The 57,671-nt window shown below is 41.5% G+C and carries 51 protein-coding genes and 1 rRNA gene (2 of these 52 running past the window's edge); 25 read left to right on the plus strand and 27 right to left on the minus strand.

Features of this window, described 5'->3' with window-relative positions; genetic code table 11:
* The 4 genes from L8106_RS33465 to L8106_RS04445 form a co-directional block, all read left to right on the plus strand.
* A protein-coding gene (locus tag L8106_RS33465; protein ID WP_009783005.1) for a DUF4912 domain-containing protein crosses the window boundary here: on the plus strand, positions 1-2,477 show its 3' portion. The gene continues 571 nt to the left of window position 1, outside the view; 2,477 of the gene's 3,048 nt are visible here — the last part of the coding sequence; its start codon lies off the left edge, out of view; it ends in the stop codon at positions 2,475-2,477.
* 211 nt (positions 2,478-2,688) lie between these two features.
* Entirely contained in the window at positions 2,689-3,039 is a 351-nt protein-coding gene (locus L8106_RS04435; protein WP_009783006.1) for a multidrug efflux SMR transporter, read from the plus strand.
* Positions 3,040-3,101: 62 nt separating this feature from the next.
* Positions 3,102-4,169 (plus strand): UbiA prenyltransferase family protein, encoded by a 1,068-nt coding sequence (locus L8106_RS04440; protein ID WP_009783007.1) that lies wholly within the window; start codon positions 3,102-3,104, stop codon positions 4,167-4,169.
* Between the two features lie 143 nt (positions 4,170-4,312).
* Entirely contained in the window at positions 4,313-5,515 is a 1,203-nt protein-coding gene (locus L8106_RS04445; RefSeq protein ID WP_009783008.1) for an argininosuccinate synthase, read from the plus strand.
* Positions 5,516-6,112: 597 nt separating this feature from the next.
* On the opposite strand, the gene L8106_RS04450 is transcribed toward L8106_RS04445, so the two are convergent.
* Positions 6,113-7,138: a long-chain acyl-[acyl-carrier-protein] reductase gene (locus L8106_RS04450; protein WP_009783009.1), complete on the minus strand. Its 1,026-nt coding sequence runs from the start codon at positions 7,136-7,138 to the stop codon at positions 6,113-6,115.
* Between the two features lie 239 nt (positions 7,139-7,377).
* Complete coding sequence (locus L8106_RS04455) at positions 7,378-8,073, minus strand: aldehyde oxygenase (deformylating) (protein ID WP_009783010.1); 696 nt, start codon at positions 8,071-8,073, stop codon at positions 7,378-7,380.
* Positions 8,074-8,947: 874 nt separating this feature from the next.
* Between L8106_RS04455 and L8106_RS04460 the strand changes: the two genes are divergently transcribed.
* From L8106_RS04460 to L8106_RS04465, 3 genes are all read left to right on the plus strand, one after another.
* Positions 8,948-9,268 (plus strand): carbohydrate ABC transporter permease, encoded by a 321-nt coding sequence (locus L8106_RS04460; protein ID WP_369747859.1) that lies wholly within the window; start codon positions 8,948-8,950, stop codon positions 9,266-9,268.
* Positions 9,269-9,374: 106 nt separating this feature from the next.
* Entirely contained in the window at positions 9,375-9,626 is a 252-nt protein-coding gene (locus L8106_RS31960) for a hypothetical protein (RefSeq protein ID WP_156803581.1), read from the plus strand.
* A gap of 145 nt (positions 9,627-9,771) precedes the next feature.
* Positions 9,772-10,149 carry a hypothetical protein gene (locus L8106_RS04465; protein ID WP_009783013.1) on the plus strand — a complete coding sequence of 126 codons (378 nt, stop codon included), beginning with the start codon at positions 9,772-9,774 and terminating at the stop codon, positions 10,147-10,149.
* Positions 10,150-10,222: 73 nt separating this feature from the next.
* Here the strand turns inward: L8106_RS04465 and L8106_RS04470 are convergent, their stop codons facing one another.
* From L8106_RS04470 to cysC, 5 genes are all read right to left on the minus strand, one after another.
* A complete protein-coding gene (locus L8106_RS04470; RefSeq protein WP_009783014.1) occupies positions 10,223-10,516 on the minus strand; it encodes a DUF2288 domain-containing protein in 294 nt (97 codons plus the stop codon).
* Between the two features lie 206 nt (positions 10,517-10,722).
* Positions 10,723-12,246, minus strand: a complete 1,524-nt coding sequence (locus L8106_RS04475; protein ID WP_198012894.1) for a diguanylate cyclase — start codon at positions 12,244-12,246, stop codon at positions 10,723-10,725.
* 252 nt (positions 12,247-12,498) lie between these two features.
* A complete protein-coding gene (locus L8106_RS04480) occupies positions 12,499-13,134 on the minus strand; it encodes a 1-acyl-sn-glycerol-3-phosphate acyltransferase (RefSeq protein WP_009783016.1) in 636 nt (211 codons plus the stop codon).
* Between the two features lie 87 nt (positions 13,135-13,221).
* The gene (locus tag L8106_RS04485; protein WP_009783017.1) at positions 13,222-14,013 is read right to left on the minus strand and encodes a DsbA family protein; all 792 of its coding nucleotides are present in this window, start codon (positions 14,011-14,013) and stop codon (positions 13,222-13,224) included.
* A gap of 123 nt (positions 14,014-14,136) precedes the next feature.
* On the minus strand, positions 14,137-14,682 hold the full coding sequence (cysC, locus tag L8106_RS04490; protein WP_009783018.1) for an adenylyl-sulfate kinase: 546 nt from the start codon (positions 14,680-14,682) through the stop codon (positions 14,137-14,139).
* A gap of 756 nt (positions 14,683-15,438) precedes the next feature.
* Here cysC and L8106_RS04495 point away from each other — a divergent pair.
* Positions 15,439-15,876: a hypothetical protein gene (locus tag L8106_RS04495; RefSeq protein WP_009783020.1), complete on the plus strand. Its 438-nt coding sequence runs from the start codon at positions 15,439-15,441 to the stop codon at positions 15,874-15,876.
* Between the two features lie 53 nt (positions 15,877-15,929).
* On the plus strand, positions 15,930-18,041 hold the full coding sequence (locus L8106_RS04500; protein WP_039895494.1) for an AarF/ABC1/UbiB kinase family protein: 2,112 nt from the start codon (positions 15,930-15,932) through the stop codon (positions 18,039-18,041).
* A 219-nt stretch (positions 18,042-18,260) separates the two neighbouring features.
* Here the strand turns inward: L8106_RS04500 and L8106_RS04505 are convergent, their stop codons facing one another.
* The 3 genes from L8106_RS04505 to L8106_RS04515 form a co-directional block, all read right to left on the minus strand.
* Positions 18,261-18,836: a Uma2 family endonuclease gene (locus tag L8106_RS04505; RefSeq protein WP_009783022.1), complete on the minus strand. Its 576-nt coding sequence runs from the start codon at positions 18,834-18,836 to the stop codon at positions 18,261-18,263.
* Positions 18,837-19,077: 241 nt separating this feature from the next.
* The gene (locus tag L8106_RS04510) at positions 19,078-20,172 is read right to left on the minus strand and encodes a cell wall metabolism sensor histidine kinase WalK (RefSeq protein ID WP_009783023.1); all 1,095 of its coding nucleotides are present in this window, start codon (positions 20,170-20,172) and stop codon (positions 19,078-19,080) included.
* A gap of 114 nt (positions 20,173-20,286) precedes the next feature.
* A complete protein-coding gene (locus L8106_RS04515; RefSeq protein ID WP_009783024.1) occupies positions 20,287-21,000 on the minus strand; it encodes a response regulator transcription factor in 714 nt (237 codons plus the stop codon).
* Between the two features lie 860 nt (positions 21,001-21,860).
* Between L8106_RS04515 and L8106_RS04520 the strand changes: the two genes are divergently transcribed.
* Positions 21,861-22,211 carry a hypothetical protein gene (locus L8106_RS04520; protein WP_009783025.1) on the plus strand — a complete coding sequence of 117 codons (351 nt, stop codon included), beginning with the start codon at positions 21,861-21,863 and terminating at the stop codon, positions 22,209-22,211.
* A 172-nt stretch (positions 22,212-22,383) separates the two neighbouring features.
* Here the strand turns inward: L8106_RS04520 and L8106_RS30325 are convergent, their stop codons facing one another.
* On the minus strand, positions 22,384-23,037 hold the full coding sequence (locus L8106_RS30325; RefSeq protein WP_009783026.1) for a pentapeptide repeat-containing protein: 654 nt from the start codon (positions 23,035-23,037) through the stop codon (positions 22,384-22,386).
* 536 nt (positions 23,038-23,573) lie between these two features.
* On the opposite strand from L8106_RS30325, the gene L8106_RS04530 reads away from it, so the two are divergent.
* Entirely contained in the window at positions 23,574-24,743 is a 1,170-nt protein-coding gene (locus L8106_RS04530; protein WP_009783027.1) for a methyltransferase domain-containing protein, read from the plus strand.
* Between the two features lie 7 nt (positions 24,744-24,750).
* Here the strand turns inward: L8106_RS04530 and L8106_RS04535 are convergent, their stop codons facing one another.
* On the minus strand, positions 24,751-25,785 hold the full coding sequence (locus L8106_RS04535; protein WP_009783028.1) for a hypothetical protein: 1,035 nt from the start codon (positions 25,783-25,785) through the stop codon (positions 24,751-24,753).
* A gap of 66 nt (positions 25,786-25,851) precedes the next feature.
* Positions 25,852-26,184, minus strand: a complete 333-nt coding sequence (locus tag L8106_RS04540; RefSeq protein WP_009783029.1) for a DUF565 domain-containing protein — start codon at positions 26,182-26,184, stop codon at positions 25,852-25,854.
* 48 nt (positions 26,185-26,232) lie between these two features.
* Between L8106_RS04540 and L8106_RS04545 the strand changes: the two genes are divergently transcribed.
* The 4 genes from L8106_RS04545 (at position 26,233) to L8106_RS04560 (ending at position 31,080) form a co-directional block, all read left to right on the plus strand.
* A complete protein-coding gene (locus L8106_RS04545) occupies positions 26,233-26,787 on the plus strand; it encodes a hypothetical protein (RefSeq protein ID WP_009783030.1) in 555 nt (184 codons plus the stop codon).
* A gap of 395 nt (positions 26,788-27,182) precedes the next feature.
* Entirely contained in the window at positions 27,183-29,057 is a 1,875-nt protein-coding gene (locus L8106_RS04550) for a glycosyltransferase family 39 protein (RefSeq protein WP_009783031.1), read from the plus strand.
* A gap of 167 nt (positions 29,058-29,224) precedes the next feature.
* Complete coding sequence (locus L8106_RS04555; protein WP_009783032.1) at positions 29,225-30,154, plus strand: polysaccharide deacetylase family protein; 930 nt, start codon at positions 29,225-29,227, stop codon at positions 30,152-30,154.
* 107 nt (positions 30,155-30,261) lie between these two features.
* Positions 30,262-31,080 (plus strand): tetratricopeptide repeat protein, encoded by an 819-nt coding sequence (locus L8106_RS04560; RefSeq protein ID WP_009783033.1) that lies wholly within the window; start codon positions 30,262-30,264, stop codon positions 31,078-31,080.
* Here the strand turns inward: L8106_RS04560 and L8106_RS04565 are convergent.
* Positions 31,067-31,891, minus strand: coding sequence for a TIGR01548 family HAD-type hydrolase (locus tag L8106_RS04565; RefSeq protein ID WP_009783034.1), 825 nt, complete (start codon positions 31,889-31,891; stop codon positions 31,067-31,069). The two genes, L8106_RS04560 and L8106_RS04565, sit on opposite strands and share 14 nt — an antisense overlap.
* A 93-nt stretch (positions 31,892-31,984) precedes the next feature.
* Here L8106_RS04565 and L8106_RS04570 point away from each other — a divergent pair, with 93 nt between their 5' ends.
* Both L8106_RS04570 and L8106_RS04575 read left to right on the plus strand, forming a co-directional pair.
* Positions 31,985-32,302, plus strand: a complete 318-nt coding sequence (locus tag L8106_RS04570; protein WP_009783035.1) for a 30S ribosomal protein PSRP-3 — start codon at positions 31,985-31,987, stop codon at positions 32,300-32,302.
* 274 nt (positions 32,303-32,576) lie between these two features.
* Positions 32,577-33,608, plus strand: a complete 1,032-nt coding sequence (locus L8106_RS04575) for a C39 family peptidase (RefSeq protein ID WP_009783036.1) — start codon at positions 32,577-32,579, stop codon at positions 33,606-33,608.
* A gap of 63 nt (positions 33,609-33,671) precedes the next feature.
* Here the strand turns inward: L8106_RS04575 and nadC are convergent, their stop codons facing one another.
* The 5 genes from nadC to L8106_RS04600 all read right to left on the minus strand — a co-directional run bounded on the left by nadC (position 33,672) and on the right by L8106_RS04600 (position 39,167).
* Positions 33,672-34,571, minus strand: coding sequence for a carboxylating nicotinate-nucleotide diphosphorylase (gene nadC / locus L8106_RS04580; RefSeq protein WP_009783037.1), 900 nt, complete (start codon positions 34,569-34,571; stop codon positions 33,672-33,674).
* An 86-nt stretch (positions 34,572-34,657) separates the two neighbouring features.
* Positions 34,658-34,774: ribosomal RNA gene (gene rrf / locus L8106_RS04585) — 5S ribosomal RNA — on the minus strand.
* Between the two features lie 250 nt (positions 34,775-35,024).
* Positions 35,025-36,878, minus strand: a complete 1,854-nt coding sequence (locus L8106_RS04590; protein WP_009783038.1) for a ribonuclease J — start codon at positions 36,876-36,878, stop codon at positions 35,025-35,027.
* 204 nt (positions 36,879-37,082) lie between these two features.
* Positions 37,083-37,973: a 4-hydroxy-tetrahydrodipicolinate synthase gene (gene dapA, locus L8106_RS04595; RefSeq protein ID WP_009783039.1), complete on the minus strand. Its 891-nt coding sequence runs from the start codon at positions 37,971-37,973 to the stop codon at positions 37,083-37,085.
* A 153-nt stretch (positions 37,974-38,126) separates the two neighbouring features.
* Positions 38,127-39,167 (minus strand): aspartate-semialdehyde dehydrogenase, encoded by a 1,041-nt coding sequence (locus L8106_RS04600; protein WP_009783040.1) that lies wholly within the window; start codon positions 39,165-39,167, stop codon positions 38,127-38,129.
* Positions 39,168-39,483: 316 nt separating this feature from the next.
* Between L8106_RS04600 and tig the strand changes: the two genes are divergently transcribed.
* The 3 genes from tig to clpX all read left to right on the plus strand — a co-directional run bounded on the left by tig (position 39,484) and on the right by clpX (position 43,776).
* A complete protein-coding gene (tig, locus tag L8106_RS04605; protein WP_009783041.1) occupies positions 39,484-40,920 on the plus strand; it encodes a trigger factor in 1,437 nt (478 codons plus the stop codon).
* Between the two features lie 789 nt (positions 40,921-41,709).
* Positions 41,710-42,426, plus strand: coding sequence for an ATP-dependent Clp endopeptidase proteolytic subunit ClpP (gene clpP, locus L8106_RS04610; protein WP_009783043.1), 717 nt, complete (start codon positions 41,710-41,712; stop codon positions 42,424-42,426).
* Positions 42,427-42,438: 12 nt separating this feature from the next.
* The gene (gene clpX / locus L8106_RS04615; protein WP_009783044.1) at positions 42,439-43,776 is read left to right on the plus strand and encodes an ATP-dependent protease ATP-binding subunit ClpX; all 1,338 of its coding nucleotides are present in this window, start codon (positions 42,439-42,441) and stop codon (positions 43,774-43,776) included.
* A 29-nt stretch (positions 43,777-43,805) separates the two neighbouring features.
* Here clpX and L8106_RS04620 read toward each other — a convergent pair whose 3' ends face one another.
* The 3 genes from L8106_RS04620 to L8106_RS04630 all read right to left on the minus strand — a co-directional run bounded on the left by L8106_RS04620 (position 43,806) and on the right by L8106_RS04630 (position 47,387).
* On the minus strand, positions 43,806-44,939 hold the full coding sequence (locus L8106_RS04620; RefSeq protein WP_009783045.1) for a TIGR03364 family FAD-dependent oxidoreductase: 1,134 nt from the start codon (positions 44,937-44,939) through the stop codon (positions 43,806-43,808).
* A 25-nt stretch (positions 44,940-44,964) separates the two neighbouring features.
* Positions 44,965-45,690, minus strand: a complete 726-nt coding sequence (locus L8106_RS04625; protein ID WP_009783046.1) for an HAD family hydrolase — start codon at positions 45,688-45,690, stop codon at positions 44,965-44,967.
* 266 nt (positions 45,691-45,956) lie between these two features.
* Positions 45,957-47,387 (minus strand): GTP-binding protein, encoded by a 1,431-nt coding sequence (locus tag L8106_RS04630; protein WP_009783047.1) that lies wholly within the window; start codon positions 47,385-47,387, stop codon positions 45,957-45,959.
* A gap of 235 nt (positions 47,388-47,622) precedes the next feature.
* On the opposite strand from L8106_RS04630, the gene L8106_RS04635 reads away from it, so the two are divergent.
* The gene (locus L8106_RS04635; protein ID WP_009783049.1) at positions 47,623-48,129 is read left to right on the plus strand and encodes a GNAT family N-acetyltransferase; all 507 of its coding nucleotides are present in this window, start codon (positions 47,623-47,625) and stop codon (positions 48,127-48,129) included.
* Positions 48,130-48,177: 48 nt separating this feature from the next.
* On the opposite strand, the gene L8106_RS04640 is transcribed toward L8106_RS04635, so the two are convergent.
* Positions 48,178-48,483, minus strand: a complete 306-nt coding sequence (locus tag L8106_RS04640; protein WP_009783050.1) for a hypothetical protein — start codon at positions 48,481-48,483, stop codon at positions 48,178-48,180.
* Between the two features lie 85 nt (positions 48,484-48,568).
* Between L8106_RS04640 and L8106_RS04645 the strand changes: the two genes are divergently transcribed.
* Entirely contained in the window at positions 48,569-49,612 is a 1,044-nt protein-coding gene (locus tag L8106_RS04645) for a hypothetical protein (RefSeq protein WP_009783051.1), read from the plus strand.
* Between the two features lie 267 nt (positions 49,613-49,879).
* Complete coding sequence (locus tag L8106_RS29360) at positions 49,880-51,925, plus strand: Hemolysin-type calcium-binding toxin (RefSeq protein ID WP_009783052.1); 2,046 nt, start codon at positions 49,880-49,882, stop codon at positions 51,923-51,925.
* Between the two features lie 297 nt (positions 51,926-52,222).
* Here L8106_RS29360 and L8106_RS04660 read toward each other — a convergent pair whose 3' ends face one another.
* Complete coding sequence (locus L8106_RS04660) at positions 52,223-53,515, minus strand: hypothetical protein (protein WP_009783054.1); 1,293 nt, start codon at positions 53,513-53,515, stop codon at positions 52,223-52,225.
* Positions 53,516-53,874: 359 nt separating this feature from the next.
* Here L8106_RS04660 and murF point away from each other — a divergent pair, with 359 nt between their 5' ends.
* A complete protein-coding gene (gene murF / locus L8106_RS04665; RefSeq protein ID WP_009783055.1) occupies positions 53,875-55,278 on the plus strand; it encodes a UDP-N-acetylmuramoyl-tripeptide--D-alanyl-D-alanine ligase in 1,404 nt (467 codons plus the stop codon).
* A gap of 54 nt (positions 55,279-55,332) precedes the next feature.
* Here the strand turns inward: murF and L8106_RS04670 are convergent, their stop codons facing one another.
* Genes L8106_RS04670 through L8106_RS04675 form a run of 3 tightly spaced genes read right to left on the minus strand, consistent with a single transcriptional unit; the run spans position 55,333 to position 56,778 of the window.
* Positions 55,333-55,701, minus strand: coding sequence for a nuclear transport factor 2 family protein (locus tag L8106_RS04670; RefSeq protein WP_009783056.1), 369 nt, complete (start codon positions 55,699-55,701; stop codon positions 55,333-55,335).
* A 6-nt stretch (positions 55,702-55,707) separates the two neighbouring features.
* Positions 55,708-55,860, minus strand: a complete 153-nt coding sequence (locus L8106_RS31265; RefSeq protein ID WP_156803583.1) for a hypothetical protein — start codon at positions 55,858-55,860, stop codon at positions 55,708-55,710.
* A 30-nt stretch (positions 55,861-55,890) separates the two neighbouring features.
* Complete coding sequence (locus L8106_RS04675; protein ID WP_009783058.1) at positions 55,891-56,778, minus strand: methyltransferase domain-containing protein; 888 nt, start codon at positions 56,776-56,778, stop codon at positions 55,891-55,893.
* 238 nt (positions 56,779-57,016) lie between these two features.
* Between L8106_RS04675 and L8106_RS04680 the strand changes: the two genes are divergently transcribed.
* A protein-coding gene (locus L8106_RS04680; RefSeq protein WP_039895501.1) for a TrkH family potassium uptake protein crosses the window boundary here: on the plus strand, positions 57,017-57,671 show its beginning. 695 nt of this gene lie beyond the right edge of the window; 655 of the gene's 1,350 nt are visible here — the first part of the coding sequence; it begins with the start codon at positions 57,017-57,019; its stop codon lies off the right edge, out of view.

Here is a 57,671-nt window from a genome sequence, read left to right on the forward strand (position 1 = left end):
ACGAGAATTCAGAAAATTCAGAAGAAGTTTTAAAACAAGAGAACGAAGAAACAATCCTTTCAGAAATTAGGAGTGAACCGTTTGTTGTTATCGACAATCAAGTGATAGAACGTTATCAAGATCACGACTTAGAAGCAGATCTTTGGCACGATACAGAAGAAAAAACCGAGGACGTTTCAGCCGTTGAGAATGAGGTCGAGAAAAGTTCTCAATTCCAAGATCTAGAAGCTAGCCGTCTTGACGAAACTCAAGCAGCCCCTGAAAATCTTACAGAAGTTCAGGAAGAAGAAATCATATTTTCAGCAGTGGAGAATGAACCGTTAGCAGAGCAAGCAAATAATCAGATTGAAGCAGCCGAACCAAGCTTAATACTGTCAGTAACTCCAGAATCAGACAATCATCAGATTGATGAGTTGAAATCTACACAACCTTTACCCGAACCCATATTCTTAGACTCAGAAACAGACTCAGAAACTGAAACACAAGACGACCAAACCAAAACTATTTTATCAGAAGAACTGACAATTAATTCTGCGATCGCAGAACCTGTAAAGACGTTAGAAGAAAATCAGATTCAATCTCCCGAAACAGAACACACCGATTCAGAAATTATCACTAATTTTGCAGACCAAGAAGAAAGAATCACAGAAAACTTAACAGACAATTTAACAGAAACAGAAAATGTCGCCTTAACAGGTGGAGTGGCGTCCGTCGGGAGTACAGAATCTCTCGATACTGTCAACGAACCCCAAGAAGTAGACGAGATCAAAGCCACCGTAGAGGCGAGTGAAGCCGTTAATCCGTCTTTATACACCGAAACTCTAGAAATAGAAAACATCAGTGCGGCAACTTCTGATACTCTAGACTCAACAGCAGATAGTTCTACGCGAGTTGGCGGAGCAATAGCAGGAATGGCTTTTCCAGAAATTGACAACGGTTCAGATTCTGCCTCGGATTCTAGATCAGACAGCGCCCAAGACATCAAGCAGACAACAGATACAATCAGTTCAATGACAGATGTTCCTCGACCCCAGACAGAGACATCTCAGCCAGCGACACCCAAACATTCCAAAGTGGCTTCTAGCATTGTAGAGGCTTCAGCAGAGGCTTCAGAGGAAGAATCCTCTCTCAGTGATCACAAAAGCTGGATTGTTCTCGAACTTCATGATCCCGAGAACTTGTATGCTTATTGGAATATCCTCGACGAAGATAGACAGCAAATACGCCAACAGGGAGGACAACAGTTTGCACTGCGTTTCTACGATGTGACTTTTATCGACATGGATGTTCAAAAGCCTCACAGCTTGCAAGAGTATGAATGTGAGGAGTCGGCTAAAGAGTTATATATCCATGTGCCGATGAAAGAACGGGATTATATTGCAGAAATCGGCTACGTTACAGAAGAAGGTCGTTGGTTAAAGTTAGTTCGTTCCACTTATATACACTTTCCCTGGGATTTTCCCTGGCCAGAAAAACCCCCACAAACAACCGATGAAGCTGAGGATGAAGCTGAGGACAAACCGGAAGTAGAAACGCCTGAACCGACTGATAAAATTGAACCTTCTCCAGAAGATCAGCCAGAAGAAACCGAGACAATTACGAATGTTGAACAACCCCCAACTAAATCGGGTTTAGATGTGATTTCAACAGAAGAAACTGCTGTGATCGAACCCCCATCTACATCAGTTAAACATCAAGAATTCGATCAAAAGATTCCCTCAGCAGAAACAGTTCAAACGACAAGTCAACCGAATATAAGTTCTCCAAAAATAGAACAACCGAAGTCGGTTCATAAGGTGGAAATATTCTCCATAGAAAGCCCTCAGTTAGTAGAAGAACCTTCAAAAGCTTCAACCTCGGCGCCAGAAACGCTTTCCGAGGATGAAACTCAATCTAATATTGCGGCAACTAAATTTAATCTCGGACAGTCAGAGACAATTGAACAATTGGCAGTAGTCGATGAAGGGTTGCCTAAGTTACCAGAAGGGTATGGTGAAACAAAAATTGTTCTTTTACCGATTGATCCCAACTTTATTTATGTGTATTGGGATATTCCCAATGAAGATCGAGAAAAGTTACGCCAACAAGGAGGAAAACAACTCGCCTTACGGGTGTGTGATGTGACAGAGATTGATCTTGATACTCAAGATCCTTATAGTGTTGAGTTTTATGAGTGTGATGAACTGGCGCGTGAATGGCATATTTCTATACCGATGAGTGATCGCGATTATTTGGTAGAAATTGGTTATATTACGAATGATCAGCGTTGGCTGCTGTTAGCACGATCGCTTCATGTTCGGGTTCCACCAATTTATCCTTCTGATCGTGAAGACTATCAACAAAGAACAGTTACTTGGGAAGAAAATTTACGGGGAAACTTTTTTTTTAACTTGAGATCTACTGATTCTCTTTTCTCTTTTCTGAATCAAACAATACAGATGTTTCAGAACCCTTTCTCAAACCCAATAATCAGTTAGAGAATTGTCATTAAAATTATAGCTGCTAGTCTCCGGCTAACAGCATTTTTTGACTGTTTTTATCAGGTTTATTTCAGGGGCGGAATTACCTCAAGGGGTTAAGGTTGACGTAAAATTTCACCGAGTTTATTCTTTTTACTGTCATTTGTTGATATCGGATTTAAACCCAAACTAAAAAGAAGGCTAACCCCAGTCAAAATCAGGCAATAATATGAACTTAAATCTCAGTGGTTGGGCTTTTGTTTTGATCGCAGCAATCAATAACTCGATGGGGAGTTTACTTCTGAAAAAATCCCGTTTAGTTGCTACAGATTCTAGTCTTCTAGGCTTACTGTTGTCTCCTTGGTTTCTGGCTGGATTAGGGGTTTATGGCATTAACGTGATTTTGTTTGCCAAAGCCTTAGAAAAATTGCCCGTTTCTGTCGCTTACCCCGTTTTTGCTGGAATTGGATTTAGTTTAATTGCGGTGGCGGGAGGTTGGTTCTTCGGGGAACGATTGGAGATTAATCAATGGATAGGGTTAGGAATGATCCTCGCAGGGATTATAATCATGTCACGTTAAGAAATGCCAGGATTATGATCATCTCTTAACGAAATTTAAGTGGTGTGAACGAGGATCGAAAAATGAAAGAGACTTATCAAGAAAAAATCTCTTTATCCGCGAAATCCAATGATATCTCAGAGGATGATTCTTCTCTAGAGTCTCAACAAAGTCAAGGTTTAGAGATCATTAAATTATTGCGTCCTCATCAATGGACAAAAAACCTTTTCTGTCTAGCCGGGGTGATTTTTGGGGAACGATTATTAGAACCTCAGTCTATCCTTTTGGGTGGTTTAACCGTTGCTTTATTTTCGGCAATGGCATCAGCCGTTTATATCTTTAACGATATTCAAGATGTAGAACGAGATCGCCGACATCCTAAAAAACGATTTCGTCCAATTGCGAGTGGCAAAATTAGGATTAAAACCGCTTTTTGTATCGGGTTATTTTTAGCAACATTTTCAATCGTTGGAACCTCTCATTTAGGATGGGCAACTTTAACCTGTGTGTTACTTTATGCTATCAATAACATCTTTTATTCTCTCCATCTCAAAAATCAACCTCTATTTGATGTTAGTTGTATTGCCTTTGGTTTTGTCTTGCGACTCTTAGCGGGAATCTATGCTTTAGGGGATATTCCCACCGCTTGGATTACCCTCTGTACCTTTTTTCTGACTCTCTTTCTAGGATTTGCTAAACGCCGAGCCGAACTTTTAGCCCTTCTCAATCAAAATATTAACTCTGAATTAACATCAAATCTAGAATCAGAATTTCAACCCCATCAAACCCCTCTTGTTAATCGACATTATCTCCAACTCTTTTATCAACGGGGTCAAGCCAATAAACAACGTCCAGTTTTAGAACAATATACCCTTCCTTTTTTAGATTCTTTACTCAATAGCACCGCAACCATGACGATTATGTGTTATGCGTTGTTTACCATTGCCTCAGATAAAAATCCCTCACTGGTAATCACGGTGCCGATCGTTTACTATGCCGTCATGCACTATAAATGGATGGTGACAGTTCTGGCGATTGGAGAAGAACCGGATCGGATTGTGCTGAAAGATCGGATGATTAAATTAAGCTTAATAATTTGGTTAGTTGCCTATCTAGCGATTGTATATTTAGACATTCATTTGTTTGTCTAAACCGAGACGATAATCACCGTAGCTTAACCTTTGATTTTTGCCTCGACAAACCAGAGATTAAAAAATCTGCATCATCTCTGACAACCACTCGCCAAAAATGGGTGAATAATGAAAGTTTAACTTGTGTTAGGAGTAAACAACTCATGGGTCGCGCTACGAAAGCTGTATTAGCCTATTCCGGTGGAGTCGATACCTCTGTCTGTATTCCCTATTTAAAAAATGAGTTTGGAGTCGAAGGAGTCATCACGCTAGCCGCTGACTTAGGACAGGGAGATGAACTCGAACCGATTAAGCAAAAAGCACTTGATTCTGGTGCCGAGGAGTCTCTTGTAATTGATGTGCGGGAGAGATTTGTCAACGAGTTCGCCTTTCCCGCCATTCAAGCCAATGCGTTTTATGAAAATCGCTATCCTCTCTCAACGGCTTTGGCTCGTCCACTGATTGCTCAAATTTTAGTCGAAGCTGCCGAAAAATATGGGGCGGATGCGATTGCTCACGGGTGTACCGGAAAGGGAAATGATCAGGTGCGTTTTGATGTTTCGATTACCGCACTCAACCCGAAACTGAAAATTCTCGCACCCGCCCGAGAATGGGGAATGAGTCGGGAAGAAACGATTGCTTATGGGGAAAAATGCGGAATTCAGTCTCCGGTGAAAAAGTCCTCTCCCTATAGCTTAGACCGCAACTTGTTGGGAATGGCAATCGAAGCCGGGCCACTGGAAGATCCTTGGGTAGAAGCCCCCAAAGATGTCTATCGCCTCACCAAAGCGATTGAAGACACGCCCAACGAACCCGAATATGTAGAAATTGGCTTTGAAAAAGGGATTCCCGTCAGTTTAAACGGAGAATTTCTGGGTGGGGTGGCTTTGATTACCAAGCTCAATCAAATGTCAGGTAATCACGGTGTCGGACGAATTGACATGATTGAAAACCGTTTAGTCGGGATTAAGTCTCGCGAGATTTATGAATGTCCGGCGATGACGGTGTTAATTCATGCTCATCGGGATCTCGAAAGTTTAACCTTAACGGCAGATGTGACGCGCTATAAGCGGGGAATTGAAGAAACTTATAGCCAGCTTGTTTACAATGGTTTGTGGTTTAGCCCGTTGAAAGGAGCGCTCGATGCCTTTGTTCAGCAGACGCAAGAAAGAGTGACTGGAGTTGTGCGGGTAAAACTGTTTAAGGGCAATGCGATCATGGTTGGGCGTCAATCTGCAAATTCCCTCTATAGCATGGATTTGGCAACTTACGGATCAGAAGATGTCTTCGATCACAAAGCGGCTGAAGGGTTTATCTATATTTGGGGATTACCGACACGAGTTTGGTCTGAGAAACTGAGACAGTAAGGGCAATTCAGCCTATATTTTAGATCTCCGACAAACAACATTAATAAGCCCGCCCTGATCGTTATTTTGTAGGGGCGGGTTCCGCGAAAATGTATGTGTTTTTAGTCACAAGTTATCTGAACCCACTCAACAGATGAACAGCTTTTCCCACGGGTGACTGTGAGCAGGTTGATACAAGATTATTGACCCGAAAAAATTGGGGTACAAGCCCCGTCCTTGAGGACGGCTTGATGCTAAACTTTCTTTTGTGGAAAGGGTAATCAACCACACTAAAAACCCAGTCGCCGAAAAGGCAGCGCACCTTGACGCACTGAAGTTATGGGGTTCCGTACAGGAAAGCTTGTACGCTTATTAGCGCGCAACGCAACAAGTACAGAGAAACCAAGATTTTAGGTTTTGAACTGTAGGGTAGGGCATACCCAAACAGGCTGATGAAATGGAGCAAAACGCTTGAGGAGAGTCCATCTCTGGTATAGATAGGTCGCCCTATCTGTATTAAGTGGACTCGCTGAACCAAGAATCCCCGCCGTTTACGGCGTGGGAGTGTCAAAACATACATCTAGGTGGAACCCGCCCTTACAATACGGGTTACTATCTTTAGAGGGAAAGCAGTAAGGGTTTAAATCCGTGTTTAATCGAGACTCGGCCGATCATATCCATTTTGTCAACAGTGATTTGATTGCGTCCCCAAGAAAAATTGGTGTAAATTTTTTCAAATTCTAGCAACATCGCTTCCGCAAAACAGGCAAACAGTTGACGGGCGGGAAACTGCATATTGACGATTTTCATAATTTTCCAGTCAATATCGAGAGAATGTTCCACAATACCGCCTTCTAGGATGTGAACGCCGGGGTGTTGAAGTTTAGTCGCCATATTCTTCGGATAACCCCCATCAATCAGCAGACAGGGTTGCTGTAAGCGACTAGGATCGATATCCACCCCTTTCGCCATACTCGCCACCCAAACCACCACATTTGCTTGGGGAAGTGCTTCTTCTAGCCCTAATATTTTGCCGCGTCCGAGTTCACCTTGCAGGTTTTGTAGACGTTCGCGATCGCGAGCAATCAATAACAATTCTCCCACTTGAGTTCGTTGGTTAAGCCAGCGACAAACCGCACTGCCAATATCTCCTGTCGCGCCACAAACTGCAACTGTCGCATTGGATAAATCAATTCCCAACTTCGGCGCCATTTGTTCAACTTGACTGCAAATAATGTAAGCCGTGTGGGTATTTCCGGTTGTAAACCGCTCAAACTCTAGCTTGATATTGCGGACTTGCTTGATCTTCTCTAAGTTAAAATTCTCAAAAATGATCGAGGAGAACCCACCCAAGGCGGTGATATTAATGCCGTGTTTTTGAGCATGAGCCATCGCATTAATGATCTTGCGTGTCGCGGCTTTAATACGACGACTGGCCAACATTTCGGGCAGAAAACAGGATTCGACATAACGGCCTTCAATCACTTGGCCTGTAACACTTGTCACCTTAATCTCATCCACAATTTGGGGAGGCGCACTGCACCAAAAATCCAACCCCTGATCGGCATATTCTGGATAACCCAAGTCTTTAGCAACCAACTGGGCGTGTTCCAAACTTGTCAGATGACCAATTAAACCAAACATAGTCCATCACTACACTTTTAGATAGATTTTAGATTGTAACTTGACCGAGGGCTGGATTACAGTTATCAGTGACCAGTTACCAAGTACCGTGCAGTTAACAGTGAACAAGTACCATGCAGTGAAAACAGTGAACAGTTCTAGAGTAACCAGTACCAAGAAAACTGATAACTGATAACTGATAACTGATAACTGAAAACTGTTCCCTGTTCACTGAAAACTGTTCCCTGTGGGCGGTGAATTTAAGCCGTAGTCAGACCGTGGGCAGACATCCGCATGATTTCCCGAGTCGTGAACCCAATGTTGTTGAGAGCCTCACCGTAAGCAATCATAAAGTCTTCCACAAGAGCATCTTTTTCCATTCCCAGGATATGTGCATCATTCTCAACTTCGTTGAGCATTTTCCACACCAGAGGTAAATTCTGACTGTTGGCTTCTTGGAGTTCAGCCTTAGACTCCTCAAAATGAGCCTTCAGCCATTCTTCTCCGAAGTTGAGGTGCATATACTCATCATCGACAACGCCTTCGGTAATCTTGCGAGCAAAGGGGTCAGCAACCGGAATATAGATATTGTAAGCCGCGATCGCAAAACTTTCGATAATCAAAGATTGAATCAGTAAGCAAGTGACCACCTTTCCTTGGGCGGCTGCATCTTTAAAATTCTGATGCAACTGGCTAAAAAATTGGTGAGCATAGTCCATATCCGCAGTCACTTCTAGATTGCGACCACAGGCTTGGAATCCTTTCATGTGACGCTTTTCCATCTTAGAGAGGCGTACTAACTCATCTTTTTGATCGGGCAACATTTCCCCCAGCTTGATGTAGTTGTCGTGGGCTACTTGTTCCCCCTCAATTACAATCGCATTAATTCGGCTGTAGGCATCTTTGTAAGTATTGGTGTTAAAGTCGATTTCTGCAATAGCTTCAAGCTGTGGCATAGGTTTATTAGCTCCTCATCACAGATGAGTTCAATGAGTTTACGATTGATTTTGACAGAACGCGAGATCTTGAAAGATCAAGTTCGCTTTTGGGTTGGGGCATGGTTTAAGATCGGATTCGATCTCAAACGCTTAGTCTAACGCAAACATACGTTTTTTTTAGGATTCAGCGTTCACCCGGTCTGGAAGTGATTCGGCGCTAACATCAGACTGGTGTTGATCTGATCACCCTCTTCGGAGAGGATTGAAATCACACTCAATGTTGATCGACCGATAACCCTTCCTACTTAGGAGAAAATACTGAACCTATAGTTACTTTACCTATTTAAGCGAAGATTTGGCTAATTTTGTCCCCTCTCAGGAAGGATTGGTCAATAAATTCATCTAAATTCCCGTTTATATAAGTTTCGCTTAATTTTTTTTCCTTTATACCTCGCACAATACTTATGGGAAAATTGATCCAATCCTCAAAATTTCTCAAAAGCCTAAGTTTAGCTTTACTGTTGCTCGGAGCCGTGATTGTACTGTTCTACAAAACCTGTACAAAACGTCGCATTACAACACTTTTGCACTGTTTGCTTCCTGTTTCAAACCAGGACTGTCGGCAGCACCCTGTCCACAGGCTGAAAATCGGCTGGAACCCAACCTATTATTGAGTTTTCAATCACAACTTTGGATCTCTACTCCACTATTTTCAGGAAATTTAAAACTGATGGCTTTACTCAGTTACCTTTTTACAGGCTGCCCACTAGACAAGAATTCTCTGGGATGTCAAGCCTTAAATGCTTTAATCGCTTGGTTTTCGCGTTTTTTGATTGTATCACATTCAGAAAATACCTTGAAGCCACTCAAAGTAACGCAAATCGTATACTAGATTACATCTCTTGATGGGGCGAACCGTTGGCAGATTTTGTGGCAAGTGATTCTTCCCTGTGCTAGACCTGCATTAGTGACTCTATTTTTGTTTACTTTTATTGGGGAGTGGAATGATCTATTTAAACCCCTGGTTTTTACCACTCGGCCTGAACTCCAAACTGTACAGTTAGCCCTCGCTGAATTTCAAGAACAATTTACCAGTAATTGGTCTTTGATGATGGCTGCGGTTGTGATTTCGACAATCCCTGTCGTTGTTTTGTTTCTTCTGGGTCAGCGGCAATTTATTCGCGGTATTGCTGCGACTGGAATTAAAAATTAGAGTTCATAGTTGCTCAAAACTAACCTTCTGTGTAATGTGATGGTGTGCATTAGCTCTCTCAACCCTAGATTAATGTTGGAGTAGAGAACCAATAAAAACTTAAATTATGCAACCCGACCATTCACAACCTTCTCCGTCTCAACCTCTCCCGGACAATATTCGTCTATGGTGCTGTACTCGCAGATCATCGACACCCAATGTTCAGTACAGTCCTTCGGTGCGTCGTCGAGGTTTGAGCGTTTTGGAAATCTATTTTTGTCATCTGCGGGGGACTCTGCTGGTGTGGGAGTCTTTACCCCATTCCTCTCTCCTCCCCACCAAACTCGCCACTCGCCTCACGCATCTAGGTCTAATTTAACTCGATAGTTTTGCCGTTGTGAAGAATTGCTTTTCTATTGTCCAACTCGCTCAATTGCTAAAATTGACCGAAAAACCCTGATTTTAAAATCAAGCTCAATTAAGTTGGATTGTATAGAACCTCTCAATTAGGAGCAATAGAAGCAATGACGGCAGATCAATTTCAAGTTTTAGTCGATAGACGATATGCACGAGCAGGATTTGTGATTACTCAACTCATTGAAACTGAATGGCGACGGGTACTACGAGAACTCGATGGTCTTGATGTAGACGGCTGTGAGGTAGCAAGAGCGGCCTATTTGCTTGGACAATTTCAGATGCTGGATAAATTAATGGCGGCGTTGTCAGAAGGTAGTTTGAGTTCTGATTATGAAATAGAAGCTCAATGGCGTGAGAAACTCGTAGAACGGGTTGTTGAAGGATTTAATCTAGATTTTAATACTCCTCAATCTTCACTGAGAAGATACAAAAGTTTAGCCCAACAAGTCGCTGAGGTGTGTGGACTAGAGGTGGTTGAGGACTAAAGTCTTGATGAAGAAGCTCGGGGAGGATAAACTCGCTCTAAGGCTCCATCTCATTCCTCCCCATTCTTCACATTTAAGCTGAGAGTTCCTGCACTAAGACAAATGGATCTACAATCAGTGCATTAAACCGTTGAGATCGGTTATTGTTCCACACACTAACCTGCTCCATAGAGGGTTTGTAAATAAGTTGTTCATTGATCCAACTCTGTACAGATGATGTATTATCGTTAGCGATCGCCTCGCCAACATCGAGTAAATCAAGGTCTTCGTTGACAACCACAACCACTTCTCGTTCGTGATGAGGAATCAACCATTCCCATCTAGCTTCATCTAAATTTTCTGCGAGTTGTTCTCTCAATTCCGGCATGATCTTTCCTGAGTTCTTCACCACAGTCTTAAAAGACGTTTTATTAGTCTAACGTTTATGGGGATAATTTTGTTTGGATTACCCAGATTGATCTATCCTCACCAAACAATCTAACGCTGACATCGATTCTACTCCGTTGAAGGATTCTATTATTTATTTTAGACTTAAACCGGGTATTTTCAGCGGGAAGTGATGGGTTATAACTGCTAATCCCTGACCGTCACACAATTGCGATTATTACGCTTAGAAAAGTATAGGGTGCTATCGACTCTTTTGATTAGACTTTCCACCGTATCATCGACTCTGTATGCAGAAACACCAAAACTAGCAGTAATTGTCTTTTCAACGCCTGAAAATTGATGACACTCAATCTGACTTCGCAACTTCTCAGCCAGGTGAGCCGCGTTAGTTAGTTGAGTCTCAGGACAAATCACAATAAACTCCTCTCCGCCCCAACGTCCCACTACATCTGTCTTTCGCAAGTTATTCTTCAGAATAAATGCAATTTCTACCAGAACAGAATCCCCAACATGGTGGCCGTAGGTATCATTGATCTGTTTAAAATGATCTACATCCAAAAGAACAACAGAAAAACCAAGATTATATCGGTTTGCACGAAGAACTTCCTTTTCAGTTTCTTCATCAATGATATGTCTATTGAATAAGCCAGTTAGCTTATCGGTTTTATAGAGACAATCTAGCTTCTTATTCGCTTCAATCAGTTTTTTGTTATACCTAGAGATAATCAAGTTTCGATAAAACAGCAAAGACAAAATAACAAGAGATACAGCCATGATTTCCCAAAACAATACATAGTCAAATCCCTTATCATAACTCACAGATATCCAGTAATAAAATATCTTTTGACGATCTTCATAAGAAATAGTAGCAATCGCTTTGTTAATAATCGAGAGTAATAGCGGTCTGTCATTTCTTACAGCAATCGATACATCATAATCCAAATCAAGCTCACCTGAAATTTTCAAATTGGGCATTCTATTCGTTTTCAGTTGATAGCTGATTGTCGGTAAAGTATCGATATATCCGTACACTTTATTTTTCCGCACCATTTCCAATCCAGTCCGGGCGTCAGGAACTTCTTTTATGATCATCTCAGGATGTTTTTTGCGGAGCAATTCAATAGCTGCATACCCTTTAATTAGGGCAAAACTTTTGCCTGCAACCCGCTCGAAATCAAGAATAAATATTTCCTCTAAATTGGTAGCAACAACCAATGGCAAAAAGATATAGGGTTCGCTAAAATTCAAAAATTCTTTACGCAATGGTGTGGGAACAGCCCCCGGAAGAATATCACAGGCTCGTTGTCGGGCGAAGGACAAAGATTCATCCCAAGAACTTGTTTTTACTACCCGGAATTCTTTTCCAATGCTATCAGAAATAATCTTCATATAATCGGCAACTAGACCCAAATAATTACCCTTTTCATCTACTTTTTCATAAGGCATCCAATCGGGGTCAACGCAAATTGGGATGAAATCAATTTTAGAAAGATATTCTTGTTCTTCTTGATTAAAATTGGGATTTACTTCAGAATTGATAGAATAATTTTGTGGGATATTATCTGTATAAGCGATGCTTTTTAACTTATTATTAAGGATGCCTATCGCCTCGTTTTTTTGGGTTTCAAGAGTAAGCCGTGACTTCGATTCAATTAACCCGGGTTTACCCCCGATGATTATCCTATTTTCAGCATAGGCATAATCTTTCACTGGCACTACAAACAGCACCACGAATAAGATCAAAAACAGGATCAATCTACAATATGCTATCACCTTTAAATTTTCCCAACATAAGACTTACTTTTCAGGTTAGTATTTTCACCCTTTCTATAAAATAATTGACTCAACGCAGTTTTTAACCTCTCAATTCTAAATTGGGTTTTTCCAACTTTAAAACATGAAATAAGAGAAGTATTAGAACCCGATTTTCGGATTAGATTTCATCTCGAATTGTATTAACTTTTATCGGCCTAAGTCGTGCATCGTGTTAATCACATCAGTACATTTTTGGGTCAATGCTTCGAGTTCCCCGCGTTGAGTTGAACGAGGCGGATCAATCAGTTCACCAATGCGAACCGTGACAGGTACAGGCTTCGGAAGGGCAGAACCTTTTTTGACAATGGCTTGAGTTCCCCACAAACAAACGGGTAATAGGGGGGCGTTGGCTTTCGCGGCAATCATTGCTGCACCCAATTTGGGGCTATGGATGCGACCATCGAGGGTACGAGTTCCTTCTAAAAATAAACCTACCGCCCACCCCTGTTCTAAGGCAGCTAGGGCGGCTCGAATGGCACTCCGGTCAGCCGATCCCCGTTTAACTGGATAAGCCCCATACAAGCGGATAGCATCTTTGAGAACAGGAACATCAAATAGTTCTTCTTTCGCCATAAAAGCGACAGGTCGGCGCATACAGATAGAGAGGAAAGGCGGATCGAAATCACTAGCATGATTACTCACCACAATCAGTTTTCCCTGTCGGGGTACTCTTTCGGTATTATGAACTTTTCCCCGAAAGTAGACCCGAAACAGGGGATTGACAACTGAATATTTTAATAAGGAGTAGAGAATTAAATTCTCAACGGGTTCTCGATTCGCCACTGCTAATTAACATGGATCGGATGATATTTAGACTATCAGGTTTTTGAGCGTTCTGAGACGAACTGACGGAAATTGATCGAGCGGGTACTAGCTTTTAGAACTAACCTGAGCTAAAACTTCTTCCATTTTAGAGAGTTCTACTGCTCCGGAGAAGGTTTCGCCATTCATCACGAAAAAGGGCGTTCCTGATATTCCCAACGCTTGAGCCAGTTCGAGATCTTTTTGAATGGAGGTGGCGGCTTCCTGACTTTGGCGATCGCGATTAAACTGTTCAAGGTCGAGGTTTAAATTGTTAGCGATCTCGATGTAGAGATCTTCACCCAATTGTTCTTGTTGAGTAAATAAAGCATCTTGGTATTCCCAGAATTTTCCCTGTTGTTGAGCAGCCCAAGACGCTTTTGCGGACGGGAGTGCTTCGGGATGAATTTGACTGAGGGGTAGGTGTTTGTAAACCAGGGTGACTTGTCCCTGATGCTTATCCATAAACTGTTTAATGGTTTGATGAGCGCGGGAACAGAAGGGACATTGAAAGTCGGAGAACTCCAACAATACGATCTCCTGACTCGATGCTCCGGTTGTCGGAGAGCTACCGATAATCGCAGCCGGATCGGTTTTCATCTGTTCCAGGAAAGACTCTCGGGAACTTTGGAGATTTTGTTGCTGTTGCTGTTGGTAAACTTGTACGGACTCTAATATCGCTTCGGGGTTGTCGCGAATCACTTGAATTACCTGCTGTTCAAATTCAGGACTCACTTTAACCGTGTTAGCGGACTCTCCGGATGGTGAGCATCCCCCCAAGGTGAAGCAGAGGGTTAAAACGGTTGTGGCGAGCCAAAGCTTTAACTGACGATACTGTTTCCAAGCGATCGAGATGTTCATAGAGTTTATCCTCATTTATCAAAAACACAAATCAACGCGACACTTTTACCTTAAACCTTAAGTTGTAGGTTTGGGTGTCGCGTATAAATCGTTTACGTTTTTAACGGGTTTTGAGGAAATCGGTTAAACGGCAACCTTGGTAGAAATATAACCCAACTCCTCTAATTTACTCATCACCTTAGCTACACTCTCAGATAATTCTTCGAGGTCTGTGCGACATTCAACTTCTGGGTTGAGGGGGGGTTCATAGGGATCGTCAATCCCTGTAAACTGTTTGATTTCACCTGCTCTGGCTCGTTTGTATAAGCCTTTGACATCCCGTTCTTCACAAGTTCCTAAGGGAGCATTGACGAAAACTTCTATGAAATCACCAACGGTTTTACGAACTTCTTCGCGAACTTCACGATAGGGAGAAATCGCTGAAACCAACACAATAACACCGTTACGGGTGAGAAGATTAGCAACAAATCCGATCCGGCGAATGTTGATGTCTCGGTCTTCTTTGCTAAAGCCCAAACCTTTAGTTAGGTTTTCGCGCACGATATCGCCATCTAAAATCTCAAGCTGACATTCTTTAGTACGTAATTCCTCAGCTATTGCACGAGTAATTGTGGTTTTTCCGGCACCACTTAACCCCGTGAACCACACTGTTACACCTCGGCGCTGCATCAATTGTATTTCTCCTGCTAAGTGACAACTAAACTTTAATTGATTATCGAATCATCTCTATTGAGACTTGACTGTCAGGAGGACATCTTCCTGAAATCACTTACACCCGTCTGCACTCGTGCAACCAACGATCTGACTTAAAAATCGGAATGGATTGACTGCATGAGTTGCAAATCTATTCTTACCCCATATTACTCGCATAGAAGTAGGGAACGTCAAGATCCTGATTGTCATTGTCACCTACCTTGGGTTCAGTGTAGACCTAATTTGCCGAAAATCTCATGGATTTTGCCGGACAGAATTAGAAGATAGAAGTCGTTTGCTTCTGCGGATAGGTGGTATTCCTCCCTCGGAACTAATATTGCTTGTCGGGTTGGGTCTTGCTTGAATTTTAAACTAAATTCATCTGTCCAATTCATTAGGAGATCTCAGGAAACCTAAAAACCTATATTTATTTCGATAGAATGATTGATTTTTATATCCAAAGTCTGATTCCATGAGTTAATAATTCAATTAATATTGTGAATATATAAATACTTTTAAAGTCGGTTAAAGGTTAAGTTTTTTTCTTGCTGCTGCCTATTATTAGCTTTTTCTCCGTCGGAATAAACTTTATATTTATTCTAGAATAGAATGTTCCCAAAACTCCCCAGGCTCGATAAAATAAAGACAAACGAAAACTGCAACTTAAAATTTGATTACTACTTCAGTCGTCAATTGTGTTAACTCAAAACTTACTGTTTCAGAAAAACCCCTATGGCTTCATCTCGTCAAGTTAAACAATACCTCGCATACTGGTTACAACTCGGTAAAAAGGTGATACTTCATAATGGAGATCAATCTCTATTACCCGAACCCTTATTTGAGGGAGATCACTACAGCCCCGAGTTTGAAAAATGTTGGCAAGAAATCCTCTCTCCTGAGTCGGGGGACTGCTACCTAGAAGGCACAGATGTCTCCATTAGTGAATTATTGACCTCGAATTGGGAGATTGATCAATGCGCTCGGTGTTCGATGCCCGTAACCTTTCGGACGAAGGGAATGTCCCCAAGCTGTTGTCCTTGCTTTGATTTACCAACCTGGCCGAACTCAGAAGTTCCTCAACCGCGACTTCCAGCCAATACACAACAACATCTACACGAGATTTATAATCGCCTGATCAAGTCCAATCCAGATGATATTGAAAGTGCATGAGCCAATGTTGTTACAATAGTTAACAATACTGCTCAGACTTAATCCTGTACTTTATGGATATCAAGACGGTATCGCCGACTTTGCCCCTGGTTGATTCACAAGCCCCAACTCCTATGAGAGCCACACAGCTAGATCCAGTTGATCCCGTTACATCCAATACTGTAGATGTACGATCACAACTTGTAAGCGTTGAAGAAATTCCCACCCCTGGGGAATCCGAAGCTGATCAATCTTTTTCCAATCCCCATGTTTCCCTCCGTTATGATCCGGTTGCCATTGCCAATTATTACCGCTCCCGCTTTTTGAAAGTCTGGGGACGGCTATTAACGGTCATCTGGAAATTTTCTTCCCTCGCTTTAGGAATCTGGCTTGATCAGAAAAGGGGATGTGCAGAAAAAAATGAGGGTAAGCGAGCTACTCAACTCCGCGTTACACTGACTCAACTCGGCCCAGCATTTATCAAAGTTGGACAAGCTTTATCGACACGACCCGATTTAGTTTCTCCTACGTTTTTAGAAGAATTAACTAAACTTCAAGACCAACTTCCCCCGTTCTCAAATGAAATTGCCTATGGTTTCATCGAAGAAGAACTAGGAGGAAAACCAGAACAAATCTACGCTGAACTTTCTCGAGATCCCTTAGCAGCTGCTTCTTTGGGACAAGTCTATAAGGGAAAACTGAAAACAGGCGAAACCGTCGCCGTTAAAGTGCAACGTCCGGGTTTATCAGAATTGATAGCACTCGATATTTACCTGTTGCGAACTCTGGCAATTTGGGCGCAAAAAAATATTACCCGAATCCGCAGTGACTTAGTAGCCATCATGGATGAATTTGGCTACCGAATTTTTGAAGAAATGGACTACACCCACGAGGGTCACAACGCTGAACGGTTTAATGAACTCTACGGTCATTTACCCGATATTTATGTTCCTAAAATCTATTGGGAATATACCGGAAAACGAGTGCTAACGATGGAGTGGGTGAATGGAACTAAATTAACCAATTTAGATGAAGTTCAAGCCAAAGGAATCGATGCTCGTTATCTGATTGAAGTTGGCGTACAATGTTCTCTACGTCAATTACTTGAACATGGATTTTTCCATGCTGATCCTCACCCCGGTAACTTACTCGCTAGTCCTGATGGTAAGTTGGTTTATCTCGATTTTGGGATGATGAGTGAGGTTAAACCCTATCAACGCTATGGCTTACTAGAGGCTGTTGTGCATTTGGTTAACCGAGATTTTGAGGGATTAGCCAATGATTATGTCAAATTAGAATTTTTAACCCCTGATACTGACCTAACGCCGATTATTCCCGCTTTAAGTTCTGTTTTTAATGATGCGCTCGGTGCGAGTGTTGCCGAACTCAACTTCAAAAGTATTACGGATAAACTCTCGGCGTTGATGTATGAATATCCCTTCCAAGTTCCGGCTTATTATGCGCTGATTATTCGTTCGTTGGTGACTTTAGAAGGAATTGCGATTAACGTTGATCCCAACTTTAAGGTACTCAGTAAAGCTTATCCCTACGTGGCTAAACGCCTGTTAACTGACCCGTCTCCTCAACTGCGTACTTCCCTGAAAGATTTGCTGTTTAAAGATGGTTCTCTGCGCTGGAATCGTCTAGAAAATTTGTTAAAAAATGCTCGAAATAGCGATGATTACGATATTAACCAAGTTCTCGATCAGACATTAGACTTTTTATTCTCGGAACGGGGGGAGTTTATTCGAGAAAAGTTAGCCAATGAAATTGTTAAAAATGTCGATTTGGCTTCTCGTAATGCTTTGACAAACGCACAACTGAAGGTGGCGGAGTGGATGGGGATAAAACCACCGTTATCTAATGGAAAAAAACCTGTAGCTACATCCAATCAAAATCAGAGCAATTTAGAACATATTCAGCGAATTGTAGGCATTTTGCAAGAGACTAAAGGCTTTGACCCGATGATTTTAGTGCAGAAAGTTCCGGACTTATTAGCCAAGCCAGAAGTTCGTCAACTGGGTCAACAAGTAGCGGGTGAGTTAGCCCAAAAGACCGCAGCACGGTTAATTCGTGAACTTTTGATTTCTGAAGATCATTCAGAAACCCCGAAAAACGGACATCGTTCTTCGTCTCAACCGCCAGCTAAACCGCTACCTCCTGTGTCTCTACCTGCGGGTTATTAGTCAGGGTTTTATTGATATACTCCCCCGTTGAAAAATAGGGGGATTTTTAACTCAAGTTAACTTTTGATTCTTTGACTCAACTGATTAAATCCGATTTCTGATCATCTTGCCAGAGTCTAGCTGCCTTATTCCGAATGAATTGGGCAGTTTGATAGTTTTTTATTGATTTTATTAAAAACTCATTTTTATAAATTTAAACTGAAATTTTCCCAATCTTTTTTAGGAGGGAAAGCTTAACCAACTGAATAAAGTATTCACTGAGAGTTGTAAATCTGCTAACACTTCAAGCACAGGTAAAATTTGTTCACCTTCAAAAGATTCTAGTTGTTGATCGGGTTTGAATACTAATACTAATCGTTCTTTAGGATCAACTAACCAACCTAACTTTGTTCCCTGTTTAAGACAAAATAAGATATTATCAATGACGCGAGTTGTATTTTGGCCTGGTGATAAAATCTCAATTGTCCAGTCGGGTTGGATGTTAACATCATTACTAATTTCACCTTCTTCATCAAGGGGAATATTCGCCCACTCAAACACAACAATATCCGCCACAATTGAACGTTCACTAAACGAACAGCGTAACTCTGGAAAGCTATAAGCAGTTCTTGCGGGTAAACCTTTTTGATTTATTGTTTCGTTCAGACGACCTTGTAGTAAGCTATGTTTTCCTTTTGGCATGGGTTTTTGATGAATTTTTCCGTCAATATACTCACTAGCAGGTGTGGTTTCAGGTAAAGCTAAAAACTCATCTAGAGAGAGGTTTTCGGTTTTGGGTGTATCTGAGATTACCATAACTTTATTGCTCCTAAACTCATCCCATCATTCAAATATAATTATAATTATATTAACACAAATCAAGGGAAAATAACAATGATTCAAGCTGCATTGTCAGGTTTATAAAGATATTTAAAAAAAAATCATCCTGAGATTTTAACACTGTTTGTCTTTCAGGGAAAATGGAAAGAATCAAGTTTTTGAGAATTTTTGAGATAATTTTGAGATGATTTTTTATATTAAAAATGACAGAATTTTTTCAAGTAATCGGCAAACAAAAGCGAAATATACTTCCTTTCCCTAATTCACTTTCAACCTCTATTTTACCCCCTTGAAGTTCAACTAAACGCTTTGTGATCGCCAACCCAATTCCCGTTCCGCCCCATTGACGCGATCGCGATCTTTCTCCACGCCAAAACCGTTCAAAAACATGGGGTAAATCTATTTCAGAAATTCCTATTCCTGTGTCAATCACCGCCACCCAAACAGAGTTTAAATTTTGCCAAACTTTAACGGTAATTGAACCGTTTTCTGTATAACGAATTGCATTTCCTAAAAGATTAACTAAAATTTGTTCTGTGCGATCAATATCCGCAAAAACAGTCGGTAAACTAGACGGGCAATCTAGTCTTATCACTGGCCCGTATTCTAACAGTTGATCCCCAAAACGAGTCACTAAACTTTCTAAAAGTGGACGTAAATTTAGAGGTTTAGGATTAATCACTAAATATCCTGCTTCTGCTTTTGATAGTTCTTGTAAATCATTCACTAACCGTTCTAAACGGCGTGTTTCTCGAATTAAGCGGTTATAAAGTTCATCAGAAGGTTGAATTTGACCTTCTGCCATTTCTTCTAAATATCCTCGTACAACGGTTAAGGGTGTTCTCAATTCGTGAGTCATATCACTAATCAATTCCCGACGGCGCTGTTCAATTCCCTCGATACTTTCTGCCATACGGTTAAAGCTTAAACTCAGTTGATTGAGTTCAGGAATTTCACTTTTAATCATACGTTCGTCTAGGTTTCCGGCTGCAAATTTTTGGGTGATTTCTCGCATTTGAGTCAAGGGTTGAGTAATTCGTTTGGCGACCCAATAACTTAACGCACCTGCGGCTGTTGCACCCACTCCAACTGACCATAAGGTACTGCGATTCCAAGTGATTTCAAACCCCCGAACTAGGTAAGTTCTCACAGAACGAACGTTAAAAAATTGGGTTTGTTCGAGGCGTTCAAGTTGTAAAACAAATAAACGGGGAGAGTAGACTTTACTCATTAAAATAAAGCTACCTAGTCCAACTCCCATAACTAACAAATGAGACAAAAGTAAACGCGATCGCAAGTTTAGCTTGGGCATGATTTATGCTGGACATTACTACAGTAGAAAAAATCGATGAGAATGTTTGACTAACAATTCTATAGTGTTTTAAAAAGGAATGAGGATCAGTTGTCAACTTCTTCTCAACTGTGATTACTTATTTGTTGTCGAGTCTTCAAATTTATATCCCGTTCCCACAACTGTTTTGATAAACTGAGGATGAGTTGGATCGGGTTCAATTTTTTTTCGCAGTCGGGCGATATGAGTATCGACTACTCGTTCATCTCCAAAAAAGTCATCTCCCCAAAGTTTATCAATAAGTTGAGTTCGGTTCCAAACCCGACCCGGATAACTCACCAGAGTAACCAGTAAATTAAATTCTAAAGGACTTAAATCTAGAGGTTCTGAAGTTTGAGGGTCGAGTTGTCGGTAAGCCAAATGTTGATCGAGATCAACGGTAAAATGAGGTGTGCGATAAACTTGGCTTTGTCCCCCGTGACGCAGACTACGACGCAACAAAGCCCGAATCCTGGCAACTAATTCTCGGGGACTGAAGGGTTTGACCAAGTAGTCGTCAGCCCCCGTAGACAAACCAATCACCCGATCAATTTCTTCTCCTTTTGCTGTTAACATCAGGATATAGGGATCTTTTACACCCGGTTGTTGACGAATACGGGCGCAGACTTCTAAGCCATCAAGACCGGGAAGCATCAAGTCAAGAACGATCAGGTCTGGCTGCTGAGTTTGAAACCATTCTAAAGCCCCCCAACCGTCACGGGCGGTTTCGCAGGAAAAACCCTCATTTTCTAATGTTTGTTGGATGAGTTGGGCGATTTCCCCGTCATCCTCCACAATCAGAATTTTCATTGAAAGTTGTGAATGGAGATTAAAAATATTCTATCTAAAGATAGAAATTGATTGTGAAAAACTCTCAGATTCTGTTGCTAAAATCCCCCAAATACCCATTATACAACTATTTTAGCCGTAACTCTCCTAAGAAAGATGTGAGTTTTCTCTAACATGATAGGCTGCAAAATTGACAATATTGCTTTACTATGCAATTATGGCTTGACACAATTCTTAATGCAGTCACTCCTCGATCTATCATCAATCTGAAAAAATAATTGCTCAAAATGACACTTAATGAATTGGAGGTGAAAATCAACAGGTTTGACTTTTGAAGTGATACAAATTCACATGAACAGCTTTACATAACGCCCTCTAATATGAAGTGATGTATTCTAGGTAACAATTTTATTGTAAAGATTTGGTCAAGCTAAGGTGACATGAGTTGCTATTTATGATTTTTTTGCATTAGTATCTTGTGTGTTCAGTGTCTTAAAGATCGCGCTCTCAAATTGAAAATAACCAGTCATAGAAAATTAGGCTAACTTAATTTAGCTCAAGAATCCAATGAGAGAATTCTAATCAAGTCAGACTTCTTCAAGTCGAATTACTGATTTAACGGGGTAGTATATCTTGTCGATTAAATTCTAAGTTCAATGATGAGTCTGACTTAACTAAACTTCAGGAATTCATTATCTATACCCTGTATATAACCAATATTAGATTTTTTGACGGAATGATCTTTGTCAAAATATCTGTGGTTTTTTAGCTTAGAGTGTCAAGCAACTCAAAATCAGAAGTCAGGTGCAATAAAGCAGCCTGAAATCCTCTATTTTCATTTTATTAGTGGTCAACATCTACCAAATTCTAAGAACTCACTTATGAAGACTCAGAATCTTTTCTCTCAAATCGCTGATGCTGTTAAAACTCAATCAGCCCTCTCTACAACCTGGACTATTCTCAAAAAAAGTGAGGTTAATCACGCTTCCCAACTCAACTGGATAGAGAAAGATCATACTTGTCAAGCCGCCTATACCGATGAGTTAGGCACCATAGAACTATATATCAAAAAGGAAATCCACCCTCCGATTAGGGGGATACATCATTATCAAGTTAGCTATCAATATCGTTCCCCAGACGGTAGCTTAATTGCTCAAGGGATTTGGGAACCCAAAGAAACAATTGACCAAGCTAAACAACTTGCAGAATTTCAGTTACGACAATTTCTGTAGTTTCTAGAGATTAAATTAATTTAATTTTGATTTGATCAAAAATCTAGAAATTATTTTATAAGGGGTTGAAATCTTCTGTTTGAGTTAAGACTTTAAAGATCTTATAGAAGATTAACCCCTGTGTGAATTCGACTTTCCATCAACTTCAACTTAAGCTTGATCAATATTTTCTCTAAAACTCAATTCGAGGTGGAAAAGGAATATCTATACCTGCATCCGGCTCAGGATTAGCTTCTAAAGGTTGGAAAAGCTCATCAAGATATTCTTCCGTATATTCAAATTCCTCAGTTTCTGCTCCTCCCATTGGAAAGGTTAAACTAGAATCTTCTCGCCCAATTCTCAACTGTTCTTGCTTCCCAAGTTCTTCTGCTGAACCCATTGGAGACCATCGAGCTTCTTCGAGAGATTGTACCCAGAAACTACTTCCATTAAGATCCGCTTTAATCAGGTTAGTTCCATCGAGTTGAGCCTGAATCAAGTTTGCGTTGGTTAAATTCGCACCAAACAGGTTAGCGTTGTCTAACTCTGCGCTATTTAAGAATGCGCCCTGTAAGTTTGCTTCTGTGAGGTTGGCTCCTTTGAGGTCAGCGCCCTCTAAATTTGTGTAGGCTAGATTCGCCCCTGAGAGATCGGCATTCCTTAAGTCTACTCCGATCAAGTGACGTTTGCTTAAATCTACTCCCCGCAGATCACAGCCTTGACAAGTACCCGTTTCAACTAACTGCTGAATATGAGCCGGGTTTTGGGCTTGAGCGGAAGTCGATAAACCGACAGAGAATAATACAGAACTGGCGATGACGAGTGTTGTTTTGGAGAAGATGCTCATCTTAAAATGTCCTCCCGATTTTATCTAAACTTTGAGACATCGTATTTAAGTCTCTCTATTTCTAGAATAAGCGATATTTCGGAGGATGACTTCCTCCAACGGAAGGATATTCTTTGGGAAGATTGATTTTTGTCTGATTGATTGCTGACAAAAGATACTTTTTCACCAATTTTTTGATCCCATTTCCAGTACCTACACTGACTTCATTCGTACTCAGAGTCTTAAACCAGCATTTTTCGTTGATCCCGCTTTAGTGATCCTGCTCACCATTACTCAAGACAAATGATTTTAGCGATTGCAGGAGACAAGCAGTTTAATTCTCGTGTTTTGGGACACAACCGCAAAGAATTTAGATAATTCTCAGGAAACTTTAAGTTTTTTTCGATTTAATAATACTCTGGACTGGTCGTTGGGATTGAATCTGAAAATTAAAAAGTCAAATCTCTATTTTAGAGGGTTTTGATTGGATGCTGCTTTGAAAAATAAGCGATAAAATGAGTAAATCCCCGTTCAACTTTACAGAAAGATAAAAATAAATGGTTGCTAACTACGAAGTCGAATCAATTGTTCTAGACCGCTACAAACAAGGCGCAAAAGAAGTACAGCCTTCCCTCTGTTGCCCAACCAGCTACAATAAACAATATCTGGAAAAAATCCCTCAAGAAATTATTGAGAAAGACTATGGTTGTGGTGATCCAACCCGTTATGTAAAATCCGGTGAAACGGTTGTTGATCTCGGTTCGGGTGCGGGTAAACACTGTTATATTTTAGCCCAAATTGTGGGCGAACAGGGTCAAGTGATTGGGGTTGACTTCAATGATGAAATGCTGTCCCTCGCTCGTAAATATCAAGACGAAATGACGACAAAATTAGGATATCAAAACACTAAATTTGTCAAGGGTAAAATTCAAGATTTAGCTCTAAATTTAGACTTAGTACAACAGTGGTTAACCCAAAATCCTGTACAATCAATCGATGGGATTTCTGCCTTAGAAGCTGAATGCGATCGCCTGCGACAAGAAAACCCATTAATCACTGATAATAGCGTTGATGTTGTCATTTCTAATTGTGTTTTAAATCTGGTTCGACCCCAAGACAAAAAACAACTCTTTCAAGAAATTTATCGAGTTCTCAAAAAAGGAGGTCGGGCGGTTATTTCTGATATTGTTTGTGATGAAAACCCGACCCCAGAAATGATCAAAGATCCCGAACTTTGGAGTGGTTGTATTTCGGGGGCTTTTCGAGAAGATACTTTTTTAGAAATGTTTGAACAAGCGGGGTTCTACGGAATTGAAATTTTGGTTCGTCAACCTGAACCTTGGCAAGTTGTAGAAGGGATAGAATTTCGTTCTGTAACGGTTCAAGCCTTTAAAGGAAAAGAAGGCCCTTGTTTAGAACGCAAACAAGCGGTAATCTATAAAGGCCCTTGGAAGCAGGTTGTTGATGATGATGGTCATACCCTTTGTCGGGGTCAACGGATGGCTGTCTGTGATAAAACGTTCAACCTTTATACGGATGCAAATGGGCCTTATGCTGAGAATATTTTAGCCCTTTCACCTTATCAAGAAATTCCCCTAGAAGACGCCACAAACTTTAACTGTAAACCGAAAGCAACTCGCAACCCCAAAGAAACTAAAGGAACCGACTACCATTTAACCACAACACCCGACAGTGATTCTTGCTGTGATCCCTCAGAATGTTGTTAGAATCTTGTTAGATGAAATACCCAGGCGGATAAATTTCACCGACTGAATGATCGGCGTTAATATTAACCACAATATCCACTAAATGTGGGTTTTCAACTAACGGCGAGATAAATAATTCTGGATGCAGAGATTTCCAAAAATAGTCTACAAACTGTTCAATTTCTGCATCCGTCATTCCTGACTTTCCACTCTTGATCATTTCTTGTTCGGCTTGTTTGCGCCATTGTTTCGATAAGCGATAATCAATAGGGTTGAGAACCATTAATCGATCCAAACATTCCCACAACGGAACATAATCTTTTAACTTTTGATTTATATCCCGAGCAAATTGGCGATCGCTTTCTGTAATAATCGGTTCAGGAGCCTGATCAAATCGGCTATTGTCAATCGGGCGACAACCCACAAACCATCCTTCAAATAAGACGATATTGATCCCCGTCACGAGTTGTGGTTCAATGCGATCGCCTAATCCATTATGCAATGATTTATCAAATCGAGGAACCCTCACAGCAGTCTGACCTTGACGCAACTCCTCTAAAACCCTTAACCCCAATTCCACATCATGGGTTCCAGGTGGGCCACGCCAAATTAACCGGGGATCAAGCTGTCGCAAATGTTGTCGATCTGTGTAACTTTTATAGAGATCATCAATCGATAAACTGAGCGTTTTATACCCTTGAAATGTTAAAATTGTAGTTAAAGCTTTGCCCAGAGTTGTTTTACCCGTACCCTGTCCGCCAAGAACCCCTTGAATAATTGGCCGATTTAAGCTTTGATAATGTTGGGTGAGTTGGGTCGCTAGAGGAAGCCACAATTTCCACAATAGTTCTAAACCCGTTTTTACTTGAGGTAAATTACAGTTGTGTTGAAGTAGAGAGCAAAATAATTGCGATCGCTTTTCAAGGAGAGTTTCAACATTCTCAGTTGTGATACCAAAAGCAGTTGATCGCCCGCGATCATTGAGTTCTAATATTGCTAACTGTTTGAGTTCATCGGCTGAGGGTTGATTTCCCCTCGCCCAAGCCTCTAGAATCTCAATCATATTGGATAACTGTCAAGCATTACAGGATAGGGAGACTTTGCTTTTTACCGAGAACCCTTAACATCATCAGGAACCGAGTAAAAACGCGAGTAAAAATAAACTGTAGACTACACCAATTTTAAAGGCATTGAGGTTCTCAATCCATAGGGGTTGGCGAATGAGAGGTTTGCTGCGATAAGTTAGCCAATTAATGCCTTCGGTGATCAATAATAAAATAAAAGCTGCTGTTACATCCCACTCTGCTTGCTGTCCGGCTATCGTAGAAATCACAATACCGGAGAATGAGCCAAATAGCACACTAATCGTTAGCAGTGAGATCCGTCGCCAAGGATTGCGTAACCATCGCCCCAGTCGCTCACTGAGAACATTTGTTAATCGGTTTAGACGAGTGTTCTGCATAGAACAACTTGTGAAATTAATCGAATTAGACGCTCAACGAAAAAGACCATGAAATTTAGACCTTCCCCTGGAATTTGGGTTGCCGGGGCGATTATAGTTTTGAGTTTAGGCTTCCGGCAACTTTGGTTAAACACTTGTATCAGTTCAACAGAATTTGAACAATCGCTTGATTCCGGTAATGTACCTGTTTTTATTCCTTCTACGCTCCCTGATTCTACACCGAATCTGACTCCGACTCCGAGTTTAACGGAAAATGTCATACCAGAAAATAGATTAAAGCCAAGTTATGAGCCTGTCTCTACGGGACAAGAAGCTGCTTTTCGGGTTAGTAACCAGAGTAATCATTCGGTTCGGGTAGCATGGCGCGCGCGATCCCCGACTTCCGAACCTGTTCACTGGGATTTTGCCCCTCAAGAAGGAAGTGTGAATGGATTGATTTTATCGCGACCGGAAACCGATTTAACTTTGCAACCGGGAGATATCCTGATTGTCTTTGCACAAGATGGTTCTCGGCGATACTGGGGGCCTTATATTGTGGGGGAAACCGCCTCACCCACCTGGAATTCTCAAGTTGAGGAATGGCAGTTATTTGTCCAACCCTAAAGACTTAGTTAGCAAACCCAAGATGGAAACTAATTTGAGGATTTACAACTTACTTGTTTCTACGATTTAGTTATTGATTCTGCCAAGCAGAGTAGACATAGAGCAATACTATCAAGATAAAAGTTACCATTACAGTTTATACTTCTGGCTGATCTAAGTAGAAGTGGTGTCATTTTTTTTGGGAGAAGGTTGATTACTCATTATTGGTCTTGGCTTGTGGGCTAACCATACATTGAGACGGATTTTAGTCAAATTTTATCCGCCTAGAGTGCATTGCTGTTTCTGTATCAAACCGTTGCTTAAGGGTAGTAAAGTGCCACGACAGAACTGGTTAATCAGTCACCATTCACCGTACAATCTATAAGGTTCTCGCTTATTGATCAGCAAACAACGGGATGAAACAACAGTCTAAACGTGGGATTACTTCGGAATTTCAATTTCAATTTAAACGGCTTTTCCTGACAGCAATTCTGCCCATCTTTGGGTTAGGTTTAATTGGTTGGATTGCTTTTTTCTGGAGTTTGGGGAAAACAGGCTTAGTCGATGAGACAGAACCCCTATTTGCGGAAGCCGCCCGTCAAATGTTGATTACGGGAGATTGGATCACGCCTTACTTTAATGAGGTTCCTCGCTTTGATAAGCCCCCTTTGATTTATTGGTTGATGGTGATTGCTTATCAGATCGTTGGGGTGAATGAGTGGGGTGTGCGTCTTCCTTCTGCGATCGCTGCTTTTTTCTTAACTGTTTTTTGTTTTTATATTTTACTCTTTTATGTCAAAAATATCAAGATTAATCCTCAAAATTCTCCGACTTTAATTCAACCCAAGATTCTCTTTCATCCTTTACCTTGGACTGGTGCCGCTTTTATTGCATTTAATCCCGAAATGATTACTTGGGCTAGAATTGGTGTTTCGGATATGCTATTAAATGCCTGTATAGGTTCGGCTTTATTTGCTTTTTTTCGGGGCTATGCTGAACCTCAGTCTATTAAATCTAATCAACAATCTAATCCAAGAATCTCACCTTGGTATTTAGCTTTTTATATTTTTCTCGCTTTGGCTGTTTTAACTAAAGGGCCAATTGGTTGTATTTTACCCCTCTTTATTATTGGATCATTTACACTCTATCTGGGAAATAGTCAGAAAGTTTTACGAGAAATCCATCCATTTTTAGGAAGTATCATTTTTTTTGTTATTGTTTTACCTTGGTACATTTTAGTCACATCCAAACATGGGTTTACCTATCTCAATGCTTTCTTTGGTTATCACAATTTTCAACGCTTTACTCAAGTCGTTAATCATCATGCGGCACCTTGGTATTTTTATTTTATTGTAGTCTTAATTGGGTTTTTACCTTGGTCTGCTTATTTACCTGTTGCTATTTTTAGAACTCATTTTTGGCAGCGAAAATATTGGCAAACTCGTCCTAGAATTAAACAGTTAAAATTGTTTTCCTTCTTTTGGTTTGGATGTATTTTCTTGTTTTTTACAATTTCTGTTACTAAACTTCCGAGTTATATTTTACCCTTAATTCCTGCTTCTGCATTGCTGAATGCCCTATTTTGGAATGATGTTTTTAAGTACAAAAAGAGGTTGACTATAGCTTCCAAAAGAAGAATAAAAAATCGATTAATTCATCTTTCGTTTGGCTTGAATGTTGTTTGTGTCGCCGGGATTTCTATCCTGATTCTTTGGAGTTATCATTGGATAGGAGATGATCCTGAGATTCCCGATTTTCGAGAACAACTTCAGACTTCAGGATTACTCGAATACAGTGCATTAATTTGGATGATGACGGCTATATTGATTTTATTCTTCTGGTGGAAAAAACAACCGCAACGAATTATAACCGTTAATTTAATCGGGTTTGTCGCTTTTTTGATCTTTGCAATTATTCCCGCTAATCAATTATTTGATCTTCATCGCCAGCACCCCCTACGACAACTCGCGGAAACCGTCAGAATAGAAAGAGTCTTTCAAGAAAAATTAGTGATGATTGGCTTTAAGAAACCCAGTTTAGTTTTTTATACCCAAAATCCTGTACAATATTTCCAGTATTCTAGCGATGCTGTTGACTATCTTCGCACTCCTAGCATTCAAAAGACTCAACCCGATACTATTTTAATCTTAGCTGCTCCCCAAGAAATTTTAAAGACAGGGTTACAAGTTCCGCAATACCAGCAACTTGATCAAGAAGGTATTTATCAACTCATTCGAGTCTCTAAACTCGCTCTATTAAACCTCGATAGCAATCAACTCCCTCGCTACTAATTCACCAACGGCTATTTTGGGATATTGGGTTTTAGGATAACATCTTTTAGGTGACATTGAACAGCTTACCTTAAACTGAGCTTAACAGATGACAAATTATTCAGATTGTGAAATAATTTTCCTGTAAGATCCAACGACATGATATTAAGAGTAAAGATTTTTGTCATATGTTCAACTGGCTTAAAAAGTATCTAACCCTCACGTTTTCTACCCTGATCAAAAATAAATTAATCGGTTTGTTACTGATATTTGTTCTAGGTTTGAGTCTTTCAGGTGCTACAAAATCAGCAGTAACACCCTCAATTCGGGTTCCCATCCTCGGCTTTCATAATATTATTGACTTTGAAATCGCAAAACAGACAAAGATTCAACCCCTTTCCTTTGATCACGATTATGGTAAACGAGAAATCTATACGGTATTAAATTACTTAGTGGAAAACAACTATTGGTTTTTAACGAGTCAAGATTTGTTTACTTACTTTATTCAAAAATCAAAACCTATCCCTCCCGAATATTTAAACCGCAAACCTGTAATGATTACCTTTGATGATGGTTATTTAGGAGTCCATGAAAATGTTTTTCCAATTTTAAAAGACCTAGAAAAAAACTATGGTGAAAAAGTTAAAATTGTTCTCTTTATCAACCCAGGTTATATGGGAGTGAATCTCAAAGATTTTGTTCCTCATATGAGTTGTAATGATCTCAGAGATGGCTACAAACGAGGATTTTATGATATTCAGTCTCATGGGTTTGCTCATCAAAACCTCAGTAAATTAGATCTCAAAAACTTAGAACTTGAGTTAGAAAAATCCAAAACAAAACTCAGAGAATGTACAGCAGATTTAGACCCCAATAAATGGGTCGCCGCTCATATTGCCTATCCCTACGGTTCAGTTAGCCAAAAAGTCGAAAAATATTTACCCAAATATCATTTAACTGGATACTTATATGATGGAATTATTTCTCGACCTAACCGCCTCAGAAATCCTTTCCAAATTTCTAGAGTTCCTGTGAATCGTTATACAACACCTCTGCAATTAATTAGAATTGTGAACCGAGCCACTCCAATTAAACAACTCGCTCTGAAAAACGGTTAAATTTAAAGAGTCGAGAGCAACAGACAAAATCAAGAAAATTCTCTTTGAAGTGAGACAGTAATCGATTAGAATTAAACACTAATCACCGTTATCGATTCATTCAAATGATGCAATTGTTCTGGATTATTGTCACTTTTTTGGTTTTTAGCCTTCAAATATTGGGAGGATATGCAAATCCCGCCTATGCCGCTTCTGGGAGTTTAGCCGAATCAACAGAGATCGTTCAAGACGTCGAGAACCTTCTCAACCAAGCCTTTGATGCCAGTAACACGGGAAAATTTGCCGAAGCAGAAACCTACTGGACTCAGATTATTAAACAGTACCCCGATAACGCTGCAATGTGGAGTAATCGGGGTAATGTTCGTGTGAGTCAAAATAAGATAGAAGCAGCCCTTTCTGACTACAATAAAGCTATAGAACTCGCTCCTAATGCCCCTGATCCCTATTTAAACCGAGGCGTTGCTTATGAGCGCCTAGAACGTTGGCAAGATGCGATCGCAGACTACAATCATGTATTAGAACTCTCCGGCGAAGATGCCGTGGCATACAACAACCGAGGCAATGCCGAAGCGGGTTTAGGGGATTGGAAAGCCGCCATTATTGATTATGAAACCGCAGCAGAACTTGATCCCAATTATGCCTTTGCTCGGGCAAATTATGCCTTAGCGCTCTATCAAGACGGACAAACTGAAAAAGCAATTCGCACGATGAAAAATCTAGTTCGTAAATATCCTAATTTTGCCGATATGCGAGCCGCTTTAAGTGCGTGTTTGTGGGAAAAAGGCAAACGTGGAGAAGCGGAAAGTAATTGGGTTGCTGTGATTGGACTCGATGGGCGGTACAAAGATCTTGAATGGGTTACTCAAGTGCGTCGTTGGCCACCTGAAGTGGTCAATGCCTTGGATAAGTTTCTTAATTTGCAGTAACCATCTGTTCGATCACAACAGCAGCTAATTGTTCAACACTCGGCAGAACCATAATAGCACCTGCGGTTCTCAGGGTTTGACGGTAAGCTTGAGCCTGCTCTGAGTTTTGTTGAACATGAGGAGGTAACACCCCCACACCTATCCAAGCCCGCTCAGGTTGCTGCTCAGAGGCTCGTTGAACAGTGTACATATCCGCAACGGTATCACCCACATACACAACAGTTGTTGAGTTCTCTGGCTGTAACTGTTCAACTGCCATCAATAATCCTGTCGGATCGGGTTTTCCCGGTGCATCCTCCATCGCCACTAGCACAGGTGAAACCAACCCTAACTTCCCCGTCAGAGCGTATAAAGCCTCATCCCGCATCGCTCCGCTAAAGAATCCCCAACCGATATTCGCTTGAGTTAACTGTTCAAAGTATGTGGGTTCACACAGCAACGGTTCTGAGCAAATATAGCCGGTCCAATGATCGGGATCAGGGCCTCGATAGCGGGATTGAAAAAATGCAATTAAATCATCATAGTTGAGATCAATCGGGTTACGAGATAAACCAACAGTAACCGCAGACTCGTTTGGGTTGGGGGAAGGGATGGAATTCGGTTGATGTTCAAAATACCGATAGATTAGTTCCCGAGACGCTTCCCAATCATTATTCCAAATGCCCTCAGACTTTAGGCTGTCGATGTCTTGGAGAGTGGGGCGATAGGCATTTTGGGTAAAATGTTCTACCGTGTCAGCGATCGCCCGTCGATAGGAACCACCCACATCCCGAATTACACCGTCAATATCAAAAATTGCAATGGCTTTCATCGATCTCACTTGCAGAATGAACTATCCACTCAATAGCACAGAAGTCGAATGCTGTGATAGAGTAGTAGGTTGTAATATTTTTTAAAATTGCCGATGGAAACAGAAGTATCGCAGGATCGATTTGTACTCAAGGTCTTGTGGCTCGACGACAACGTAGCATTAGCCGTAGACCAAATTGTGGGTAAAGGTTCTAGCCCTTTAACCTCTTACTTTTTCTGGCCAAGAAATGACGCCTGGGAACAGCTCAAAACTGAAATGGAATCTAAACGTTGGATTTCAGATATTGAGCGGGTTGAGTTGCTCAACAAAGCAACCGAAGTGATCAACTATTGGCAAGAAGAAGGCAGAGGGCGTCCGCTAACAGAAGCTCAAGCGAAGTTTCCTGAAGTCATCTTTACAGGAAGTAGCTGAACAGTTCAGTCGGTTCTATTTTCGATTCGGTGAACTTGCCCCTTGAACTGGAGCCTACCTGCTGTGTAGGCTTTTGGTTTTTTTGGAGTCTTGAATGCTCACAGTTAAACTATCTGAAGACTTGATCAGTCGGGAGATTGCAGCAAGTGGACAGACAAATCGGGTGTGAAATCCGGTGATCTTTGTGAATAGTTGTCATCAATAGCTGATAATATCGGTAAAATCACCATGACTTTCCTCTCCCTACAACCGCGATTAATTTAAGCAAGTGAGCATGAGATTACAAGACTTTCTGGGAACAGATATCAAGTATGATGTCAAGAAAATTGATGCTGACCCCGAACTGAGTCGTCAGATTCAGATTCGCCTGATTGATTTGGGACTCCTTGATCCCCCGCCTGATGGGATATTTGGCCCCAAGTCAACGGCAGCCCTTCATCGATTTCAAAAGTTAATGAAATGTAGTGAATCGGGATTCTTAGGTGCTATCACTGCTGAGAAATTAATTGAAACAAAACTCGCAGATATTCCCATTCCTACCCCCATTCTAAAAACAGTTAAAAGTACCGTTTTTAAGGTGAAACCGATTGCTTCTTCTCAGTTAAGCGATTCCGAAAAATTTCCCCTAGCCGGAGGTCAAGAGTTTGCGATTTTGGCTCATGATCCGATTCGAGGACATTTGAGAGTTGCACTTCGCAGTGAAAGCTTCGGTGGATATTCAATGTTATATATTTGGGGGCCTCATGCGGAAATTTATGAAGAAGATAAGTTAGTTTATCCTAAGCGTTTACCTACAAGTTATCGACTGGATAATGTTCCATACCGCTTTCAACTCGATAATTGGTTTAACCCGACTGGGGCTTGTAATGTGACTTCAATTGCCATGTGTTTGGAGTATTTCAAAGCGCCCAGACGGATTAGTTATGGACAGTTTGAAGATGAACTGTATGAATATGCACTGAACCGAGGCTACAGTCGCCACAATCCCTATGATTTAGCCCGAATTGTTAGAGATTATGGCTGTCAAGATTATTTTACAGAATATGCCATTATTGAAGATGTTCAAGACTGGGTTTCGGCAGGAAATCCGGCTGTGATTCATGGCTACTTTACCTCGTTTGGTCATATCCTTGTTGTGGTTGGATATGATGAATACGGATTTATTGTTCATGATCCCTATGGAGAGTGGTTTTCTACAGGATATCGTACCGATTTAAGTGGTGCTTATCTACATTATTCTTATGGATTAATTCGGCGACTTTGTATCCCTGATGGTAATTTTTGGGTTCATTTTATTTCTAAGTAAAGTTATTGAGAGACAGGGGCAAATGATCAATTCAACTCGTGAATTAATTGTCCGTTTCTCACTTTAAACGGTTCGACTAAACGGATAATTCATTCCCCAATCTCCCTGACCCAATTTCATACTCAAATCTAGCCAAGTTGAACGGGTAATTGGGGCGCTGGTTGAGATATAGTCAACACCCGTTTCTGCAACGCTGCGGATGGTTTCTAGGGTAATATTGCCAGAAGCTTCGATTTTAATTCGATCATTTTCAGCGCGTATTTTCTCCACTGCCTCAGACATCATTTTCAGCGGCATATTATCTAGCATAATAATATCAGCTTTATTCTCTAACGCCGTCTGAACTTGTTCGAGGGTTTCTGTTTCGACTTCTATGGTCAGAGTATAGGGAATACTTCCTCGAATTTGGGCGATCGCTGCTTGTATTCCTCCGGCTGCTGCGATATGATTATCTTTGATCATCACCGCATCATCGAGTCCTAGACGATGATTTTTTGCCCCTCCGACTTGGGTTGCATATTTTTCTAATAGTCGCAGTCCTGGCGTGGTTTTACGGGTGTCTACCAGTTGTGTCGGTAAGTCAGCAATGGCTTCAGCGTATCGGTTTGTCATAGTCGCAATTCCACTTAACCGCATCGCTAGATTCAAGGCGACTCGTTCCCCAGTTAACAAGGCTTCTAATGGCCCTTTGAGTTGGGCAATCATTTGGCCAGCTTCACACCATTGTCCCTCGGTAATCATCGGTGTAAACTTTACTTCTCTATCTAACAGTTCAAACACTCGCGCCGCTACCGTTAATCCCGCCACCATTCCCGATTCTTTCACCACCCAATGAGCGCTTCCTAACGGATGATTTTGCAAGAACAGACTCGCTGTGGTGCGATCGCCTCGACCAATATCTTCACAAAGCCATTGTTGTAGGAGTGGGTCTAAAACAATCGGGGGAGGTAAAATTGCGTTCATGGTTTGTGATTGATTAACACATATCCATCAAAAACTAGAGCCTCTTTCCGTTTATCACTGGATAAGAAGCTCTAGTTTTATATTTATCCTGGCATCGAGCTATTTTCCCAGGCAGCTACCCACCAAGTATCTTCGCCGTGTCAACGTTTCACATCCGAGTTCGAGATGGATCGGTGTGGTTCCATCGAGCCATAGACACCAGAAAAGCTTTTAAATGCTTCCTTATGTCTTTGAGTTGACCAGAAGTTGCGTTTTTTTGCGTTCTTCTGTAACCTTCGACAACTATTAATATTACAGAGCTTTCGCGAGATTGTCAACCCCTTTTCCCAAAAATCTTTTTCAGCTTCGTTGTTGCGTTTTAGCGCACTCCGGGTATCACCGAGGTTGAAGTCAAGGACAAAGAATGGGCTATTTAACAAACCCACCCTCTGTTATTGAAGTGATTGCGACACTTTAAGACGCTACTCTAGCCGCAGTGCGAGTCCGTCGCCGTCCAGTTGTTTTTGGTGCGGGTTTCTCCTCTTGTTCAACATCATCAGAGATCTCCACATCCGGAGTATTCATCAGCAACACCACTAACGGATTACTTCTGTTCAGTTCCCGTTTGAGCGATCGCTCAATTGCACGTTCAACTTGAGTTTCTACCCCTACCCAGTCTACTTCTTTTTGGCCCTCAAAAGACCGCACAAACTCTGACCAGCGATTATTCAAAGTAGATTCAATCGCTTTATTAATTGACATCTGTAGCACAGTCTGGTCTACAGAGGTGACAACACCTCGGAAATGAATCTTCGGCTGTGCAATTAACTTACCCTCTAGGTCAACCGCCACAGCAACGGTTACAACTCCATCTTCAGCCAGTTGACGCCGTTCCTGCATGACATCATCTTTCACTACACCTGTGCGGGAAGAATCAACAGGTTCAACCCCTGCTTTCACTCGGTCGATCACACCAATAGAATCTTTGGTCAGTTCGACCACATCCCCATTATCGATGATGATCATATTTTCGGCAGGAATTCCCATACTTTGAGCAATTTGAGAATGTTTAATCAACATCCGATGTTCACCATGGACGGGAACAAAGAATTTTGGACGAGTTAACGCCAGCATTAATTTGTGATCTTCCTGACAGCCATGACCTGAAACATGAATGCCGTGATGACGACCATAAATCACGTTAGCCCCTAACATCATCAGCTTATCAATGGTATTGACAACTGCGATGGTATTACCCGGAATCGGATTGGCAGAGAAGACGACTGTATCACCTTGCTTAATATTAATTTGTCGGTGAGCGCCATTGGCAATCCGAGTCATAGCTGAAAGCGGTTCTCCTTGTGATCCGGTGGTGAGAATTAACACCTTATCATCGGGTGTATCTCGCAACGTATTCAATGGAATAAACAGATCATCTTGACATTTTATATACCCCAAATTTCGGGCATGAGCAATCACATTCAGCATCGACCGACCGACAACGGCGACTGAACGACCTTGTTTTTGGGCAATATCCAAAATAATATTGAGCCGATGTACTGAAGAGGCAAAGGTGGTGACTAAAATACGTCCCGGTGCTTGTGAAAAAATCCGATCTAAGTTGGGATAAACTGAACTTTCTGAGGGTGTAAATCCCGGAACTTCTGCATTAGTCGAATCACTCAACAAGCACTGAACCCCTTTTTCGCCGTATTCTGCGAGTCGTTGAAGATCAAAGTGTTCTCCATCGACTGGGGTGTGATCAATCTTGAAGTCACCACTATGAATGACGACACCGACCGGAGTATTAATCGCCACGGTGAAACTATCAGCTATCGAATGAGTATTACGGATATATTCAACCAGGAAACTCTTGCCAATTCTGACAATTTCTCGGGGACGAACACTTCTTAACTCAGTGCGATCCGAAACGCCAGCTTCTTCTAATTTACCCTGAAGTAATGCCATCGCTAGTCGAGGGCCGTAAATGACGGGAATATCAAATTGTTTCAGGTGAAACGCGATACCGCCAATATGATCTTCGTGACCGTGAGTCACGATCATGCCTTTGATTTTATGGCGATTTTCCCGTAGATAAGTGACATCAGGGAGAACAATATTAACGCCGTGCATTCCGTCTGTGGGAAAGGCTAGTCCAGCATCGAGGAGAATGATTTCATCGTCATATTCAAATACACAGGTATTCTTACCAATTTCATGTAAACCACCTAAAGGAATGATCTTTAAGCCAGTACCATCACTTTTACTGAGGGGTTTACGAACTGAATTTTTACTTTTAATGATGGGTGTTGTTCCGTTTTTAACCATGTTTTCCTTTTTGTGTGAAGGTTTATTGTTTAACAATGAACTTCGATAGCTGAATGTTAATCTGAGTCGAAAACTCGATCACTAAATCTTTGATCCACTAACGATTAAATGTTCATTAATATTCAGTTGTCTGAAACTTTGCTTTTTGGAAGATAGGGGTGCATCACCTGCGGGCGCACACTTGATCTATCCCTGTTGTTGCTTTTAAGCTTTGAGCAAATTAAGTTCACTTAACACTTGCTGTAGTTGTTGGGTTACGACCGCAGAAGGGTCACACAGAGGCGGGCGAGTCTGACCAACTTTCCAGCCTTGCAGTTTGAGGGCTGCTTTGATCGCAATGGGGTTTGTCGTTAAGAAAAGTGCCTTGAATAATCCGAAGAGTTGTAGGTGAGTTTCAGTGGCGACTTGCACTTGACCCGCTTCAAACGCCTTAATCATGTGCTGTAATCGATCTCCCACCAAATGACTCGCAACGCTCACCACTCCGATACCACCCACTGCCAATAGGGGCAATGTTAGAGAGTCATCTCCAGAGTAGATCTTAAATTCTGGAGGTGTCAAGCGTCGAATTTGGCTAACTTGGTCTAAACTGCCGCTGGCTTCTTTGATTGCAACAATATTAGAGATTTCTGCTAAACGAGCTACCGTTTCGGGTTGTAAGCTCTGTCCGGTGCGACCCGGGACATTATAGAGCATCATGGGTAAATCGTCGCTAGCCTCGGCGATCGCCTTAAAATGTTGGTACAACCCCTCCTGAGGAGGTTTGTTGTAATAGGGAACCACTTGCAACGATCCATCTAATCCTAGTTTAGCAGCTTTTTGGCTGGCTTCGATCGCCTCTCGAGTACAATTTGATCCGGTTCCTGCCATAATCTTGGCTTTAGAAGAAACCGCTTTCTGCACCACTTTAAATAGTTCGTACTCCTCTGACCAAGTGAGTGTGGGAGATTCTCCTGTTGTCCCACAGACGACCAGTGTATCTGTACCGTGGTCAACCAAATGAGCGGCTAACTGTTCTGCCACTTCATAGTTAACGCTACCATCGTCTTTAAACGGCGTAATCATCGCCGTCATTACCTTTCCAAAACTCACCATCTACCTTCTATCAGTTGTACTGTTTCTGTTCGCTTCGCCTGCCATCAGGTGTGGACTAAATCTTTTCAAAATCCCTTCTCTATTTGAATTGACGATGGACTCAACTCACGTTCCCAAGCGTTGTTGTTGTGTCCGACTGCAAACCTGACTCGATTAATGACTCGCGACTAGAGACGAACGTAAAAGATTATTCGCCACTAATAACTCAGCAATTTGTACGGCGTTTAATGCTGCCCCTTTGCGAACTTGATCACCACTCAGCCACAGTTCTAAGCCACAAGGATGAGAAATATCTTGACGGATGCGACCGACTAAGACCGGATCACGACCCGTTGCATCAATAGGCATGGGGAAGTAATTTGCCTTCCAGTCTTCTCGGAGTTCTATCCCTGGTGCTTGAGAGAGTACCTCTCGTGCTTTTGCCACACTAAAAGGTTGATCAAACTCTAGGTTAATCGCTTCGGAATGGGCGCGAAGTACGGGAACCCGCACACAGGTCGCAGAAATTCTCAACTCTTCCACGCCAAAGATTTTTCGAGTTTCGTTCACCATTTTCAGTTCTTCTTGGCAATATCCCGATTCATTCAAGGGTGAATTATGAGGGAATAAGTTAAAAGCCAAGGGATAGGGAAAAATTTCCGTTGGGGGTGTTTTTCCATGTAAAATGGCTTGAGCCTGGGTTTTCATTTCCTCCATCGCTCTAGCTCCAGCCCCACTGGCTGACTGATAGGTCGAAACCACAATCCGGCGTATGGGCTGAACTTGGTAAAGGGGCCAAATGGCAACTGCCATTAAAATGGTTGTACAGTTGGGGTTGGCAATAATCCCTTGGTGAGATGCGGCCGCTTCGGGATTCACTTCGGGTACGATTAACGGCACCTGAGCATCCATTCTAAAGGCGCTGGAGTTGTCAATCACCACGGCACCGGCTTCTACGGCTTTTGCCGCCCATCGTTTGGATGTCTCTCCACCTGCTGAGGCCAGAACAATGTCAACTTGGTTAAATGACTGTTCATCAACCGCTTCGACCGTAATATTTTCTCCTTTAAACAGCAGTTGGCTTCCGGCTGAACGCGCCGAGGCTAACAGTTTTAACTCAGCCACTGGAAAGCTGCGACTTTCCAATAACTCTATCAATTCTGTTCCAACTGCACCTGTTGCTCCTAAAATTGCAACTCGGTAAGACTTAGACAAACTCAGAACCCTCCCTCAGAGACAATTCTAAAATAAACCTGAAATTTCAATAACAAAATTAATAACAAGCAAAATCGTTAATCTACAATCAGAGTTCTGTCTCTCAAACCATCCTCTCCTAGCTACATCGTCTAAATCTTAGTTTGGGTCAGCCCATACGCGATCAAACTCCGGGGTGAATTGCGGCTCACAACCCATAGCGATCGCGAGATAAGATACAATTGCACATCTAGTCTATCGACTAACTCAACCCAAATTATAGTTCCCCAGAGTCAAAATGTGTTGAGGGGTTATTGAATTCCAGAATACCACGATTATGAAAGTTACCCAGGAAAAACTCCCCGCTAGCCAAATTGGGCTAGATATCGAAATCTCCCCGGAAATGTCCAAGAACGCTTACGAGCAAGTGATTCGTCAATATGCTCGTTCCGTCAATATTCCTGGGTTCCGCAAAGGGAAAGTACCGCGTCATATTCTCGTCCAACGCTTAGGAGTCGGTCGGATTAAAGCGGCGGCCCTCGATGATTTGATGCAGCAGTGCTTACCCAAGGCCGTTGAACAGGAAAATATCCCTGCTATTGGAAGTTTTGAACTCCGGGGTGATGTTGAAGAATTGGTTGCCCAGTACGAACCCGGACAGCTTTTAACCATTAAAGCGGCGGTTGATATTGCCCCCGAAGTTCAACTCGGTGAATATAAAGGCTTAAATGTGCAAGCCGAAGAAGTGAAGTTTGATCCAGCTCGTGTAGATGAAGTGTTAGAACAGGAACAGACGAAACTCGCAACGTTAGTTCCCGTTGAAAACCGACCCGCTCAAACGGGTGATGTGGCATTTGTGGACTTCAAAGGCGTATTTGCGACTGAAAAAAACGAAGAAGGCGAACCCCAAGAAATTCCCGGAGGAAGCGCGGAAAATTTCCAAGTTGAGTTAATTGAGGGACAATTTATTCCCGGTTTTACAGAGGGAATGATTGGGATGAACCCCGGCGAAACGAAGGAACTTCAAGTGACTTTTCCCGATGATTATGGGAATGAGGAATTAGCCGGACAGGCGGCGGTGTTTACGATTACCTTAAATGAACTTAAGGTCAAAGAACTTCCAGAACTTGATGATGACTTTGCGGAAGAAGTCAGTGAGTTTGAAACCTTAGCTGAACTCCGAGAGTCCTTAGAAAAGCGATTTCAAGAGGAAGCTGACGAACAAACAACAGCAAACAAAAACAAAGCTTTAATTGAGGCGATTGTTGCAAATTTGCAAGTTGAATTACCGGAAACGATGATTCGAGAGGAAGTCGATCAAGTTCTGACTCAGCAAGCCATGCAGTTAAGTCAGATGGGAGTCGATATTAAGCGGCTGTTTACCCAAGAAATGATTCCTCAAATGCGAGAGCGTTCTCGTCCCCAAGCGATTGAACAGCTAAAGCAATCCTTAGCGTTAAAGGAAATTGCCCAGCAAGAATCGATCACGATTTCCGAGGAGGACATTCAGGCTGAAGAAGCCAAAACGATGACGCAATTGCAGGGACAAGAGGTTGATCCTGATCGTTTGCGTGAAGTGGTTAGCGAAAACTTACTCAAGAAAAAGACTTATAGTTGGTTAGTAGAAAACTCCACAGTGGAATTGGTTCCGCAAGGTTCTTTAAGTCCGTCTGAGGAGTCTGAGGAGTCTGAGGAGTCTCAAGAAGCCGAAACTTCCGAAGAAGTAGCCTCAGAGGTGGAAGTCGAAGTCTTGACCTCCGAAACCTCGGAGTAAGTTTGAGGGGCAATTCCCGAACTTGATCAAGGATTAAAAATCTTTCATCCCCTTACCCCTATCAACGGGTAGGGAGGTCGAGAGATAGGAGGGTCGGGAGATTGTCACTTCTGTACGGGTAATTCATAAATTACCCCTACTGACTTCTGACTTCTGACTTTTCACCTGATCGAGTCACCAAGTTGTGACCGAAAAAATTGGGATACAAGCCTCGTCCTTTAGGACGGCTTTATGTTAAACTTTCTTTTGTGGAAAGGGTAATCAACCACATTAAAAACCCAGTCACCGAAAGGCAACGCACCTTGACGCACTGAAGTTATGGGGTTCCGCACGGGAAAGCTTGTGCGCTTATTAGCGCGCAACGCAACAAGTACAGAGAAACCAAGATTTTAGGTTTTGAACTGTAGGGTAGGGCATACCCAAACAGGTTTCTGAAATGGAGCAAAACGCTTGGGGAGAATTCATCTCTGGTATAGATAGGGCAACCTATCTGTATTAAATGGACTCGCTGAACCAAGAATCCCCGCCGTTTACGGCGTGGGAGTGTCAAATTTCAGTTTTTAAACCTACAGAGTCAGCAATCAACACCAGCAAACTGATCATCCCAACTCCCGCGCAATTTTTCGAGGTGAATCTCAGTTAATCTTGAGCCGTTTGAGTTGAGTTAAGGCATAATAGATCGTATTAAGTTCATTTAGATGCAATTAATTGCCCAACGTGCGGAAGGCACTACTTATAAAATCAAGGGGTTAATTTAAAATCAACTGTTGAAAACCTACTCTCTATCCCATGATTACATCTGAGTCTTCTCATCAGCCTGTTGTGAGTTTTAACAATCGTGATTTCCAAAGCGTTAGCCAAAAAGAAATCCATTCGACAAATCCGGCGAACGTAATGATTCCTATGGTCGTCGAACAATCGGGTATGGGAGAACGGGCGTTTGACCTTTATTCCCGGTTGCTTAGAGACAGAATTATTTTTCTGGGAACCGCAATTGATGATGAGATTGCTAACGCCGTCAGCGCCCAGATGTTATTTCTAGATGCTGAAGATCCGGAAAAAGACATTCAACTTTACATTAATTCTCCAGGGGGTTCGGTCACAGCCGGAATGGGAATTTATGATACTATCCAGCAGGTTCGTCCTGATGTGGTGACAATCTGTTATGGTTTAGCGGCGAGTATGGGAGCATTTTTGCTCTCATCTGGGACTAAAGGAAAACGAATGTCGCTTCCGAATTCCCGGGTGATGATTCACCAACCTCTCGGCGGCACTCAAGGACAAGCGGTAGATATTGAAATTCAAGCCCGAGAAATTCTGTATCATAAGCGCATTCTTAATGAAATTCTCGCGCAAAATACAGGCCAACCGATTGAACGAATTGAGGTGGACACTGAACGGGACTTCTTTATGTCCGCTGAAGAATCCAAAGAATATGGTCTAATAGATCAGGTGATCTCTAAACAGAATCGTCCTATTCCTGGAGAATCTGTCCCGGCAACATAAGACGAGGCAACTATGTCTAAGTACGACTCCCATCTAAAATGTTCCTTTTGCGGCAAATCCCAAGAACAAGTTCGGAAGTTGATAGCGGGGCCAGGCGTCTATATCTGCGATGAATGTGTGGAGTTATGCAATGAGATTTTAGATGAGGAGTTGTTTGACTCCAATCCAAGCTCTCCTCCTCCCGCTCGTCCACAAGCCGCTCCTCCGCCCAAGCGCCGCCCTCGTCCTAGTCGAGTGGCGCTCAACCAAGTTCCCAAACCTATAGAAATTAAAGCTCATCTAGATAATCATGTGATTGGTCAGGATGAAGCGAAAAAAGTTCTTTCTGTCGCCGTTTACAATCACTACAAACGGCTTGGCTTTATTCAAGGGAAAAGTCGCCAATCCTCAGAAGATAATATTGAGTTACAAAAGTCTAATATTTTGCTGATTGGCCCTACCGGAAGCGGGAAGACGCTGTTAGCAGAAACACTGGCGAAGATGTTGGATGTTCCATTTGCAGTGGCGGATGCAACAACGCTAACAGAAGCGGGATATGTGGGCGAAGATGTTGAAAATATTCTGTTGCGATTGTTACAAGTAGCAGATTTTGATGTCGAAGAAGCCCAACGAGGAATTGTCTACATTGACGAAATTGATAAAGTCGCCCGTAAAAGCGAAAATCCTTCAATTACACGGGATGTTTCAGGAGAAGGAGTTCAACAGGCACTTCTGAAAATGTTAGAAGGAACAGTGGCTAATGTGCCGCCTCAAGGTGGACGTAAGCATCCCTACCAAGATTGTATTCAAATTGATACCAGTAATATTTTGTTTGTCTGCGGGGGTGCTTTTGTCGGGCTAGATCGAATTATCGATCAGAGAACGGGCAAAAAGTCAATGGGCTTTATTCAGGGTGAAAAGGAACAAGTCAAAGATCAACAATCGCCTGAAACCTTGAAGAAAATGGAACCCGATGACTTGGTGAAATTTGGGTTAATTCCAGAGTTGATTGGCCGTATTCCGATGGTCGCCGTTCTTGATCCATTAGACGAAAAGACCTTGATGGCGATTCTGACTGAACCTCGCAGTGCCTTAGTTAAACAATATCAGAAATTGCTGCGAATGGATAATGTGCAGCTAGAGTTTGAAGAAGATGCCATTCAAGCGATCGCCCAAGAAGCCTTTCGTCGCAAAACAGGCGCTAGGGCATTACGGGGAATTGTGGAAGAATTGATGCTTGATGTCATGTATGAATTACCCTCTCGCAAGGATGTGAAACGATGTCAGGTGACGAAAGAAATGGTTGAAAAACGATCAACGGCGGAGTTGTTAGTTCATCCGTCTTCGTTACCCAAACCGGAGTCGGCTTAAAACGTCCAAACTTCTTCGTTGAGGATTTTTTAGAGAGACGCAAAGACTTCTTCGGCTAAACCAAAAGAAAGCGTCATTCCCGCCCCACTCAAAGCGTTAACGAGGGTAACGCCTTTTTCAACCGGGGCGATTAATTCTGTCTTTCCAGGGATTTTTGCATAGACTCCATTCCAAGTTTCTGTTATTTCTAATGAGGGAACTTGTACAAAGGTTTGGAGATAGTCGAGAATATATTGATTAATTTCTGCTTTGTTAAACGGATCAGGAGTTAAACCGTATTCGTGAGAATCTCCGATGATTAATTCACCGTGAGAATTTTGCGAAACCATCACATGAATTCCCCACTCGGGAAAATAGGGCGTTTCAGCTTGAATTCTATCTTTTAAAGCCCTCAAAGATTGGAGTTGATAAAATGCCGCATAATGGGTTAAAGTTAACCCTCCACAAAGAGAAGCCCCGATTTTAAATTGATTGGGTTGAGGAATCGTTCGCATCATTTGTAGTTTAACTTTTGTTATCCCACTTTGAGCATAAACCTCTGGATAGAGAGTTTCAAAATCTCTCCCACTACAGACAAAAATCTGATCGGCTGTCCAGGTTTTTCCCCCGGCAATCAACTGGGGATAATTAATCTGGGTGACAACAGTTCCCCATTCAAATTCTACCCCATATTCGGCTGCTAAAAACGCCGGAATTTTGGCGATCGCTTCTCGCGGATCAACAATAACTTCCGTTGAACTCCACAATGTTCCCAGTAACCCTTCTGTCTTGACGGCTGCACTTTTTTGAGTGACTTCTTTGGGTGTTAATAAAGCGACTGAATCAATTTGTTGACCTGTTGTGGCAATAAATTCCTCTAAAACCGCTAATTCATCTGGATGATAAGCAGTATGAAGCGAACCGCAACTATCTGTATTAAACTTAGCTTTTTCGGCAATTTCTAGCCAAATTTCCCTAGATTTTAAGGCTCGATTAAACAGTAAACCTTGAGGTTGACCAATTGGCCAAATCATACCAAAATTGCGAATTGAAGCCCCGACTGCTTGTTGATTGCGTTCAAAAACAGTCACTTTAAATCCTCGTTTAGCTGCGGCTAAAGCATGGGCTAAACCAACAATTCCCGCCCCCACAATTGCAATTTCTGTCGATTGAGTTTGAGTCATAATCTTTGATATTTTTGTTTATATTTTACAAATTAATGATTATATTTTTAAGTTCAATCAGAGAATTAAGTAAACCATGATTGGGATATTTTTCTAACTGTTCTCGGGTATGTGTACCATTCGTGACTGCTAAGGATAACAAACAATTTGCATTCATTCCTGCCGCCAAATCAACGGGAGTATCGCCAATATGAATAACTTTTTTTGAGTCTTTTATTCCTAATTGATACATTGCTTTTTGAATCATATAGGGAGCCGGACGACCTTCATGCTGATAAATTTCATCCGGTGTAACAGAAGCTTGAATGATTGTATCTTCTGAGCCAACATAGTCAGGATTTAATCCTTGATCCCAACCTAAACGGTGTAAAATAATATTAGTAACAGTTCGATAAAATCCAGTGTTGAGAGCAATTTTAATCTGCTGTTGTTTTAACCCGTGAAATAGTTCTAAACACCCGGCTGTCGGTTCAACAGGTTGAGTTAAATAATGATGTTCTAAGATTTGTTTAAATTGACGATAAGATTGTTCAACTTGAGTGGCATAACTGGGATTATCTGTAGCAATTTGTTCAGACCACAAAGTTTGAAAAACCAACTTTTTTGGCCATCCCATCATAGAATTAATGCGTTCAGAGTCTACCTTTAATCCTGTGATTTCAGCAGCTTGACAAAAACAGTTTTGAACTTCGTTGTTATCTTGAACAGTTGTCCCTGCCATATCAAAGACAACTAATTGAATACTCGTCATTGAACACTCACGAATTAGAGCCAGATTACACGATTCGACGTTTAATAAAATTGAAGTCTATTTTGTTCTCAAGTTGGCGAAATTAAAGTATTTTTTAAGATTTTCAGGAAGACAATCACCCGTCAGGAGAAAGACTAATTAGCAGAAAAGAGTCAGCTTGATAACTCTCCTCAAATAAAATGATAAGATTCATAAAAAATCCTCTAAAAATCAGGAATTCTCTCCGACTCAGCCAACAACTTTTTTGAATATTAGGGTTGTGAAAATCATTCTTTTTGGGGTATCGAATGACGAGTTAAATCCAGTTTGGCTTGTAATTCAGCTTTAATGCGATTGAGGATAGACGTCTCATCCAAAGAAGCAAGAATCCGTTTAACGACAGCTTTTGGCGCCTCATCTCCCCAAGACGCACCATTCGCAAGGTAAGTTTTCGTGACCTGTCCAATCCCATAGGAAGAAACCCCAGCAACACCCGCTTGTGTAATCGCCACCGACATATAAGGAATTAACGTAGCACCTCCCGTCATCGGTGCGGTCACTCCTAATAATCCTTTTAAAGAACTTAAACCCAAATTCGCCACTAATTCACTTGCCGTAATTCCACCCATACCAATCGCAATTTTTTGTAATAAATCAATTGCACCTTGTTGGGTCATAGAAATCCCATATAATTTAGATAAAGTCAGGATCATACTAATATCAATAATCGCTCCACTTACTAAGTCAATAATCGTCATAGGATTTAAGGCAATCGCGACGGCTTTGGTCATCGCTCCATTCCAAATTACCCGATTGGCACTTTGTTCTCGAATCTCCATTTTTCGCTGTACTAACTGTTCGTTAATATCTCCAGCGTAGAGCATTGTATTGAGTGCAACTAATGATTTTCCTTCCCGATCTAAAATTTCCAGAATTTTGAGTTTGAGGTGTTCAACTTGGGGTTCAGAACGAGTTAATTGAGGTTGAATACTACCATCAGGACGACGAACTGCGGTCGCAATTAACGGAGATGCCGCAGCCATAACAATTTCATCAGGAGACAACAATTCTTTGACCCGATCATCCCGAATTTTATGATAAATTGCCATGCGGTCTGCTTCAGGATATTGGTCAACTTTATTAAACACTAATAACATCGGTTTTCCGGCTTCTCGCAGTTGAGATAACGCCTCATATTCAACTTGAGTAATATCTCCCGCAATTATAAATAAGAGTAAATCAGCCCGTTGTGCAACTTGATGTGCAATTTTTTCTCGGGTTTTTCCATCAACTTCATCAATTCCCGGAGTGTCTATCAATTCAACTTGAGAAATGCGATAGGAAACCACATCATTTCCCATATCAGAAGTTTGGATAGACGGGTTAGAAACGTGCCAACTTTGGGCTTGAGTCGCTTGAGTCACACCATGAATAGGGCCAGTTTCAAAGATATTTTGACCTAAAAGCGCATTCAAAATCGAGGACTTACCCCGTCCTACCATCCCAAATACTGCAATTTGGACGCGAGTTTGTTCGAGTTTATCCATCATCGTCTCTAACCCCTGTATTTCCGTTTCGAGTCCGGCTCGTTCCTCGGGGGTTAAATCCAGATGGCCAACAATTTCACGCATCACATCCTGAGCATCCCGCAGGTTTAACTCCGCTTGAATGTCGGTGAAGTTTAAAATTGTATTGTTAAGTTCGTCGTCTAGGTTCATCTGATTCCTTTCAACTCCCCGCAGTGGGTTCTTTCTCTGCTCTCTCACCCTATCGTATCTTTATAATCTGCTCAAATTTTGATCTGAAGGAATGGATATCCAGTCGGAAAACTGACTTGACACTCTCCAGAATAACGGATAATGATATTATTCCTCAACTTCTGTTGATTTTAACTGATGTTGAGTGCTTGTTGAGTGTTTTTATTAATGATCTGGTGAATTTTTTAAAACTCAAATGACTCCTATCATTCGTTTTTCTCAACCCTCGGATATTTTTCAGCTTACTGAAATTTATAATTATTATATTCTCAATACGGCGATTACTTTTGATCTCAAACTGTTTACGGTAGAACGTCGCACGGAAGAATGGTTTGAACATTATTCTTCTACAGGTCGTTATCAGTTGTTTGTTGCTGAAGTTGAAGGTCAAGTCGTCGGCTATGCTAGCAGTAGTCGTTTTAGAGCTAAAGCAGCTTATGAAACGTCTATAGAAACCAGTGTTTATGTTCATCCCAAAACCATCAAAAAAGGAATCGGGAGTTTACTTTATTCGGCGCTATTTGAATCTTTAAAAACTGAGGATGTACATCGCGCCTATGCGGGAATTACGTTGCCAAATCCAGCCTCTATTGCGGTGCATCAAAAGTTTGGATTTCAGAGTGTTGGTGTCAATCGAGAGGTGGGTCGTAAGTTTGATCGATATTGGGATGTAGAGTGGTTTGAGAAGTGTTTACCCTCTTAATTTAGGTTGAGAGTCTAGTCGGAAGAGTCATTAGCTGAGTCGGTCGGGTCAATGGCTTGCTGTCTGAGTACACCACATACAACTGTATGTATTGATTTTCAGGGATTTGACCGAGTTAACCGCACCACAAACTCCCAAAAAACAATTAACTTTTGTAACTTCTTCCAGAATTCCCGTAAAAACCGCCAACCCCATCTGATAGAGAAAGTGAACGGTTAAACCGTTACTAGCTGTTCGAGGATTTAAAACTCGATCAAAGCGAATATTGTCAGCACTGTTCTCGGCTTCAATCTCAGTCCCATGACTTGCGAGAATCGCTGACCGTCGATGAGAAACAAACAAACCAAAGGTCAAGCTTTATATTCGGCTTGCTCCGGGGATTTTTTGTGCAAATTTACCGACAATAATCAACCGACATCTACCCAATAGGAGTATCACGATGACGACATATTTAACAACTCGACTCACCAATGATTTTAATGATGATACCAATCCTCAAGTGTCAAATCTTGGTGATGTTGTTTGGGAATCTGAGTTTTCTTTCGGCGATCGCGATCTCGGTTATTACAATGGTATTACCGAAGAAGTAACAACCATTGCTAATGATTTTAATGATGAAACCAATCCTCAAATTTCTGAATTTGGTGATGTGGTCTATGAGTGGGAATTTAGCACTGGGGATTCAGATATCCGCTTCTATGATGTGCTTGAGGATTCGACGAGGTTTCCTGCTCCTATAGGCATTGACCAAACTAATCCTCAAATCTCAGGGAATCGGGTTGTGTATGAACATGAGTCCACTTCCTCTAATACAGACATCTATTTATATAATGACTTTACCCGCACAAATACTCCGATTGCCCAGACATTTTTTAATGAAGTCAATCCCCAAATAGCAGGTAATTTCGTTGTTTATGAACGGGAAATTAGTAATTCTAACACGGATGTTTACCTCTACGACGACTTAACCGGAATCACCATTCCGATTTCAACTACAAGCCGCAATGAAACCAATGCCCAAGTTTCTGAATCTGGAGATGTGGTTTATGAGTTTGAGTTTAGCAGCACAGATTCCGATATTTATATCCGTGACTTCTTTTCTGGAAAAATTTCCACTTTAGCCAACACTACCAACGATGAAATTAATCCTCAAATAGCAGGTAACTATGTTACCTGGCAGGCTTGGGATGGTAATGACTGGGAAATCTATCTCCACGATCAACTCACAGGCGAGATCACTGCACTTACCGATAACACTAAAGATGATATCGATCCCCAAGTTTCCGATTTAGGTTATGTCGTCTGGGAACATGAATTTAGTTCCTCTGATACGGATATCTATCTGTATGATGGTTCAGAGATTGAATTCTTGGCTGATAGCTTTAATGATGAAGTTAACCCTCAAATTTCCGATAATCATGTAACTTGGGAAGCCTGGGATGGTAATGATTGGGAAATCTACACGGCGACCATTTTTGAATAATCATCTAAAACCGAATAGAGGAATCGAACTGGCAAAATTGATTCCTTGGCCTCACTTAACTCTGGGTTGAGTAACTAACCACTTTTTTAACGGGTTAAAACTGAATAAAAGATGCAGTTTCAATTTCTCAACTAAGTGAGGTGAGGCATTATTTCGGATTGAGAAAAAAGAAAACCAGACAGCCACACTAAACTCCAATCGGAAGAAAAATTCTGACTTCAATTCAAGTCAGACACCCTGGGAAAACTTTACTTGACAGCTAATATTATGGAACCCGAAACTCGCTTAGAACTACAACCCGAATCCTCCGAAGAAGACACTTCTCTACCCGAATCTCAAACTTCAGAAAGTCCTGAGTTAGAAGATGAAGAAGACTCGCCCCTACTTGATCCACAACCCGAAATTGCTGAGAGTGGAGAATCTGATTCCGCTTCCAATGCTGAAGATTTGTCGGAGAGTGAACCCCGATCTCCCGTTGAATCTTCTGAGGATGAATCCAAAGAAACCCCTGCATCTTCTGACCCCCAAATTATTCAACCGGAGTCAAAGTCAGGTTCAAATTCCGATGTAGACGTTCCTCCAGAATCCAATACAGAACCCGAAACCCGCACAGAAGTCGAACCGGAATCCCCGGATGAAAACACTCCTCCACCCCAATCTCAAACTCCTCAGAGTCCCAACTTGGAGGATGAACAAGATTCACCCCTAAACCCCCAACCTGAAATCGATGAGACGGAAGAAGATTCTCCGCCACAAGCGGAGGTTGAACCGCCTGAGAGTGAACCCCGATCTCCCGTTGAATCTTCTGAGGATGAATCCAAAGAAACCCCTGCATCTTCTGACCCCCAAATTATTCAACCGGAGTCGAAGTCAGGTTCAAATTCCAATGTAGAGATTCCTCCAGAATCCAATACAGAACCCGAAACCCGCACAGAAGTCGAACCGGAATCCCCGGATGAAAACACTCCTCCACCCCAATCTCAAACTCCTCAGAGTCCCAACTTGGAGGATGAACAAGATTCACCCCTAAACCCCCAACCTGAAATCGATGAGACGGAAGAAGATTCTCCGCCACAAGCGGAGGTTGAACCGCCTGAGAGTGAACCCCGAACTCCCGTTGAACCGTCCGAAGATGAACCGAAAGAAACCCCGACAACGACTGACCCTCAAACAACCCCTGAACCCGAGTCAAAATCCGGTTCAGATTCCAATGTAGACGTTCCTCCACAATCCAATACAGAACCGGAAACTCGTCCCGAAGTCGAACCGGAACCCCCCGATGACACGACACCCGATAATCCCCAACCGACTCAACCGGATTCTCAACCGGATTCTCAACCCGAAGATCCCGATGTAGACCCGCCTTCGACTCCGGACAATATACCTGTTGTTGGTACTCCATCAATGGATGATTTTCCACCGACCACCGAAGAGGAGTCTTTACCCGAACCTGTTCTCACACCCGAACCCGAGTTTGAACCGACTCCTCCAGATATCTCCGGTTTCACAGTTTTGACCATTAGTGGTACCGATTCCAGCGATAATCTTCTCGGTAGTGACAATGACAGTGAAATTTTCAGAGGATTTTCTGGAGACGATATTATCTTTGGTTTTGCACAACCGGATAACTTTTTTGGAGGTGAGGGTAATGACTTGATGTTTGGAAATCAAAATGAGGATTTTCTAGAGGGAAACGACGGTAACGATACCGTGTTTGGCGGTAAAGAAAATGATACATTATTGGGTAATGCGGGTGAAGATAGTCTATTTGGCGATCAAGATGATGACCTACTCTATGGCGGAGAAAATGCAGACTGGCTCAATGGTAATTTAGGGAATGACACCATTAAAGGAGGAGACGGTGATGATTTAGCCTACGGAGGACAAGGTAATGATGTTCTCGAAGGTGAAGCCGGAAATGACCTCGTGAGTGGAGATAACGGAGATGATGTGTTGATTGGTGCCGATCCCAATATAACTGATGCCGGACAGAACGAAATTGATACATTAGTGGGAGGGGTCGGAGCGGATACGTTTGTGCTGGGCGATGAGATTCAAGTTTATTATGATGATGGCGATCTTAATAGCTCCGGTTTAGAAGATTACGCTCTGATTCAAGATTTCGACAACACTCAAGATATTATTCAACTCGCAGGAAATGCGGAAGATTATCGACTGGATGTTCAACCCGAGGGTTTACCTCAAGGAACTGCACTCTATCATACTGTTGGGGGTCAAGATGAACTGATTGCGATTATTCAGGGAACATCTTTCCCTGTTGTGCTTGAAGAAGATTACTTTACGTTTGTTTAATTCCGTTTTAGAAATTGACGATGTGAAGCGGACAGGTTATCTGAAATTAAACAAAAAACAAAAATGGTTTAACCTGTCCAACTTGAATATGAAATCTAACTTAAAAAGGGTCTTGCCAACGCTGCAAAACCTGATCAAAGTGAGGCATTTTAAAGATGATTTAATGAAATCTAATAAGAATTATTATAGCCTCCTCGTCGCTGTTTGCCATTATTTTAACGGGGTTTAGCTTTATTAACGATGACCATAAAGTTAGGGCTTAGAGCAACTCTTTTTGAGGGTTTGTATGAATGCTCATTAGCGAATAAATGAAAGGTCAACTCGTCCAAAATTAGTGGTTAAAGCGATATTCAAATTTTCCAGAACTTTAATTAACCATTGCACTCCATCTTGAGTTGTGGATTCGTAATGGTTGAAAATAATGGAAAGTCGCTTTTCTAGATAGGGTTTAACTTTGCGACAAACTAGAATAATTTTTAACAGTAAACCCACTGTAAAGGTTGGCCCCACATTAGCAATTAAGTCAATGAAGACAAAGTGATTAGGTTTTTGAGGACTCTCGACAATGAGAAAGTTTAACATTTGACTACAGGTTCTCAGGAGCAAAAACTCACTAAAAGGTTCATCATCACTATGAGGAATAATCAGTTCTAATTGCTTGTATAGTTTATCACTAAATTGACATTTGCTGTAAGCAGAACCGAAAGATTTGGGGTTAAGATAATCATAAAAATCATCTTTGAAATCTCGAAAGGTTGGCGTAAAACTGGAGTGAGTGATAAAGCGTTGAGCCTTGTCGCGATAAGTCTCTGCTCCTTCTACTTTTCCGACAAATTGTTTTAAAGCACAAAAAAGTTCTCGGTTACTTAAGAGGGTTGGGTTATCAATAGGAGATTTAATCTTTTTCGCTGCTTCTCTAGAGACTCGTGCAACTTCTGCTCGTCGCCATTGATGTGCTGAATATTGGGATAAATCGAGTTCAAATTTTCGCTGCTTTTGAGCTTGAATATTCCGAATCATTTGCTGATGTTCATAGGAACTATAATCACTGAGCAAACAATGGGTATATAAGTAGGGATAGCGAGGGATTAGGGTTCTTAACGGTTGGCTAGAAAGAGGACGAGAATGACGCCCCGAAGACTGACACAGCACTTCTGCAAATCGCTTTAATGCGGAAAATTGTTCACTATGAACAAACTTTTGTGTCAGTTCGTTTAATCTTCTTAAACGTCTTGAGTAAGTGTAGCTACTGAATGTTTTTTCTGCGACTTTATCAAAAAGCGTCAGTAACTCGTTAATTGCTTCTTTTCGATTAGAAAGGAGTGTATGCCAACGATTGATTAAAATATAGCAGCAACGATTGAGAATGAAGTTAAAATCTTCATCCACTTGCTTAGTATTTAAGATTTTCTCTAAAACCTGAGCAATATGGCGATCTGGATATCCAGAACCCTCTATAAATAATAATCGAATGCGTTCGATCAGTTCCGAAGATCTTTCAACTTCAACTCGTTCGAGTAAGTGATCGTAGAGTTGCTGTTCTTCCGGGGAAATTAACCGACGGTAAGTGCTGACTGACTGTTTGTTCATTTGAGATCACAAATCCACCCTAAATCATATTCTTTCAGAAGATGGGCTAATTAAACTTTCAAGAACTCGCAAAAATTTTCCGCTGGAGGACATCTCACTCCAGATCACGTTTACCCCAGGTTAAAACTCTACAACAGACAATATTACAGAACAACAGTCCAGCTTCACTACAATTTTGAAACCAAGGTTGTATAAACTAGACTCTCCAATTGTTCAACTGTTGTCTGGCTCCCAAACACCTATAAGTTACTCTAATCAATGCACGAGAAATAAGATAAGTTTGCTTCAGATTCTATCAAGATGCCTAAACTCTGAAATAATAATGGCAACTTTACCGTCAAACTCTAAATGTTTCCAGGATGTTCAGCCCTATTACATTAACCCAACTCTCTCAAATTTTAGCGGTTTCTTTACCTCCGCAGTGTGACACCCCCCAAGACACTCCAGTGATCGCTATCACGACTGATACTCGTACCCTTCAACCCGGAGAAGCTTTTTTGGCTTTAAGAGGTGAACGGTTTGATGGTCATCACTTTGTTGAACAGGCGATCGCTCAGGGCGCAGTGTGTGCCATTGTAGACGCAGACTTTACTGCTGACAATCCAAATTTACCTTTACTCACTGTTCAGGACAGTCTAGCAGCTTACCAGACCATCGCTCGTTGGTGGCGAGAACAATTCACCATTCCCATTATTGGTGTTACGGGTTCGGTGGGGAAAACAACAACTAAAGAGTTAATTGCTGCGGTTCTCGGTACTCAAGGAAACGTTCACAAAACTCAAGCGAATTATAATAATGAAATTGGAGTTCCGAAAACGCTCTTACAATTGAACTCTCATCACAATTATGCTGTGATTGAAATGGCCATGCGAGCCAGAGGAGAAATCGCTTTATTAACTCAAATTGCTCGCCCTACAATTGGCTTAATTACCAATGTTGGAACGGCTCATATCGGACGACTGGGTTCAGAACAGGCGATCGCTGAAGCTAAATGTGAATTACTAGCTGAAATGCCTCAAAATAGCGTTGCTGTTCTCAACTGTGATCACCACCGTTTGATGGATACAGCCGCTACAGTTTGGTCTGGAGAAACCCTCACCTATGGCTTAGAAGGAGGAGACTTACAAGGTGAATTAATCGACGCTCACACCCTCCGCGTTGAAGGTTTAGATTTACCTTTACCTTTACCAGGATATCACAATGCGTCTAATTTTTTAGCGGCTTTAGCTGTTTTTAAAATTATTCAAGGTCAAGGTTTATCTCCGACTGAACTGTATACACCTTTACAGACAGGCTTATCGGTTCAACTCCCAGAAGGACGAGCTAAACGTTACGAGCTTTCTAATGATATTGTGATTTTAGATGAAACTTACAATGCGGGATTAGAATCAATGATCGCTGCTTTAAAGTTGTTGATGGAAACCCCCGGTCAGCGTTTTATTGCGGTACTCGGAACGATGAAAGAACTCGGAGAGCGATCGCTAGAATTTCATCAAAAAGTTGGCAAAATGGCTCAAGAGCTTAATTTGGATGCACTGTTTATTTTAGCAGATGCTGAAGAAGCGATCGCTATGGCAACGGGTGCAAAAGGTTTATCTGTTGTTGAAATTGGCAAAATGGAAGTTGAGAATATTCACAATCAAATTGCCGAACAATTAATTGAATTTATTCAACCCGGTGATCGGATTTTATTCAAAGCGTCTCATTCGGTTGAACTCTATCGGGTTGTAGAAAAAGTGCGAAAAACTCTCGAATCAAATTGAAACTTATTGAAATGCGGACTTTTATTCAAAAAAGAGCGTTGTCTCTCTCCATCTTCATCTAGGAATTGAATCAGATTTGGAGTTTGAGGAAGGTTTATCAAGTTGATCGATGTATTGCCAATACTTAATTTTGTCATTTTCTAGGGTAAAAATAATCGCATCTTCTGCATAGGAAAGTTCCCCAGTTTCGCGGTTAACCTCACTCCAATTCCATTCTACAGCAACTTGATTATCGTTTTCAATAATCCGATTAATTTCAATCTTAACCACAGAATTTGAGGCAAAAAAATCGACTGCCGCTTGTTTAATTTGTTGTTTTCCGTGCAAACGAGAAGATGAAACAATAAACAGAGAATCTTCTGCAAAATCAGCAATAATTTGGTCAACATCACCCGTTAACCATGCTTCAGCTTGTCTATTCACTAATTGTTAAATTTGAGAATAATCTGCATTTTGATTAGACATTAATTTATTTTGAGTGTCATTTAAAACAGAATAAAAAACAAGGGGTTCAGCCACAACCAACCTCACCCCAACTTCCCAAAAAACAAAAACTGAAATCATTAAAACAAATAGCCGCATGATCTCTAACTTAAATCGTTTTGAGATCATCTATTTAAGAGATTTAGTTCCCCGCAATAAACCAAACTTAATCAATTCTCGTTCATAGCCTTGACTCATCAACCCTAAAGATAAAGCCGCTTCAATCGTTGTCCAACCCGATGATAATAAACCCAGAATTGATTTTAAATTAAAAGCCGAATCAATGACAATATTCCAAAACGGCGCAACCGCTTTTGACCAGTCTGCGGTTTGAATAGAATCAAAGCCAGTTTTGATCGCAATTGCCTCATATTCCGGTAAAGAAATCACATAAGGTAAAGCATAAACGCGATAAATTTCCGCTAAATGTTTGCGTTCATCATCAGTGAGTTCAGGCGCCGTTGGCCAGACTGGACGATGACACCAAGTTGCCATCAAAAATAATCCACCCGGCTTTAAAACTCGATAGCATTCCTGTAAAAATTGAATTTTATTGGGCATATGTTCGCCGCTTTCGAGTGACCAAACCAAATCAAAGGAATCATCCTCAAACGGCATTTCTAGGGCATTCGCGACTCGAAAATTAACATTTTGACTCAACTGGGCGGCTTGGGCGCGTTCAGTCGCCCGGTTCGCCTGGACGGGGCTGAGAGTAATCCCTGTGGCTTGGGCTTGAAACTTTTCAGCTAAGTATAAAGTGCTACCCCCAATCCCACAACCAATATCTAAAATTTGGGAAAACTTTGATTTTTCCGCCAGGGGTTGACCCTCTGGGCTTTCCATTCCCCAGGCGAGAAATTCCTCAATCAAATCAATCTGGGCTTGACGTCGCTCTTTGGTGAGGTTTCCTTCCGGGCCATAATAGCCATGGTGCATATGTTCGCCCCAAACCTCCTCCCACAGAGTCGAGGAAGCATCGTAGAATTGTTGAATCTGTTGATAAAGTGTTGAGGTCATCGCCCAAGGTATGTGTTTTACTGAAAGTCTATTATCAGCCTATTGGTCGTTGCTTGTTCGTCTTGCAACCCCAAATAATCGTGATAATGAAGCATGATTGCACAAAAGTCCTCACAGGGCGAGCGAGATTGAGTTTTTAAAATCCTCAAGGGAGTCACAGATTACTCCGTCAGACAACAACAGAGACAGCACGAACTGTTGCTCAATCTAAACTCTAAATTCTAGAACTGAAAATCGAATGACTATATCGAGAACAATTTGCTTAGGCTTCTTGACTGTAATTTCAGCCGGGACTGTCTTGCTGTTGATGCCATTTTCCTTAGGTGAGGAAGCACTTGTACACAGCCCGATCACCACATTGATCACGGCTTTATTTACCGCGACATCAGCCGTTTGTGTTACGGGTTTATCAGTTGTAAATGTGGGAGAATATTATTCCTTTTGGGGACAGTTTGTTTTGATTTTGTTAGTCGAAGTGGGTGCTTTGGGTTACATGACCGCAACGACAATTTTATTGCTAATTATCGGTCGAAAATTTGGCTTGAGAGATAAACTTGCTTTGCAACAAACTTTAGACACAACTGGATTAGGAGGAGTGGTTTCTCTGGTCAAATCTGTAATCGCTACCATGATTTTATTTCAGTTAACGGGAGTTTTCCTATTATTAACAGTTTTTGTGCCAGACTATGGGTTTCAGCAAGGACTATGGCTATCTATTTTTCATAGCGTTAATGGATTTAATAATGCTGGATTTAGTTTGTTTGCTGATAGTTTAGTCCGATATGTGACCTCTCCGATGTTGAATCTAACACTTACGACTCTGATTATCTTTGGTGGTTTAGGATATCAGGTGATTATTGAGTTGTACTTGGGGATACGAGAACGTTTATCCC

Source organism: Lyngbya sp. PCC 8106 (genome assembly GCF_000169095.1).
In the GTDB taxonomy this organism is placed as follows: Bacteria; Cyanobacteriota; Cyanobacteriia; order Cyanobacteriales; family Microcoleaceae; genus Capilliphycus.

Excerpts from the sequence above, each read along its gene's own strand:
- L8106_RS04555 (WP_009783032.1), top strand. The coding sequence starts at position 29,225 with ATGTTCAACTGGCTTAAAAAGTATCTAACCCTCACGTTTTCTACCCTG.
- L8106_RS04510 (WP_009783023.1), bottom strand. The coding sequence starts at position 20,172 with ATGCCCAAGCTAAACTTGCGATCGCGTTTACTTTTGTCTCATTTGTTA.
- L8106_RS04570 (WP_009783035.1), top strand. The coding sequence starts at position 31,985 with ATGGAAACAGAAGTATCGCAGGATCGATTTGTACTCAAGGTCTTGTGG.
- L8106_RS04635 (WP_009783049.1), top strand. The coding sequence starts at position 47,623 with ATGACTCCTATCATTCGTTTTTCTCAACCCTCGGATATTTTTCAGCTT.
- L8106_RS04550 (WP_009783031.1), top strand. The coding sequence starts at position 27,183 with ATGAAACAACAGTCTAAACGTGGGATTACTTCGGAATTTCAATTTCAA.
- L8106_RS04515 (WP_009783024.1), bottom strand. The coding sequence starts at position 21,000 with ATGAAAATTCTGATTGTGGAGGATGACGGGGAAATCGCCCAACTCATC.
- L8106_RS04435 (WP_009783006.1), top strand. The coding sequence starts at position 2,689 with ATGAACTTAAATCTCAGTGGTTGGGCTTTTGTTTTGATCGCAGCAATC.
- L8106_RS04450 (WP_009783009.1), bottom strand. The coding sequence starts at position 7,138 with ATGTTTGGTTTAATTGGTCATCTGACAAGTTTGGAACACGCCCAGTTG.
- L8106_RS04565 (WP_009783034.1), bottom strand. The coding sequence starts at position 31,891 with ATGAAAGCCATTGCAATTTTTGATATTGACGGTGTAATTCGGGATGTG.
- L8106_RS04530 (WP_009783027.1), top strand. The coding sequence starts at position 23,574 with ATGGTTGCTAACTACGAAGTCGAATCAATTGTTCTAGACCGCTACAAA.
- L8106_RS04540 (WP_009783029.1), bottom strand. The coding sequence starts at position 26,184 with ATGCAGAACACTCGTCTAAACCGATTAACAAATGTTCTCAGTGAGCGA.
- L8106_RS04630 (WP_009783047.1), bottom strand. The coding sequence starts at position 47,387 with ATGAACCTAGACGACGAACTTAACAATACAATTTTAAACTTCACCGAC.
- L8106_RS04625 (WP_009783046.1), bottom strand. The coding sequence starts at position 45,690 with ATGACGAGTATTCAATTAGTTGTCTTTGATATGGCAGGGACAACTGTT.
- nadC (WP_009783037.1), bottom strand. The coding sequence starts at position 34,571 with ATGAACGCAATTTTACCTCCCCCGATTGTTTTAGACCCACTCCTACAA.
- L8106_RS04465 (WP_009783013.1), top strand. The coding sequence starts at position 9,772 with ATGACGGCAGATCAATTTCAAGTTTTAGTCGATAGACGATATGCACGA.
- L8106_RS04445 (WP_009783008.1), top strand. The coding sequence starts at position 4,313 with ATGGGTCGCGCTACGAAAGCTGTATTAGCCTATTCCGGTGGAGTCGAT.
- L8106_RS04470 (WP_009783014.1), bottom strand. The coding sequence starts at position 10,516 with ATGCCGGAATTGAGAGAACAACTCGCAGAAAATTTAGATGAAGCTAGA.
- L8106_RS29360 (WP_009783052.1), top strand. The coding sequence starts at position 49,880 with ATGGAACCCGAAACTCGCTTAGAACTACAACCCGAATCCTCCGAAGAA.
- L8106_RS04545 (WP_009783030.1), top strand. The coding sequence starts at position 26,233 with ATGAAATTTAGACCTTCCCCTGGAATTTGGGTTGCCGGGGCGATTATA.
- murF (WP_009783055.1), top strand. The coding sequence starts at position 53,875 with ATGTTCAGCCCTATTACATTAACCCAACTCTCTCAAATTTTAGCGGTT.
- L8106_RS31265 (WP_156803583.1), bottom strand. The coding sequence starts at position 55,860 with ATGCGGCTATTTGTTTTAATGATTTCAGTTTTTGTTTTTTGGGAAGTT.
- L8106_RS04535 (WP_009783028.1), bottom strand. The coding sequence starts at position 25,785 with ATGATTGAGATTCTAGAGGCTTGGGCGAGGGGAAATCAACCCTCAGCC.
- L8106_RS04645 (WP_009783051.1), top strand. The coding sequence starts at position 48,569 with ATGACGACATATTTAACAACTCGACTCACCAATGATTTTAATGATGAT.
- L8106_RS30325 (WP_009783026.1), bottom strand. The coding sequence starts at position 23,037 with ATGAGCATCTTCTCCAAAACAACACTCGTCATCGCCAGTTCTGTATTA.
- L8106_RS04500 (WP_039895494.1), top strand. The coding sequence starts at position 15,930 with ATGGATATCAAGACGGTATCGCCGACTTTGCCCCTGGTTGATTCACAA.
- L8106_RS04505 (WP_009783022.1), bottom strand. The coding sequence starts at position 18,836 with ATGGTAATCTCAGATACACCCAAAACCGAAAACCTCTCTCTAGATGAG.
- L8106_RS04495 (WP_009783020.1), top strand. The coding sequence starts at position 15,439 with ATGGCTTCATCTCGTCAAGTTAAACAATACCTCGCATACTGGTTACAA.
- dapA (WP_009783039.1), bottom strand. The coding sequence starts at position 37,973 with ATGGTGAGTTTTGGAAAGGTAATGACGGCGATGATTACGCCGTTTAAA.
- tig (WP_009783041.1), top strand. The coding sequence starts at position 39,484 with ATGAAAGTTACCCAGGAAAAACTCCCCGCTAGCCAAATTGGGCTAGAT.
- clpX (WP_009783044.1), top strand. The coding sequence starts at position 42,439 with ATGTCTAAGTACGACTCCCATCTAAAATGTTCCTTTTGCGGCAAATCC.
- L8106_RS04520 (WP_009783025.1), top strand. The coding sequence starts at position 21,861 with ATGAAGACTCAGAATCTTTTCTCTCAAATCGCTGATGCTGTTAAAACT.
- L8106_RS04675 (WP_009783058.1), bottom strand. The coding sequence starts at position 56,778 with ATGACCTCAACACTTTATCAACAGATTCAACAATTCTACGATGCTTCC.
- L8106_RS04560 (WP_009783033.1), top strand. The coding sequence starts at position 30,262 with ATGCAATTGTTCTGGATTATTGTCACTTTTTTGGTTTTTAGCCTTCAA.
- L8106_RS04455 (WP_009783010.1), bottom strand. The coding sequence starts at position 8,073 with ATGCCACAGCTTGAAGCTATTGCAGAAATCGACTTTAACACCAATACT.
- L8106_RS04575 (WP_009783036.1), top strand. The coding sequence starts at position 32,577 with ATGAGATTACAAGACTTTCTGGGAACAGATATCAAGTATGATGTCAAG.
- L8106_RS31960 (WP_156803581.1), top strand. The coding sequence starts at position 9,375 with ATGCAACCCGACCATTCACAACCTTCTCCGTCTCAACCTCTCCCGGAC.
- clpP (WP_009783043.1), top strand. The coding sequence starts at position 41,710 with ATGATTACATCTGAGTCTTCTCATCAGCCTGTTGTGAGTTTTAACAAT.
- L8106_RS04590 (WP_009783038.1), bottom strand. The coding sequence starts at position 36,878 with ATGGTTAAAAACGGAACAACACCCATCATTAAAAGTAAAAATTCAGTT.
- L8106_RS04485 (WP_009783017.1), bottom strand. The coding sequence starts at position 14,013 with ATGAACATCTCGATCGCTTGGAAACAGTATCGTCAGTTAAAGCTTTGG.
- cysC (WP_009783018.1), bottom strand. The coding sequence starts at position 14,682 with ATGCAGCGCCGAGGTGTAACAGTGTGGTTCACGGGGTTAAGTGGTGCC.
- L8106_RS04660 (WP_009783054.1), bottom strand. The coding sequence starts at position 53,515 with ATGAACAAACAGTCAGTCAGCACTTACCGTCGGTTAATTTCCCCGGAA.
- L8106_RS04440 (WP_009783007.1), top strand. The coding sequence starts at position 3,102 with ATGAAAGAGACTTATCAAGAAAAAATCTCTTTATCCGCGAAATCCAAT.
- L8106_RS04620 (WP_009783045.1), bottom strand. The coding sequence starts at position 44,939 with ATGACTCAAACTCAATCGACAGAAATTGCAATTGTGGGGGCGGGAATT.